This window comes from Streptomyces sp. NBC_01003, from assembly GCF_045162695.1.
In the GTDB taxonomy this organism is placed as follows: Bacteria; Actinomycetota; Actinomycetes; order Streptomycetales; family Streptomycetaceae; genus Streptomyces.
The window spans coordinates 4,837,501-4,893,003 of the sequence record NZ_CP108707.1; the positions used below are offsets into that span (position 1 = coordinate 4,837,501).

A 55,503-nucleotide genomic window follows, 5' to 3' on the forward strand; every position below is an offset into this window, starting at 1 on the left:
ACGGGTACACCTTCGTGGTGCCGCGGGCGACGCCGCCCGCGGTCGCGGCGCGGGTCATGGACCTCCAGGACCCGACTTCCAAGATGGGGAAGTCGCACGACAACGGCGCCGGGATCGTCTATCTCCTCGACGAGCCGGACGTCGTGAGGAAGAAGATCCTGCGGGCGGTGACGGACAGCGGCTCGGAGGTCGAGTACGACCGTGAGGCCAAGCCCGGGGTGTCGAATCTGCTGGAGATTCTGGCCGCTTGTGAGGGTGGGAACCCGGAGAGCCTGAGCGGTGTATATGAGTCGTATGGCGCGCTGAAGAAGGCGACCGCGGAGGCCGTGGTGGAGCTTCTGGCGCCCCTGCAGAAGAAGCACAAGGAACTGGTTGCGGATCTCGCGTATGTAGAGGAGGTGTTGCGGCGGGGTGCTGAGCGGGCGAGGGAGACGGCGAAGCCAACCGTGGACGCCGCCTATCGGGCGATCGGACTGCTTCCCGCTGCCTAAGCGTCCCTATATAGGGGCGTCCTAAGGAGGGCCGTTCTTAGGAGGGCCCTCCTTAGGAGGGGGTGACGGGCCGCTGGGCGAATGAGGCCCGGTAGGAGCGTGGGCTGGTGGCGAGGCGCGATGCGAAGTGCTGGCGCATCGTGACCTCGCTGCCGAAGCCCGCGCGACGTGCGACTTCGGGCATGGGGAGGTCGGTGCGTTCGAGCAGTTTCTGCGCTGCCGCCATGCGCTGGTCCAGGAGCCAGCGCAGCGGGGTGGTGCCGGTCGCTGCGGTGAAGTGACGGGCGAACGAGCGCGGGGACATGCCGGCGCGGGCGGCGAGGCCCGCGACGGTGAGCGGTTCGTGGAGGTGCTGGAGTGCGTATGCGCGTACGGAGGTGAGCGCATCGGCGTCGCGGTCGGCTCGTGGAGTGGGGTGCTCGATGAACTGGGCCTGCGTTCCGGTGCGGAAGGGGGCCGTGACCATCGATCGGGCGATGGTGGCGGCGGTCTCCGCGCCGTGGGTCCTGCGGACGAGGTGCAGGCAGAGATCGATGCCGGCGGCTGTGCCTGCGGCGGTCCAGATGTTGTCGTCCTCGATGAAGAGGGCGTCGGGTTCGACGGTGACCAGGGGGTGATGGGCGCGGAGCAGGTCGACGAGGTTCCAGTGGGTGATCGCGCGGCGGCCGTCCAGTAGGCCGGCTTGGGCGAGTGTGAAGGCGCCGCCGCAGAGGGCGGCGATGGTGACGCCGCGGGCGTGGGCGCGGCGCAGGGACTCGAGGACCGGTTCGGGCGCGGGGGTGAGGTGGTCGTCGAGGCCGGGGACGACGAGCAGGTCGGTGGCGGGCGCGAGGCGTGTCAGCCAGGTGAGGGTGCGATCGGGGGTGAGGGTGAGTCCGCCTCGCATGGGGACGGGCGTGCGGTCTTCGGCGATGCGGCGCAGGTCGAAGGCGGGGACGCCGCGGTCGGTGCGGTCGGTGCCCCAGACCTCGGTGATGACGGGAGACGTCGAAGGCCCTGATGCCGGGGAAGGCGAGGAGGGCGATGCGCTGGGTGGGGTGCGGGGGTGAGTGCGGGTCTGCGTGCGGCACGGTGGCAGTAAACCATCGATCGCTGTCTTCTGTACCTCTGGGGCGGGCGCGCTCCGGGCGGGAGCATCGTGGGCATGGAGATCGCAGACAACGCAGCGCTGATCGTGGTGGACGTGCAGAAGGGATTCGAGGAGGAGGGATTCTGGGGACCGCGGAACAACCCTGAGGCTGACGAGAACATCGCGTCACTGATCGACGCGTGGCAGTCGACAGGGCGGCCGGTCGTATTCGTGCGGCATGACTCGCCGAAGCCGCAGTCGCCGTTGCGGCCAGGGCATGCCGGGAACGGCTTCAAGGAGTACGTGGAGGGGCGGCGTGGGAAGGGGGATGGGGCGGAGCTCCTGGTGACGAAGTCCGTGAACTCGGCGTTCTACGGGACACCGGACCTGGACGCGTGGCTCAGGGCTGCCGGCATCGGGCAGTTGGTGGTGGCCGGGATCCAGACCAACATGTGCGCGGAGACGACGGCGCGGATGGGCGGGAATCTGGGGTACGAGGTGCTGTTCGCGTTGGACGCGACGCACACCTTCGACCTGGAGGGCCCGTTCGGCTGGCACCGCACAGCGGAGGAGCTGGCGCAGGCCTCGGCGGTCTCACTCCACGGGGGCGGCTTCGCCCGGGTGGTCACGACGACGGAGGTCGTGGCTTGGGCGGGGGCGCTTCGCGTGTGACGAGTTGGGCGCGGGCGCCTCGGGCATGACCGTCCGGCGCGGGCGCCTCGGGCATGACCGTCCGGCGCGGACGCCTCAGGCATGACCGTCCAGCGCGGGCGCCTCGGGCATGACCGTCCGGCGCGGACGCCTCAGGCATGACCGTCCAGCGCGGGTGGGGGGATCAGTGCCGGTGAGGATCGGTGCCGGGTGGCGATGTTCATTGCCGCCGCGATCAACTCCAGGGACTGACCCCGAGCGATATCGCGGACCTCGCCGCACTACTGGAGAACCCCTTCGAGGTCGTCCGTGACGCGTTCTTCTCACTGATGGACCGCAGCGCCGTGTGAGGGCTGCTCTCGCATCGCCCGTCCTTCTCACGGCGCCACCCGCGCAGCACTCGGGCGCGGGCGGCGGTGGAGGGCGTAGGTCGGTGGGTCAGCTGTTGCCGGAGGCCAGTTCTCGGCTGCGGTCCCGGGCGGCTTCCAGGGCGGCGATCATGGCCGCGCGGACTCCGTGATTCTCGAGTTCGCGGATGGCGTTGATGGTGGTGCCGGCGGGGGAGGTGACGTTTTCCCGGAGCTTGACGGGGTGCTCGCCGCTGTCGCGGAGCATCGTCGCGGCGCCGATCGCGGACTGGACGATCAGGTCGTGGGCCTTGTCGCGGGGCAGGCCGAGCAGAATTCCCGCGTCGGTCATGGCCTCGACCAGGTAGAAGAAGTACGCCGGGCCCGAGCCTGACAGGGCGGTGCAGGCGTCCTGCTGGGACTCGGGCACGCGGAGCGTCTTGCCGACGCCGCCGAAGATCTCCTCGGCGTGGGCGAGGTGGGCGGCCGTGGCGTGGGAGCCGGCGGAGATGACGGACATGGCCTCGTCGACGAGGGCGGGCGTGTTCGTCATGACGCGCACGACGGGGGTGCCTTCGGGCAGACGCTCCTCGAAGAAGGTGGTGGGGATGCCCGCCGCGCCGCTGATGACCAGGCGGTCGGCGGGGAGGTGCGGGGCGAGTTCCGTGAGGAGCGCGCCCATGTCCTGGGGCTTGACCGTGAGGATCAGGGTGTCGGCCTGCTTGGCGGCTTCCGCGTTGCTGACGGGGGTGACGCCGTAGCGGATGCGGAGCTCTTCGGCGCGTTCCGGGCGGCGGGCCGTGACCAGGAGGTTGGCCGGGGCCCAGCCCGCTCGGATCATTCCGCTGAGCAGGGCCTCGCCGATCTTTCCGGTGCCGAGGACTGCGACGTGCTGCTGGGGCATGGAGGCCACCCTTCGGGGCGCGGGGTTCGGTGCGGTTGCGTCCGTCGGGGTCATCCTCGCATCGGCGGCGGTCAGGCCGTACGGCGGCGGAGAGTTGCGGCGCCGAGGGCCAGGACGAGGACGGCACAGCCGGCGACGACGGCCGCGTCGCGGATGAAGTCGGCGGTGAGGTCGGTGTGGCGGAGGACTTCGTTCATGCCGTCGACGGCGTACGACATGGGGAGGACGTTGGAGATCGCTTCGAGGACGGGCTGCATCTTGTCGCGCGCGATGAACAGGCCGCACAGGAGCAGCTGGGGGAAGATCACCGCCGGCATGAACTGGACGGCCTGGAACTCGGAGGCCGCGAAGGCGGAGACGAAGAGGCCGAGGGCGGTGCCGAGCAGGGCGTCGAGGAGGGCGACCAGGAGCAGGAGCCAGGCGGAACCGGTGACGTCGAGACCGAGGCCCCACAGGGCGAGGGCAGTCGCCAGGACGGACTGGACGACCGCGAGGGCGCCGAAGGCGAGGGCGTAGCCGGCGATGAGGTCGCCCTTGCCGAGGGGCATCGCGAGGAGGCGTTCGAGGGTGCCCGAGGTGCGTTCGCGCAGGGTGGCGATGGACGTGACCAGGAACATCGTGATGAGCGGGAAGATGCCGAGGAGGGAGGCGCCGATGGAGTCGAAGGTGCCGGGGCTGCCGTCGAAGACGTAGCGGAGCAGGAAGAGCATCACGCACGGGACGAGCAGCATCAGGGCGATGGAGCGCGGGTCGTGGCGGAGCTGGCGCAGGACTCGGGCTGCGGTGGCGAGGGTGCGGGCTGCGTTCATCGGGGGCTCCGCTGGAGGGTGTTGGCCTGGTCGACGAGGTGGAGGAAGGCGTCTTCGACGGTGTCGGCGCCGGTGGCGGCCCGCAGGGCGTCGGGGCTGTCGTCGGCGAGGATCTCGCCTTCGCGCATGAGGAGGAGGCGGTGGCAGCGTTCGGCCTCGTCCATCACGTGGGAGGAGACGAGGAGCGTGGCGCCGCGTTCGGCGGCGATGGAGTGGAAGAGGTTCCACAGGTCGCGGCGCAGGACGGGGTCGAGGCCGACGGTCGGTTCGTCGAGGACGAGGAGTTCGGGGGTGCCGAGGAGGGCGACGGCGAGGGAGACGCGGCTGAGCTGGCCGCCCGAGAGGTTGCCTGCCAGGGCGTCGGCGTGGGAGGTCAGGTCCACTTCGGCGATGACGCGGGCGACGTCGTCGCGGCGGTGGGAGGCGGAGGCGCGGCCGGGCTGGAGTACTGCCGAGAAGTAGTCCAGGTTCTGGCGGACCGTCAGGTCGGCGTATACGGAGGGGGCTTGGGTGACGTATCCGATGCGGGAGCGGAGTTCCGCGGAGCCCGCCGGGCGGCCGAGGACGGTGAGCGTGCCGGTGACCTTGGCCTGGGTTCCGACGATCGCCCGCATGAGCGTGGACTTGCCGCAGCCCGAGGGGCCGAGGAGACCGGTGATCTGACCTCGGGGCACGGCGAAGTTCAGGGCGTGCAGGACGGGTCGGGGGCCTCGGACGACGGTGAGGCCGGCGGCGTGTACGGCGGCCGCCGGGGGTTCCGGCGAAGCGGCGGGAGAGGGGGAGGGATCCGGGGAGGATGACCTCTCGGGAATATTCATCATGTGATGAATATTCCTCCGCTGAGGCCGGGCCGTCAAGCGTCTTGGGGGCGCATTGGCGGCGCCGGCGCTCGTGGGGTTGACCGGAAGCGGGACGTCCGCGGGCGGGTGACTCCGCGCTTCAGGGGACATCGGGACGTAACGGCAGTTCGGCCCGTCCTCAACTCCCTTAGGTGACAATGGATTTCAGTGCCGGGGTCTCCCCCACTGCCGGCGCCCACGCATCTCCCCCGGAGGTGCGCTCCAGATGCGTCCCGTTCGTCAGGCACGTCATGTCCGTCAGGTGGCTGTTTCCCGTTCCCTCGCCCGTCTCTCCCTCCCCCGTGCCGATCTGGGCGCGTCCCTCGTCGTCTTTCTTGTCGCGCTCCCGTTGTGTGTCGGTGTCGCCGTCGCCTCCGGGGTGCCGGCCGAGCTCGGGCTGATCACGGGCATCGTCGGCGGGCTCGTCGCCGGGGCGCTGCCCGGCAGCAGCCTGCAGGTCAGCGGGCCGGCGGCCGGGCTGACCGTCCTCGTCCACGAGGCCGTGCACACCCATGGCCCCGCCGCGCTCGGCGTCCTGGTGGCGGCCACCGGGCTCCTCCAGATCGGGCTGGGGGTGCTGCGGCTCGGGCGGTGGTTCCGGGCCGTGTCCGTCGCCGTCGTGCAGGGGATGCTCGCGGGGATCGGCCTCGTACTCGTCGCAGGTCAGGTGTACGCGATGGGGGACGCCGCGTCCGTGCCCGCGAGCGGGGTGGGCAAGGTGCTCGGGCTCGCGGCGCTGCCCGGTGCGTCGGATCCCGTCGCGCTCGCGGTCGGCGTCGGGACCGTCCTCGTACTGGTGCTGTGGCCCCGCCGGCGGCGGGCGGCGCGGCTGCTGCCCGCGCCGCTGGCCGCGATCGGGCTGGCGGCCGTGGTGACCGGGGCGTTCGGGTTACCGGTCCGACGGGTGGAGGTGCGCGGGCTGTTCGACGCGGTGCAGCTGCCCTCGCCGGCGAGTGCGGGGCTGCTGACGCAGGCCGGGGTCGTCGGCACGGTCCTCGCGTTCGCGCTGATCGCGTCCGCGGAGTCCCTGTTCAGCGCGGCGGCCGTGGACCGGCTGCACCGCGGGCCGCGGACGGACTACGACAAGGAGCTGATCGCCCAGGGCGCCGGGAACACGGTGTGCGGGGTGCTCGGTGGGCTGCCCATGACCGCTGTGATCGTGCGGAGCGCTGCCAATGTGCGGGCCGGGGCGCGGACCAAGGCGTCGCGGATCCTGCACGGGGTGTGGCTGCTGCTGTTCGCGGCCGTGTTGCCCGCCGCGCTGGGGCTGATTCCGGTGGCGGCGCTCGCGGGGCTCCTGGTGCATGCGGGCTGCAAGCTGGTGCCGGTACGGGAGTTGGTGCCACTGTGGCGTGAGCATCGGGGCGAGGCGGTGGTGCTCGCGGTGACGGCGTTCGCGATCGTCGCCACGAATCTCTTCGAAGGGGTGCTGGTGGGGCTCGCGCTGGCCGTCGCGAAGACGGCGTGGGACATCAGCCACGTACAAGTCAGGACCGAGGACCGGGGGGCGGCCGGGCTGGTCGTACGGGTGGCCGGCAACGCCACGTTTCTGCGGCTGCCGAAGCTGCTCGACGCACTGGAGGCGTTGCCTGCCGACCGGGACGTGCGGCTGGAGCTGGACGGGCTGAGGCATCTCGATCACGCGTGCGCCACGGCGTTGGAGGGGTGGGTGGCGGGGCGGGTGCGGACGACGGTGTCGTGAGGTTGTGGGTGCGGCCGACCTCGTAGTGGCTGTGGGTCAGGTGCGGATGGCCACCAGGAGTTCGACCACGTAGGTCTCCTCCACCGTGCCGTCCGGGAAGAGCTCGCCGACCCGGGCGCGCTCCTCGGTGAGGAAGGCCTGCGCGTCGCCCTCTTCGAGGACGAGGAACGCCGAGTGGCTGCCGATGTTGGCGAGGTGCGTGTCCAGCGGGACATGCCGGCTCCACCGCAGATGGCGCAGCGTGACCTCGCCCCGGCCCGGCAGGCCGGCAAGGCCCGACAGTTCAATGGCGCGGGCCTCGTCGGGGCGCTGCCTGGCGCCCGTCTCCACGCCCACGTGGCGCGCGATGCGCTCGTGCTGCGCGGCGATCCACGGGACGTCGAGGGCAACGGTGTTCCACCACAGCGCGAGCGCGCCGCCCGGGCGCAGGACCCGCATCGCCTCGGGGGCCGAGCGGGCCGGCTCGGTCCAGTGCCACGACTGGGCGTAGGTGAGGAGGTCGAGGGAGGCGTCGGCGAGCGGGAGGGCGTTGCCGTCGCCCCGCACGATCGGCACGCCGGGCAGCGCCTGGCGGAACTCGACCGCCATGCCCTCGCCCGGTTCGACGGCGACCACGCGCGCGCCGCGCGCGTGCAGGAGGGCGGTCGAGATGCCGGTGCCCGCGCCTACGTCGGCCACTCCGGCGCCGGCGAGGGACCGTCCGGCGGCTTCCTCGACGGCGTCGAGGAGGGCGGGCGGGTAGGACGGGCGGTTCGCGGCGTACTGGGCGGCGGCGATGTTGAACGAGTGGGCGCGCGAGGCGGTGGTCATGCCACCATCCTGTCCTGCGCGGGGGACTCTCGTCAGTACGTGGTGTGCGGCTCGGGCGGTACCCCGTCGCCCGTGCGTGCGTGGGGGCTGTGTTTGCGCCCGGGGGTGTGTCAGCCCTTGCGCTTCTTCTTCGACGGGTTGCCGGTGCGGCGGGTGCTGCGGCGTTCGTACTGTTCGCGGGCGGTCGCGTACTCCTGCCTGCGGAGTTTCTCGCCCGGGGCCTCGGAGAAGCAGCGCAGGCAGTACGCGAGCAGTACGCCGACGAAGCCGATCGACATGAAGCCGCGCAGGGACGCCTGCGCCTCGGGGTCCGGGCGCTTGGAGAAGCCGTCCCACGTGCGGCGGAAAGCGAGGGCGCTGCAGATCGCGAACATCAGGACGACGAGTACGTTCACGAAGGAGCCGACGTCGGCGATGGCCAGGCCCTCGTACGCGAAGCGCAGCACGAAACAGCCGGCCGCCGCGCCGACGAGCGCGCCCGCGCCGACCGCGGCGCGGCGCCAGGTGTAGCCGCCGTCGTGCTCGACCCAGGTCCGGCCGAAGAAACGGATCTCCTCGGGCTGGGGGCCTGCGGGGATGCCGCCGACTGCTTCCGGGGTCTCGGGGCCGGGGCTGGGGGTGCCGGATTCGTCGCTCACAGGTCGATTATGGCGGGCTCCGGCGACGGCTTCGGGTCCGGAGGTCGGGCTCGGGTGGGGCTCGGGTGGCGCCGGGCGGGTCCGGGCGGGTCCGGGCGGGTCCGGGCGGGTCCGGGCGGGTCCGGGCGGGTCCGGGCGGGTCCGGGCGGGTGGTGGATTGTCAGACCCCTCCCCTACATTGCCCGTATGACGGATTACGTACTGGTCGCAGGGGCGTGGCTCGGGGCGTGGGCGTGGGACGACGTGGTGCCGGACCTGCGCGAGGCGGGGCATGGCGCGCACGCCGTGACGCTCACCGGGGTCGCCGACAAGCAGGGCGTTCCGGCAGGGCAGAAGACCCATGTCCAGGACATCGTCGACGAGGTGGAGCGCCTCGGACTGCGCGATGTCGTGCTGGTCGGGCACAGCTACGCGGGCATCCCGGTCGGTCAGGCCGCCGAGCGGATCGGTGACCGGCTGAGGCGCGTGGTGTTCGTCGACTCGAGTGTGCCGGCGGACGGGGAGTCCTTCGTGTCCGCGTGGTGGCAGGGGCCGGCGGCGCTGGAGGCCGTACTCGCCGCGAACGATGGTGACTGGCCGCCGCTGACTGCGCCCGAGTACGAGGGGCAGGGGCTCGACGATGCGCAGATCGCGCGGATCGTGAGCGGGGCCACTCCGCACCCGGGGGCGTCCCTGTCGGAGCCGGCCGTGCTCTCCCGCCCGCTGGGCGAGCTGCCGGCGACGTACATCAAGTGCCTGCTCGACGGGCCCGAGCCGAGTGATGATGTGGCCGAGCTGCTGCGCGGCGAGGGCTGGCGGCTGCGGGAGATGGACACGGGGCACTGGCCGATGTTCTCCCGGCCGCGGGAGCTGGCGCGGATTCTTCTTGAGGAGGCGGGGGGCGAGCAGCGGTAGCCAGGACGGTTGAAGGGCGGGAGCCAGAGGCCCCCGCCCGCCATCGACTACGCGCAGCGCGGGGCCACGTAACCGTCGTTGCCTGTCTTCACATACGCGTCCGACACGTACTGACCATTGGCGATGTTGTCCCAGAGGTTCGTCGTGCCGTATGTGCCGCTGATGCTCTCGCCCGGCTTCTGGCAGTTGATCGGCACCCGGGCGTCGAGCGGCAGGACCTTGACCAGCTGGTAGTGGGTGCCGGGGCCGCTGCGTACCTTCAGGCGGACTCCCGGGGCGACCGGGTAGCGGATGGCGAGCGCGTCGGCGCTCAGCTCCTCCGCCGTGCCCCCGGCCTCATCCGCCGCGATGCCCTCAACCGTTCCCGCCCCGTCCTCAACAGCCATGCCGGTCTCCCCCGTTGATCACTCTGACGTCTCTGACATCTCTGGACACGCGTACGTGTCGCGCGACCCGCGCAGGCTAGCAAGCCCCTCCGACATCGCACGCACCATCGACTAGGCTCCGTGCGTCGCGCTTGCGGACACAGACACGGGGGTGGGCGATGCCGCCGCTGCGCAGCACCGGGCCGGGCCGGGAAGCGGAACATCCTGAGTACGCCGGGCAGTACCGTCTTGAGTCATGCCTCGGCGCGGGCGGCATGGGTGTGGTGCACCTGGCGACGTCCGCTTCGGGGCTGCGTCTCGCCATCAAGGTCGTACATGCCGAGTACGCGGCGGATCCCGAGTTCAGGGCCCGTTTCCGGCAAGAGGTGAACGCCGCGCGACGGGTCAGTGGCGCCTTCACCGCGCCGGTGGTCGACGCCGATCCGAATGCCGAACTGCCGTGGATGGCCACGCTGTTCATCCCCGGCGACACGCTCGCCGAGCGGGTGAAGCGGAACGGCGCGCTGGCGTCCGACGACGTACGCAGGCTGGGTGCGGGGCTCGCCGAGGCGCTGCGCGACATCCATCGTGTCGGCGTCGTGCACCGCGACCTCAAGCCGAGCAACGTCCTCCTCGCCGCCGACGGACCGAAAGTCATCGACTTCGGCATCTCCCGCCCGACGGACAGCGATCTGCGTACCGAGACGGGCAAGTTGATCGGCTCGCCGCCGTTCATGGCGCCAGAGCAGTTCCAGCGGCCGCGTGAAGTGGGACCCGCCGCGGATGTGTTCGCCATGGGCGCCGTGCTGGCCCACGCGGCGACGGGGCGTGGGCCCTTCGACTCGAACAGCCCGTACATCGTCGCGTACCAAGTCGTGCACAACGAGCCGGACTTGGCGGGGGTGCCCGAGGACCTCGCGCCGTTGATCAGGCGTTGCCTCGCGAAGGAACCCGGGGAGCGACCTCTGCCCGCCGAGATCATGGAGGCGCTGCGGCAGCCTTCCCCGGCCGGGACGGGAACCGGGACCGGTGCTGGGGCAGCGGGTTCCGGGGCCGGTGCGTTCATACCCGCCCAGCGGCGCCCGAGCGGGCAGCGGGACACGGACAGGCAGCCGGACGCGGACGGCGGACGCGGGCAGAGCACCCAGTGGACCCGACGGATCCGCCGCCAGGACCGGCCCGCGCCCACATCCACACCCGCCGGCCAGGACTCCCCCGCGTCGCGGGCGGACCAGCCCACCCACCCGCGGCCGAGCCAAAGAGCCACGCCGAAGTCACCGCGGCACCGTCGCCGCCGGGCACTGACGGCGGGAGCCGTACTCGCGCTGGCAGCGGTCGGCGCAGGCATCGCGCTGTACACGGCGCAAGGCGGTGGCGGGACCGACTCCGGCGGAACGGCCGTGCGGCAAGCCGGATCCTTCCAGCCCTGGCACAAGAACCTCGGTGGAGCGAGCGACACCGCCCCGGCGTGCGCCTCCGGGCCGGGCGCCCTCTACTGCGCCAGCGGCGGCGGCAGGACGACCCGGCTCGACCCGCTGAACGGTCACGTCGTGTGGGCCTCGGCCGCGCCCCGCGAGCGGCACCCTTCCGGCACGACCGCGCAGCGGTCCACTCCGGCTGCGCCCACGCTGTCCGGAGGACTGCTGCACCTGGTGGACGACGGCCGGATCAGGGCACTGGATCCCCGTACGGGCGAGGAGCGTTGGGACGTCGACGCGTCCGCGTACGAGGCCGTGGAGCACGGCGTGGACACGACGCTGCTGATCGGATCGGGCGGTACCGTCCGCGCCCTGAACAGCGCGACCGGCGAGCCGCGGTGGACGAAGCGCGTCGGCGGCCTCGGCACCCAGTGGATCGCTGGACCGGGCGGCGACGGCGACTTCTTCGCCGTGACGGCGTCCGCCGACGGAAGCACCACGTCGGTCAGCGCGATCGACGCCCACGGGGGCGCCGTGCGGTGGGCCGTCCGGGCAGCGGGCAGCCTCAGCCCCTTCGGCGCATCGGACGGAGCCGTGTACCTGCTGTCCACCGACACGGACCTCCTGGTGGACGCCGTCGTGCGGCTCGACACCGGCGACCGGACCGCACACCGCTTCCCCCTGACGACGCCCGCGGACCAGGCCGAGGCCACGGAGAGCGGCGGCATCGCCTACGTATACGGAGCCGGCGGCTCACTCGTCGCCGTCGACACCACGGCGACGAGGCCGCAGGACGCGGTCAGTTGGCGCCTGGAGACCTCGGTCAGCCGCCCCTCGCGGCCCGTCGTGTCGGACCGGTCGCTCTACCTCACCGCCCCCGACGGCCGCCTCCTCGCCACCGACGCCCGTACCGGCAAGCCCCTGGGTCAGACGCGCCCCCGGCTCGGGAGTGAACCGGGGCGGGTGGTCGGGGAGTTGCCCGCGCCCGTCGTGGGTGAGGGAGGGCGCGTCTACGGGAGTGCGCCGGACGGGAGTGTGTTCGGGGTGGACGGGCGGGAGCCCGGGCGCTGGTGACGTGGGCCGGGGCGACACTCAGGTCAGGGACAGTCGCCGTACAGACATAAGCCCGCCCGGCAGCGAAATCGCCGCCGGGCGGGCTCACATCAGCATCGGTTTCGGCAGTGGCAGTGGCACCGGCCACTGCGGGCCCGGACAGAGTCACGCCACCGCCTCATCCGGCGGCAGCCGGTCCTCAGCCCAGCTTCGAGACGTCCCGCACCGCGCCCTTGTCCGCGCTCGTGGCCATCGCGGCGTACGCGCGCAGCGCCGCCGAGACCTTGCGTTCCCGGGCGACCGGGGCGTAGACGCCGTTCAGGGCCTCGCGGCGGGTGGCCAGCTCCGCGTCGGGGACGAGGAGTTCGATCGAGCGGTTCGGGATGTCGATGCGGATACGGTCGCCGTCCTGGACCAGGGCGATCGTGCCGCCGGACGCCGCCTCGGGCGAGGCGTGGCCGATGGACAGGCCCGACGTGCCGCCGGAGAAGCGGCCGTCCGTGATCAGGGCGCAGGTCTTGCCGAGGCCGCGGCCCTTGAGGAACGACGTCGGGTAGAGCATCTCCTGCATGCCGGGGCCGCCCTTGGGGCCCTCGTAGCGGATGACCACGACGTCGCCGTGCGTGATCTCCTTCTTGAGGATCTTGTCGACGGCTGCCTCCTGCGATTCGCAGACGACCGCCGGACCCTCGAAGGTCCAGATCGACTCGTCGACGCCCGCCGTCTTCACGACGCAGCCGTCGACCGCCAGGTTGCCCTTGAGGACCGCCAGGCCGCCGTCCTTCGAGTACGCGTGCTCGGCGGACCGGATGCAGCCGTTCTCGGCGTCCACGTCGAGCGCCTCCCAGCGCTCCGACTGGGAGAACGCCTCCGCCGAGCGGACGCAGCCGGGGGCCGCGTGCCACATCTCGACGGCCTCCGCGGACGGGGAGCCCCCGCGCACGTCCCACGTCTTCAGCCAGTCGGACAGCGACGGACTGTGGACGGAGTGGACGTCCTCGTTCAGGAGGCCGGCCCGGTACAGCTCGCCGAGGAGGGCGGGGATGCCGCCGGCGCGGTGCACGTCCTCCATGTAGTACGTGCGGTCCTTCGCCACGTTCGGCGCGACCTTGGCGAGGCACGGCACGCGGCGCGAGACCTCGTTGATCTCGTCCAGGCCGAAGGCGACGCCCGCCTCCTGCGCGGCGGCCAGCAGGTGCAGAATCGTATTGGTGGAGCCGCCCATGGCGATGTCGAGGGCCATGGCGTTCTGGAAGGCCGCGAAGGTGGCGACGTTACGCGGCAGGACCGACTCGTCGTCCTCCTCGTAGTAGCGGCGCGTGATGTCCATGACGGTGCGGGCCGCGTTCTCGTACAGCGCCTTGCGGGCCGTGTGCGTCGCGAGGACCGAGCCGTTGCCGGGGAGGGAGAGGCCGATGACCTCCGTCAGGCAGTTCATGGAGTTGGCCGTGAACATGCCGGAACAGGAACCGCAGGTCGGACAGGCGTTCTCCTCGATACGGAGGATGTCCTCGTCCGAGATCTTGTCGTTCACGGCGTCGGAGATCGCGTCGACCAGGTCGAGCGTGCGGACGGTGCCGTCGACCAGGGTGGCGCGGCCGGACTCCATCGGACCGCCGGAGACGAAGACCGTCGGGATGTTCAGGCGCAGGGCCGCCATCAGCATGCCGGGCGTGATCTTGTCGCAGTTCGAGATGCAGATCAGGGCGTCGGCGCAGTGCGCCTCGACCATGTACTCGACGCTGTCCGCGATCAGGTCGCGGGAGGGGAGCGAGTAGAGCATGCCGCCGTGGCCCATCGCGATGCCGTCGTCGACGGCGATCGTGTTGAACTCGCGTGCGATGCCGCCCGCCGCCGTGATCGCGTCGGAGACGATGCGGCCGACCGGCTGCAGGTGGGTGTGGCCGGGCACGAACTCGGTGAACGAGTTGGCCACGGCGATGATCGGCTTCCGGCCGATGTCCGCACCGGGTACCCCGGAGGCGCGCATAAGGGCGCGCGCGCCCGCCATGTTGCGTCCATGGGTGACTGTGCGGGACCTCAGCTCGGGCATCGTCGCTCGCTCCTTCAAGGGCCCGCATACGGGCCCGTGCGGCAGATAGGGCTGCTATCGAGCGTACGCCGCCGATCCAGGATCCGGACAGGGTGTCCGGAATGCGGGACGGGCGTCTCGCTGTACGTCCCGTCCAGCCGGCCGGAGGCCTCGTCACTCCCCCGTCAGATGTCCCTGCACCACCGGCGCCACCCGCTCGACGATCCGCTCCATGTCGGCCGACGCCAGCGGTTCCACCTTGATCACGTACCGCAGCATCGCGACCCCCACGAGCTGCGCCGCCGCCAGCTCCGCCCTGAGCTCGGCCTCCTCGGACGGCAGGTCGAGCTGCCCGGCGATCTTCCGCAGCAGCTGTACGGCGACCAGGCGCCGGAAGACGGCCGCCGCGGTCTCGTTGTTCACGGCCGAGCGGACGATCGCGAGGAGCGGGGCACGGGTCGCCGGGTTCTCCCACACGGAGAAGATGAAGCGGGTGAGGCGCTCGCCGACGCCGTCCGTCGGGCCGTCCTCGATGGCGGCCGGCGCGTTCAGGGCGGGGGCGAAGGCGACCTCGACGGATGCCTCGAAGACCTGCTCCTTCGTACCGAAGTAGTGGTGCACCAGCGCCGCGTCCACGCCCGCCGCCTTGGCGATGCCGCGTACCGACGTCTTCTCGTAGCCACGCTCGGAGAACTCCGCGCGGGCCGCCTCCAGGATGCGGTCGCGGGTCGCGGGGCCGGCCGCCTCCGTCTGCGTACGGGAGGGCCGCCCCCTTCGGCGTACGGGAGGAACGTCCGGGTCGGTCATGAGCGGGGGACCCGGACCGACGACGCGAGGTGGAGCCGGGTGAAGGCGAGTGCCTCGGCGAGGTCGGCCTCACGTTCGGCGCTGGACATGGCGCGGCGGGTATTGACCTCGATGACGACGTGCCCGTCGAAGCCGGTCAGGGCGAGGCGCTCCAGGAGCTCGGCGCAGGGCTGCGTGCCGCGGCCGGGGACCAGGTGCTCGTCCTTGCTGGAGCCGCCGCCGTCGGCGAGGTGGACGTGGCCGAGGCGGTCGCCCATGCGGTCGATCATCGACATCGCGTCGGTGCGGGCCGTCGCGGTGTGGCTGAGGTCGATCGTGAAGTGCCGGTAGTCGTCCTTGGTGACGTCCCAGTCGGGGGCGTACGCGAGCATCTCGCGGTCGCGGTAGCGCCAGGGGTACATGTTCTCGACAGCGAAGCGGACTTCCGTCTCGTCGGCCATGCGCCAGATGCCGTCGACGAAGTCGCGTGCGTACTGGCGCTGCCAGCGGAAGGGCGGGTGGACGACGACCGTGGACGCGCCGAGCTTCTCGGCCGCCGACTTCGCGCGCTGGAGCTTTGTCCACGGGTCGGTGGACCAGACGCGCTGCGTGATCAGCAGACAGGGCGCGTGCACGGCGAGGATCGGGACCTGGTGGTAGTCGGATAGCCGGCGCAGGGCCTCGATGTCCTGGCTGACGGGGTCGGTCCAGACCATGACCTCGACGCCGTCGTAGCCCAGGCGTGCCGCGATCTCGAAGGCCGTCGCCGTCGACTCCGGATAGACCGAGGCCGTCGACAGGGCGACCTTCGCATCCGGGATGCGCACCACTGGTTCTGCCACGGAGACAGAGTACGGGCCCCGGCTGAGCCCCGGGGAGGTGGTCGGCTGGCGGGCGCTGTGGGGTGCGCCTCAATTCGGCGGCCCCGGGCTGTGGCGGGAGCCACAGCGGCCCGGGTGCCCGTGACCGCGACCCGGCCCGCGGCACGCCCCGTCAGACCCCCGGCATGTGGTCGAGCCGCCTGAGGATCACGCCCTCCCGGAGCGCCCAAGGGCAGACCTCCAGGGTTTCCACCCCGAACAGGTCCATGGCCCCCTCGGCCACCAGCGCGCCCGCGAGCAGCTGGCCCGCTCGACCCTCCGAGACCCCGGGGAGCTCGGCGCGCTCCGCCTCCGTCATCGCGGCGAGGCGCGGCACCCAGTCCTCCAGGGACTTGCGCTTCAGGTCCCGCTGGACGTACAGACCCTCGGTGGAGCGGGCCGCTCCGGCCAGGCGCGCGAGCTGCTTGAACGTCTTGGACGTGGCGACGACGTGATCGGGTTTGCCGAAGCGCGTGAACTCCCCGACCGAGCGCGCGATCTGCGCCCGCACGTGCCGGCGCAGCGCCTTGATGTCCGCGGCGTCCGGCGGGTCGCCCGGCAGCCAGCTCGCCGTCAGGCGCCCCGCCCCGAGCGGCAGCGACACCGCGGCGTCGGGCTCCTCGTCGATGCCGTACGCGATCTCGAGGGAGCCGCCGCCGATGTCCAGGACAAGCAGCTTCCCGGCCGACCAGCCGAACCAGCGGCGGGCCGCGAGGAAGGTGAGCCGGGCCTCCTCCTCGCCGGTGAGGACGCGCAGCTCGACGCCGGTGTCCTCCTTGACCCGGGCGAGGACCTCGTCGGCGTTGCTCGCCTCGCGTACGGCGGAGGTGGCGAAGGGGACGAGGTCCTCGACGCCCTTGTCCTCGGCCGCCTCCAGGGCGTCCCGCACGGTGGCGGTCAGCCGGGCCACGCCGTCGGGGCCGATGGCGCCGCGGTCGTCGAGGAGCTGCGCGAGCCGCAGCTCCGCCTTGTGCGAGTGCGCGGGCAGCGGTCGCGCGCCCGGGTGCGCGTCCACCACAAGCAAGTGCACCGTGTTCGAACCCACGTCGAGGACACCGAGTCTCATATACGGAACGCTACTGCGCCTGGGGCGGGCGTCAGTCCCCGAGGGCACCGCAGCGCGCTTACCCTGGAACCGTGCCAAAGACGAAAAAGGTCAACGCCGACAAGAGCGACAAGCGCGGTAAGAGCGACAAGGAAGCCAAGTCGGCCACTAAGCCGTCAAAGGCGCCGAAGTCGAAGGAATCAGGAACTAAGGGGTCACCGCTGAACGAGTCATCGGCGAAGACGGCATCCTCCAAGGGCTCAAAGGGGGCGTCCGCGAAGGGCTCGTCCTCAAAGGCCTCCGCGAAGGGTTCCGTCCCGGACGAGAAGGGTCTGGACTTCGCCCGCGCCTGGGTCGAGTTCCCCGACCCCGCGGACGACGAGCAGATCTTCCGCTGCGATCTGACGTGGCTGACCTCGCGCTGGAGCTGCATCTTCGGGAGCGGCTGCCAGGGCATCCAGGCGGGTCGCGCGGACGACGGCTGCTGCACGCTCGGCGCCCACTTCTCCGACGAGGACGACGAGAAGCGCGTGGCCGGCTTCGTGGAGCGGCTCACGCCCGACATCTGGCAGCACCACGAGGTCGGTACGCAGACGGGCTGGGTCTCCAAGGACGAGGACGGCGAGCGCCAGACCCGCCCGTACAACGGCTCGTGCATCTTCCAGAACCGTCCCGGCTTCAAGGGCGGCGCGGGCTGCTCGCTGCACATCCTGGCGCTCAAGGAGGGCCGCGAGCCCCTGGAGACCAAGCCGGACGTGTGCTGGCAGCTCCCGGTCCGCCGGACCTACGAGTGGATCGACCGGCCGGACGACACCCGCGTGCTCCAGGTGTCCATCGGTGAGTACGACCGCCGCGGCTGGGGCCCGGGCGGCCACGACCTGCACTGGTGGTGCACCTCGGCGACGTCGGCCCACGGCGCGGGCGACCCGGTGTACGTCTCCTACCGGCCCGAGCTGACCGAGCTCATGGGCAAGGAGGGCTACGACCGCCTCGCCGAGCTGTGCGAGGAGCGCCTGGCTTCCCAGCTGCCGCTGCTCGCGCCGCATCCGGCGGATCCCGCCACCGCTTCCTAGCCCCCTGCCTCCGCGGCCGGCGGAGGCTCGCGCTAGCCGCCGCTCGGGCTCGCGCCGCCGTCGCTCGGCGGCGGTGACGAGTCCGTGGGGGACGACGGGCTCGGTGACGGCTCGGACGGCGTGGGGCTCTGGTCGGACGGAGTGGGGTCCGGGTCGGAGGGGCCGGGGTCCGACGGCGTGGGGTCCGACGGGCCGGGGCCCGGGTTGCCCGTGTTCGACGGGTCGGGGCCCGGGTCCGAGGTGCCGGGCTGCGAGGGGCCCGAACTCCCGTGTCCCTCTATTGAGATGACGGCCCCGGAGGGGTCGATGCCGATGCGCGCCGACCAGTGACCGGTGGGCTCCCGGTCGTGATCGACGTACACCCGGATCGTGAACGACTCGCCGGGCCGCAGCGTTCCCGACGTGCTCGTCAGATAGAGCCAGCTCGCTCCGGTGTGCGCGGACCAGTGGACCGGTGAACTCCCGGACGCCGTCAGCTTGATGAGGGTCGCGGAGCCGCTCGGCTGCGCCTCCACGGTGAGCCGGCCCGGGCCCGAGTGCGCGGGTCCGCCGGGGCTGATGACCTCCACGGAGACGTCCGGGGAGCGGCTGCCCGCGGTGAAACGGGGGTCGGGGGTCGTGCGCGCGTTGCCCGCGTTCTCGTACGCGCCGTCCGCGCGGTTGCCGTCGAGCCCGCCCGGGTCGCCGGCCTCGCTCGCGCTGATCGAGCGCCCGTCCTGGCCCTCGCCCGTCTGCGGCGCTCCCCGGTACGCCGCCCACAGCGCCAGCACCGGAGCGGCCACGACGGTGGCGACGACCGTCGTCGTGACGGCACGCGCGCGTAGCCGGTCGCGGCGGGCGGCACGGTCCTTGGGGTCCATCGGGAAGCCGCGCCGGTCGAAGCGGGGCGCCGCGCCGCGCTGGGGGCGGTCGCCATGGGCCATCGCCCGGTGCAGGGCCGCGCGCGGGGCCGTCGCGAGGGGCAGGGCGGCCGGGGTGACCGTGGTGCCGGGCCAGGTGCCGGGGGTGGCGCGCTCGGCGGTGCGCCGGCAGCGGGGGCAGTCGTCGACGTGCCGGACCAGCTCGCGACGCAGGGCGGAGCTCAGCAGCAGCTGGTTGTCCCCGGTGAGGCGGGCGACGCTCGGGCAGGTGCCGGTCTCCACTACGGCCAGCGCGGCGCGGGTGCGTTCCACCTCGCAGGCGGCGGTGGCGAGCAGCTCGCGGGTGAGCGCCGGGTCCGTGCCCAGCGCGGCGGCGACCTCTCGGGGCGACAGCTGGTGACGTACGGCCAGCTCCAGCGCCTCGCGCTGCTCAGGCGTCGTACCGGCCGCCTCCGGCCAGGCCAGGAGCGCCAGCTCTCGGCGGCGCTGCGCCTGGATCTCTTCGGAGGGGGTCTCTTTGGCGGGCGGGGCTTCGGGGTGGGGCCTGCCCGATGCGTGCGTCCCCTGTCTGCGGCGTTTCGCTTCCGCAAGCGCCCGCAGGCACGACCAGCGCGCGAGCGCGTACAGCCACGCCTTGCGGTCGCTCTCGGATTCGGGGCCGCGGGAGCCGCGGCGTTCGGCGAGCGCGAGGGCGTCGGCCAGCGCCGCGAGGGCGTCGTCGTGATCGCACAGGACGGACAGGCAGTACGTGAACAGGCCGTCCAGATAAGGCTCGTAGCGCGATGTCGGGCGCTGGGGTACGGTCCGCGGCGCAGGTCGCCCGTGCCCGTCGCGGTGCGCCCGGTGTGCGCCGGTGGTCTGCGTGGAGGTTTCCGGCCTGCTGGTCATCACCCGTGCGACCGTAGGCGGATGGTGCCGCACCCTTCCTCCCCCTTGGGGACATTTAATCCGTACGGGTGAAACGATCCCTCAAAGGGGGACGGGAATACCGAATTCCGTACAAGGGAACATGTGCTCGGCGCATATATGTGCGCCGGGGCGCACGGGCGCACACCCGGCGCGGGGTCTCCCCCGAGGGGGGCGGGTGGTGGTCGGCGGTGGTCGGCGCCGGGTTGTCAGTGGTCTCGGTTACGGTTCGGTGCATGGCTGCCCGTACGAAATCCGGCAAGGACCGGCCGTCCTACCGCTGCACCGAGTGCGGCTGGCAGACGGCGAAATGGCTGGGTCGCTGCGGCGAGTGCCAGGCGTGGGGGACGGTCGAGGAGTACGGCGCGCCCGCCGTGCGGACGACCGCGCCCGGCCGGGTCACGACGTCCGCCGTCCCGATCGGCCAGGTCGACGGGCGGCAGGCCACCGCCCGCTCCACCGGCGTGCCCGAGCTCGACCGGGTCCTCGGCGGAGGTCTCGTCCCCGGCGCCGTCGTGCTGCTCGCCGGCGAGCCCGGCGTCGGCAAGTCCACCCTCCTGCTCGACGTCGCCGCCAAGGCCGCCAGCGACGAGCACCGCACGCTGTACGTCACCGGCGAGGAGTCGGCCAGCCAGGTCCGCCTGCGCGCCGACCGCATCAAGGCGATCGACGACCATCTGTACCTCGCCGCCGAGACCGATCTGTCGGCGGTCCTCGGCCACCTGGACGCCGTCAAGCCCAGCCTCCTGATCATGGACTCCGTGCAGACCGTCGCCTCCCCCGAGATCGACGGCGCCCCCGGCGGCATGGCCCAGGTCCGCGAGGTCGCCGGCGCGCTGATCCGCGCCTCCAAGGACCGCGGCATGGCCACCCTCCTCGTGGGCCACGTCACCAAGGACGGCGCCATCGCCGGACCCCGCCTCCTCGAACACCTCGTGGACGTCGTCCTCTCCTTCGAAGGCGACAGGCACGCGCGCCTGCGCCTCGTCCGCGGTGTGAAGAACCGGTACGGGACGACCGACGAGGTCGGCTGCTTCGAGCTCCACGACGAGGGCATCACGGGACTCGCCGACCCCAGCGGGCTGTTCCTCACCCGCCGCGACGAGCCCGTTCCCGGGACGTGTCTCACCGTCACTCTGGAGGGTCGCCGGCCCCTTGTCGCCGAGGTCCAGGCCCTCACCGTCGACTCCCAGATCCCGTCCCCCCGGCGCACGACGTCCGGTCTGGAGACCTCTCGCGTCTCGATGATGCTCGCCGTGCTCGAGCAGCGCGGGCGGATCACCGCCCTGGGAAAGCGGGACATCTACTCCGCGACCGTCGGCGGCGTGAAGCTCTCCGAGCCCGCCGCGGACCTCGCCATCGCGCTCGCCCTCGCCAGCGCCGCCAGCGACACCCCGCTCCCCAAGAACCTCGTCGCGATCGGTGAAGTGGGCCTCGCGGGCGAGGTCAGACGGGTGACCGGCGTGCAGCGCCGGCTCGCCGAGGCGCACCGGCTCGGCTTCACCCACGCCCTCGTGCCGAGCGATCCCGGCAAGGTGCCTGCCGGTATGAAGGTCACCGAAGTCGCCGACATGGGGGACGCTCTGCGCGTGCTGCCCAGGAGCCGTCGCCGAGAGGCCCCACGGGAGACGGAGGAGCGCCGGTAGACTTTGCCCTGGTCTCGCCCGTGCGTACGAACCCTGGGCATTCAAGATCTGCAAGTTCCGCAGGATCTGCGACATCTGTGACATCTGCGATGTCTGCAATATCTGTGACATCTGCGACCGGAGGAGTGCAGTGGCAGCCAACGACCGGGCAGCAGCTCCCGGCAAGTCCGGCGGGAGCTCCGGTGCCGATGGGCTGATGCGCGCCTCACTGAGCGCCGTCGCGCCCGGTACGGCGCTGCGTGACGGCCTCGAGCGAATCCTCCGCGGCAACACCGGCGGACTCATCGTTCTCGGCTGGGACAAGACCGTCGAGTCGATGTGTACCGGCGGTTTCATCCTGGACGTCGAGTTCACCGCGACGCGCCTGCGCGAGCTGTGCAAGCTCGACGGCGGCATCGTCATCGACAAGGACATCACCAAGATCCTGCGGGCGGGCGTCCAGTTGGTGCCCGACCCCACGATCCCCACGGAGGAGACGGGCACGCGGCACCGCACGGCGGACCGCGTGAGCAAGCAGGTCAGCTTCCCTGTGGTCTCCGTGTCGCAGTCGATGCGGCTCATCGCCCTTTACGTGGACGGGCAGCGGCGCGTTCTCGAGGACTCGGCCGCGATTCTCTCCCGGGCGAATCAGGCGCTGGCGACTCTCGAGCGGTACAAGCTCCGCTTGGACGAGGTGGCCGGGACGCTCTCCGCGCTCGAGATCGAGGATCTCGTCACCGTGCGCGATGTGACCGCGGTTGCGCAGCGGCTGGAGATGGTGCGGCGCATCGCCACCGAGATCGCCGAGTACGTGGTGGAGCTCGGGACGGACGGGCGACTGCTCGCCCTTCAGCTCGACGAATTGATCGCCGGCGTCGAGCCCGAGCGGGAGCTCGTCGTTCGGGACTATGTGCCTGAGCCCACTGCCAAGCGGTCCCGGACCGTTGATGAGGCACTGTTCGAGCTCGATGCGCTGACGCATGCCGAGCTTCTTGAACTGTCCACTGTGGCACGCGCGTTGGGGTACACCGGGTCTCCGGAAACCCTCGACTCGGCCATTTCGCCTCGTGGGTTCCGGCTGCTGGCGAAGGTGCCCCGGCTGCCTGGGGCGATCATTGACCGGCTTGTCGAGCACTTTGGCGGGTTGCAGAAGCTGCTCGCCGCCAGCGTCGATGATCTGCAGACTGTGGACGGCGTCGGGGAGGCTCGCGCCCGGAGCGTGCGGGAAGGGCTCTCGCGGTTGGCCGAGTCTTCGATCCTGGAGCGGTACGTCTAGGCTGCCGCCGGGCTGGGGTGTGGGGGTCTTCGCCGTTTTCTTCGGGTGCGGGGGCCATCGCCGTCTTCGGGTGCGGGGGCGGGGCGCATGGCTGTCTTCGGGTGCGGGGGCGGGGGCACATCCCCGTTTTCTTCGGGCGCGGGGGCCATCGCCGTTTTCAGGTGCGGGTGCGCAGCGCAGCGCCGTTTTCTAGTGCGGGTGCAGGCCGCGTCGCCGTCTTCAGGTGCGGGGCCGCGCCGGGATGTACGTGCTCGCTGTTCTACGGGGCCTCGTCACCCAGCTGATTACCTGCGCGTGGTGCTGGTGGCTCCGCGCGCACATCCCGCCACGGCCCCACCCGATTCGTACGCGGCCGCCGGCCGGTGGGCCGTTCGTCGGTCCTTCTGTCTCGTACGCGACTGATCGCCGGTGGGGTCCGTCGGGCGGCTGTGTCTGTCAGTCCTTGGCCAGCACGAAAGACGCCTGGGCCTTGGGGAGTTGGGCTGCCTTTGCCTCTACCAGGTAGGTTCCCGGCGTTGCCGGGCCTGCCGTCGGGGTTGCGCACTGGGGGGCGCTTGCGTTGCGGTCCCATTCGATCGTGTGCGTGATGTGGGCGCCTGCCGGTACGCGTAGCAGGAGGCTGCCGGAGCCCTTGGGGCAGTCGCCGGAGGACCAGATCTCGTCGTCGCTGGATGCCTGGGTGATCGTCAGGACCGCGTTCTTCGGGCCGAGATCGACCTTGCAGTCCTTCGCCGTCGTGTTCTTGGCCGTCAGCTCGAACTTCGGCTTCTCTCCGGGCGCGTACGAGTTGTGGACGCTGCGCAGCGTCAGGGTCACGCCGCCTGTCGTGCAGTCGGGGAGGCTCGAGCCCGCGGGGAGTCGGTCACCCGCGCCTGTGCCGCCCTTCGCGTCGTCATCGGATCCCGCCCCAGAGCCGGCTGTGTCCGAGCCTGAGCCGTCACCGTTGTCGCCGTCCGAGGAACCGCCGTCACCACCACCGCCGCCGCCCGACTCGTCGCGGCCGCCCGGGTGTTCGCTGATCGCGGGTCCGGACCCGGAGGGGCCGGGCGTGATGGAAGAGGGCGCGGTGTTCTTGCCGTTCGAGCCACCGGCGCTGTTCCTGCCGCCTCCGCCACCGGAGTTGACGGCCCATACGATCAGCAGCGCGAGCAGCGCCACCATGGACAGCAGAACGGCCCTCCGTCGCCAGTAAATGGTGGAGGGAAGCGGCCCGATCGGATTGCGCAGAGATCCCACGGCGCAAACTGTACGAGAGATCCGTCCGTTCTCCCGCCCCCACCCGCCGCCACCGCCCGCGAGTTTTGCGGATCATAGTCCCGGGCGGCCGTTCCGGCGCGGGGACAACCCCTGTCTTTCGTCAGGTACGGGACGAGACCATCGCCGGATGTGACCGTGTACGGGCCCTACGTACCGTCCGTGACATGGGAATCTTCGACTCCGACCTCTATCGCGACATCACCGGCTTCGCCCACGGCACCCCGTCGTGGTTCCAGCACCTCATGGAGGTGTTCACCGAGCTGGGGCTGCTGGTGTTCGCCCTGCTCTTCGTCGTGGCTTGGTGGCGGGCCCGGCGCGGTGATCCACGGGCCCTGACCGTCGCCGTGCTCGCCCCGCCGGCCACCGGCGTCGCCTACGTGTGCAGCGAGCTGGTCAAGTCCGTTGTCGACGAAGAGCGTCCCTGCCGGGCCGTCTCCGGCGCCCTGAACTCTCTTGTCGCGTGTCCGCCGCACGGTGACTGGTCGTTCCCCAGCAATCACGCCACCATCGCCGCCGCTGCTGCTGTCGGTCTCACCCTCGCCCGGCCCGCCATCGGCTGGCTCACCGTTCCCGTCGCCCTCCTCATGGCTTTCTCCCGCGTCTTCGTCGGCGTCCACTACCCGCACGACGTGGCGGTGGGGCTGGGGGTCGGGGCTCTTGTCTCGTTCGTCGTGGTGCGGCTTTGTGCGGGGGGCGGGGTTCGGGTCGTTGTCGCCATGCGGGGGTCCGGGAACGGCGTTGTTCGTTGGTTCGCCGGGCCGGGGGTGGTTAGTACGTATGTGGCTGTTGGTGGCCATCGGCAGTGATCAGACCAGGCCCGCCTCGTACGCCACGATGGCCGCCTGCACTCTGTTCTTGACCTCCAAGCGCTCCAGGACCGCGCTGACGTAGGCCTTCACCGTGCCCTCCACCAGGTGCAGGCGGCGCGCTATCTCCGGGTTCGAGAGGCCCGCGCCCACCAGGCCCAGCACCTCGCGTTCGCGTGGGGTGAGCGTGGCCACTCGGGCCCTGGCCGCCGCCTCTCGGCCCAGGCGCTGTGCCCCGAAGCCGTCGATGACATGGCGCGCCACCTTCGGTGACAGGAACGCCGCGCCGTCCGCCACGGCCCTGACCCCCGCCATCAGTTCATGCGGGTCACCGGACTTGAGGAGGAATCCGGTGGCCCCGCCGGCCAGGGCCCGGGCCACGTACGCGTCCTCCGAGAACGTCGTCAGCATCGCCACCGCCGTGCCCGGCACCGCTCGTACGATCTCCTCCGCCGCCGCCAGGCCGTCCAGGCGTGGCATGCGGATGTCCAGGAGCGCCACGTCGGGGCGGTGGGCCTGCGTCAGGCTCACCGCCTCGCGGCCGTCCGCCGCCTCTGCCACCACCTCGAAGTCGCCCCCCGCCGCCAGGATCGCGCTCACGCCCGCCCGGATCATCGCCTCGTCGTCCGCCAGCAGCACTCGGATCATTTCGGCTCCTTTCGGTTCTGTTGGTGCAGCTGGCCGGTTGTGCCTGGCTTGGGGATCACGCTCTTTTCTGCCAGTTCGTGGTTTTTGTTCTTCCTGAAGCAGAGTCTGAAGTGGTCCACCGGGGCGAAGAGTTCACCGTTCGCCCTGTAGTAGCGGCAGTCCGTCCCCGGTGGAGGTGGGGTTGGAGCTCTGTCCACCGGTGGGTCGCTGATCGTGCGGTCCGGCAGCCGCGGGACCGTCTCCTCCAGCGGCGTTCCGATCTTCAGGGCCGTGTACGCCGCCGGCGTCAGCACCGCGTGCGTCTTCGTGTACGCGTACCAGGCGAACGCCCCGCCGATCAGGACCGCACCCACCGCTGCCGCCGCTCCGAACGCCACCCCGACCCGGCGGTGGGCCAGGCGCCTCGCCGATGTGAAGAGGGCGCCCGGTGTTGTGGTGTCGGGGGTGGGCGTCTTCCTGGTGGGGATGGTGGCGCTGACGCGGTAGCCCTCCTCGTGCGGGCCCGCCTCGAATGAGCCGCCCAGCGCCGCTACTCCGGCGCGCAGGCCTATGAGGCCCGTACCGCTGCCCGCCGGGCCCGGGCGGTGCCGGGGGCGGCCGTTCGTGATCTCCACCGTCGTTCCGTCTTCGTTCTGCATGTGTTCGACGGTGACGGAGGCGCCGGGTGCGTGTCTCGCCGCGTTCGTGAGTGCTTCTTGGATCACTCGGTAGGTGGTGCGGGTTGTTGCGTGGGGGCTGGTGGTGCGGGGGGTTGGGTTGGGGCGGGTGTCCTGGGGGTCTTGCAGTGTTACTGGGAGGCCTGAGTCCGCTGCTCTTTCGATCAGCGCCGCGATGCTTTCGCCCGGTGGGGCCAGGGGCGCCGGCTCGTCGTCCTCGCGCAGCAGGCCGACTATGCCGTGCAGGCGTTCCGTCGCGTCCGACGCCGCCGCGCGCAGTTCGGCCGCCGCCGTGCGATGCGCCTCGGCCATGTCCGGTGCCACCTGAAGCGCGCCCGCGCGCAGTGCGATGAGGCTCAGTTCGTGGCCCAGTGAGTCGTGCATGTCCTGGGCGATCCTCGCCCGCTCCCGCAGTCTGGCGCGGTCGGCGACGATTCTGTGTTCGCGTTCCAGCTGTTCCGCCCGTGCCCAGCCCGCCGCCGTCAGTTCGCGGCTCTGGCGCCAGTAGCGGCCGATCAGCCAGGGGAAGACCACGCCGAACAGCAGCGTGCCCATGAGGACCAGCCACTCCGCCGCCGGGTCGACCTGGCGTACCGCGATCTTGGCCGTGCCCGCCGCCGCCACCGCCGCGAACGACAGCAGTGCGACGCCCGTCGCCGTGCCGCGCAGGCCCAGCAGGAAGGCGAAGGCCGCCAGCGCGCAGCCGTACGACGTGGTGAAGAGGGAGGTGGACGTGGCGAGGCCCGGCGCCGCCGCGAGCAGGAACGCCGTCGCGGGCCAGGTGCGGTGCAGCGCGGTCGCCGCGGCCAGGATCGCGAGGCCGGTGAGCTGGGCCCACAGCGGGGTCCGCTCGTTCAGGCCGAGGCGCTCCGCGGCGACTACGGGGACGGCCAGGGCCGCCCAGAGCAGGGGGCCCGTACTGCGGGCTGGTGGTCTCACATCTTCCGAAGGTACAAGCGGCGGTCGGGCCGCCGCCCCTGCCGATCGTCAGGGGTGGGCGTCAAGCGAGCGAGGACGAGCCAACCCGTTTGCGTCACAGCGTGGCCGCGCCGTCCCCGCTCCCCGTGGCAGGATCGTCCTGCCATGACTGCGCCCACGAACACCAGCACCGAGTCCCTGCACGCCCCCGTCATCGACTGGTTCGCGGAGAATGCCCGCGACCTGCCTTGGCGCCGCCCCGACGCGGGTCCCTGGGGTGTGATGGTCAGCGAGTTCATGCTCCAGCAGACGCCGGTGAGCCGCGTCCTTCCCGTGTACGAGCAGTGGCTCGCGCGGTGGCCGCGCCCCGCCGATCTGGCCAAGGAGGCGCCCGGCGAGGCCGTGCGCGCCTGGGGCAGGCTCGGCTATCCCCGCCGCGCCCTGCGTCTGCACGGCGCGGCCGTCGCCATAACGGAGCGGCACAACGGCGACGTACCCACCGCTCACGCCCAGCTCCTCGCGCTGCCCGGCATCGGTGAGTACACGGCCGCGGCCGTGGCCTCCTTCGCGTACGGGCAGCGGCACGCCGTCCTCGACACGAACGTGCGGCGTGTGTTCGCGCGCGCCGTGAGCGGTGTGCAGTACCCGCCGAACGCCACGACCGCGGCCGAACGCAAGCTCGCCCGCGCCCTGTTGCCCGAGCAGGAGTCGACGGCCTCGCGCTGGGCCGCAGCCTCCATGGAGCTCGGCGCCCTCATCTGCACGGCGAAGAACGAGAGTTGCCACCGCTGTCCCATCGCCGCCCAGTGCGCCTGGCGGCTCGCCGGCAAGCCCGACCACGTCGGTCCGCCCCGGCGCGGGCAGACGTACGCGGGCACGGACCGGCAGGTGCGCGGGAAGCTGCTCGCCGTGCTGCGGGAGGCCGTCTCGCCCGTTCCCCAGGCGGCGTTGGACCTCGTGTGGGACGAGCCGGTGCAGCGGGCGCGCGCCCTCGACGGGCTCGTGGCGGACGGACTCGTGGAGCCGATGCCGGACGGTTTCTACCGGTTGCCGCTGAGCTGACGGGCGTACGGGTTTACCCACGTCTTACGTCTGTTACACAACCGACGGACAGCCGTGCGCCTGCCGCATGCTGAAGCGGACAACCCCGTGACAACGCCTCCGTAGCTTCTCCCGTGTACCGATCACCTACAGGTGACGGACAGGGAGAGCGCGAACGGTTCGCGAACGGGAGGCGGTTGGCATGGCGCACGGCGAGGTGCTCGAGTTCGAGGAGTACGTCCGCACTCGGCAGGACGCCCTGCTGCGCAGCGCCCGGCGCCTCGTGCCGGACCCCGTCGACGCCCAGGACCTGCTGCAGACCGCGCTGGTGCGGACGTTCGGCCGCTGGGACGGCATAGCCGACAAGCGTCTCGCCGACGCCTATCTGCGCCGCGTCATGATCAATACGCGTACGGAGTGGTGGCGCGCCCGCAAGCTCGAAGAGGTGCCCACCGAGCAGCTGCCCGACGCGAGCATCGACGACTCGACCGAGCAGCACGCCGACCGCGCGCTCCTCATGGACATCATGAAGGTGCTGGCTCCCAAGCAGCGCAGTGTCGTGGTGCTGCGACACTGGGAGCAGATGTCCACAGAGGAGACGGCCGCCGCACTCGGCATGTCGGCCGGAACCGTGAAGAGCACGCTGCACCGGGCGCTGGCCCGGCTCCGCGAGGAGCTGGAGAGCCGGGACCGCCACGAGTCCGGCCACCGCGCGCTCGAACGGGAGGAGACGGAGCGTTGCGCGGCCTAGGCATACGTGCCTCTCGGGTCCTGAAGGCGGGGAGTACGGCGGTGGCCGCGCTCGCCGCCATCGGCCTTCTCCTCGGTGCCCTCACGGCCTGCTCGGCCGGCGGCACCGGCGCCCGCGACGAGGGGCCCGCCCGCTCCGACCCGGGGGCCTCGGCCGCCCCGAAGGCCGTGTCGTCCTCCCCGGCCTCCCCCGCGCCCAAGCAGGTGAACGCGGTCCGGCTCGTCAAGGACGACCCGTCGGTGAGCACGGAGGTCAAGCGTGACCTCAAGCCCTGTGTGGGGGACGAGTACCCGGTCGACGTGTCCTACGGGAACCTGACGGGGAACACGTCGAACGACGTCGTGGTCAACGTCATGACCTGCGGAGACGCCGTCAGCATCGGCAGCTACGTGTACCGCGACACCGGCGGCAGGTACGAGAACGTCTTCATGGCCGAGGAGCCTCCGGTGTACGCGGAGATAGACCGGGGCGACCTCGTCGTCACCAAGCAGGTGTACGAGAAGGGCGACTCGGTGGCGTATCCCTCGGGTGAGGACGTCCTGACGTACCGCTGGACCACCGGCCGGTTCGTCGAGCAGGCCAGGACCCACAACGACTACAGCAACGCGGTGAACGGGGACACGCCCGAGCCGTCCGACGACTGAGCGGCCGGGCCGGGCAGCCCCGACCATTCGGATGACGGACACTTTCACAATTCGGACGACGTAACAGGAGCAGCGGATTCGGATGGCAGAGCACACCCACGTCCTCTTCGTCGAGGACGACGACGTCATCCGCGAGGCCACCCAGCTCGCCCTGGAGCGGGACGGCTTCGTGGTCACGGCCATGCCCGACGGCCTCGCGGGCCTCGAGGCGTTCCGCGCCGACCGGCCCGACATCGCGCTGCTCGACGTGATGGTGCCGGGCCTGGACGGCGTGAGCCTGTGCCGCCGCATCCGTGACGAGTCCACCGTCCCCGTGATCATGCTGTCGGCGCGGGCCGACTCGATCGACGTGGTGCTCGGCCTGGAGGCGGGCGCGGACGACTACGTGACCAAGCCGTTCGACGGGGCCGTCCTCGTGGCGCGGATCCGGGCCGTCCTGCGGCGCTTCGGCCATGCGAGCGGCTCGGCGTCCGGTGCGGCGCCGGCCGTCCCCGACGCCTCCGCCGGGAACGGCGGTGTCCTGCAGTTCGGCGATCTGGAGATCGACACCGAGGGCATGGAGGTCCGCAAGGACGGGGCCACGGTCGCGCTGACGCCGACGGAGATGCGGCTGCTCCTGGAGTTCTCGTCCGCGCCCGGCACGGTCCTCTCCCGCGACAAGTTGCTGGAGCGCGTGTGGGACTACGGCTGGGGCGGGGACACCCGCGTCGTCGACGTCCATGTGCAGCGGCTGCGCACGAAGATCGGCCAGGACCGGATCGAGACGGTCCGCGGCTTCGGCTACAAGCTCAAGGCCTGACGGGCCGTGCCGGGGCGGGGTGTTGGGAGAGCCGTTGACTCGGTCGGTCCATGGGCCGGCCGGGTCATTCACTGTCCGACAAGGAACGGGATCGGGATATGAGGGGGGCCGCCGCGACCGTGCGCGCCCGGCTCGGGCGGCCGCTGCGGCTGCCGCTGAGACGGCTGCGCCCGGCGCTGCACACCGGGGTGCGCTGGAAGATCAGCGTCGCCATCGCCCTGGTGGGAGCGCTCGTCGCCCTCGCCCTGAGCCTGGTCGTGCACAACGCGGCGCGCGTCTCGATGCTGGACAACGCGCGCGACGTGCAGGACGAACGCATCCAGTTCGTGGCGCGCCAGTACGAGGCCACCGGGCGCGGCCTCCCCGTCGGCTTCAAGGTCGACGACCCGGGCATACCCCCTGACCTGCGGAAGAGGGCGATGGCCGGCCGGCGCGCCACCTTCGTCTCCGAACAGGCCGGCGGCGTACCCGACATCTGGGCCGCGGTCCCGCTGGGCGACGGGCGCCTGCTGTCCGTGCACACCCGCTTCACCGACCGCAGCGCCACCGTCATGAAGGACCTCGACCAGGCCCTGATCATCGGCTCGATCTCGGTGGTCTTCGGCGGCTGTGCCCTCGGAGTACTGATCGGCGGACAGGTGTCACGGCGCCTGCGCAAGGCGGCGCTCGCGGCCCGGGAGGTCGCGCAGGGGCGCACCGACGTACGGGTCGGGGACGCCATCGGCGGCGTCGTACGCGACGAGACCGACGATCTCGCACAGGCCGTCGACGCGATGGCCGACGCCTTGAAGCAGCGTCTTGAGGCCGAGCGCCGGGTCACCGCGGACATCGCGCACGAGCTGCGTACGCCGGTGACCGGGCTGCTCACCGCGGCCGAGCTGCTGCCGCCCGGACGCCCGAGCGAGCTGGTCAAGGACCGGGCCCAGGCGATGCGCACGCTCGTCGAGGACGTGCTCGAAGTGGCGCGTCTGGACAGCGCGGCCGAGCGGGCCGAGCTCCAGGACCTGCTGCTGGGCGAGTTCGTGACGCGGCGGATCGGCGCGCGCCACGCGGACGTACGGGTGAGCGTGGTGCACGAGTCGGAGGTCACCACCGACCCGCGCCGCCTCGAACGCATCCTCTTCAACCTCCTCGCCAACGCCGCGAAGCACGGCAAGCCGCCGGTCGAGGTCGGCGTCGAGGGCCGGGTGGTGCGCGTGCGCGATCACGGACCCGGGTTCCCGGAGGAGCTGCTCGACGAAGGGCCGAGCCGCTTCCGTACGGGTGCGGCGGACCGCGCGGGCCACGGGCACGGCCTCGGCCTGACGATCGCGGCGGGCCAGGCGCGCGTGCTCGGCGCCCGCCTCACGTTCCGCAACGTGCGCCCGCCGGGCGCTCCGTCGGAGACTCCGGCCGAGGGCGCGGTCGCCGTGCTGTGGCTGCCGGAACACGCGCCGACGAACACGGGAAGCTTCCCGATGCTGCGGCTGCCGGACTGAGGGCGGCTCCGAACGAGAGCCCTAGCTGGTGGCCCACTCCTTGTCGAGGTCGAGCCCTTCGTTCCGCTGCGTGAACGAGAACCAGTTGCCGGAGTCGTCGCGGAAGATCGCCTCGGTCCCGTACGGGCGCTCCTGCGGCTCCTGGAGGAACTGGACCCCGCGCTCCTTGAGCTTCGCGTAGTCCCCGTGGATGTCGTCCGTGACCAGGACGCCGGCCCCGAGGATGCCCTTGGAGACCAGCTTCTTCACGGCCTCGGCCGACTCGGGGTCCATCGCGGGCACCCCGGGCACCATCAGCGTCAGCTCGACGTCGGGCTGGTCCTTGGCGCCCACGGTCAGCCAGCGCATACCGCCCTCGCCCATGGTCATGTCCGTACGCACCTCGAGCCCCAGCTTCTCGGTGTAGAACTCCTTGGCCCGGTCCTGGTCGAGAACCCAGACGGTGGAAATGGCGAGTCCCTTGATCATGATGCGCTCCGCGTCGTTCGGGCCACGCGCCGGGGAGTCCGGCCGTGCCCTGTCACCGTAGGCAGTCACCCCCCGCCCCCGCTTCTCCAGAATTGCGCTCCTCACCGGCCCCCGGACCCGTACCGCCGGAAGGCTCCCTGCCGGGGAAGCCGCCGGCCCACAACATCGCGTAACACCCGGGGATGAGCGCCGCCCCGCGCCCCACATGCTTCGCCCGGTACTCGCTCGGCGTCAGGCCCGTCTGTCTCTTGAACCGGGACGAGAACGTGCCGAGGCTGCTGAACCCCACCAGGCCGCAGATCTCCGTGACCGACAGGTCTGCCGTTCTCAGCATCTCCTCCGCCCGCTCGATCCGGCGGCGCGTCAGATACTGCCCGGGCGTCTCCCCGTACGCCTCCTTGAAGCACCGCACGAAGTGGTAGCGCGAATAGCCGGCATGCGCCGCCACCGCGTCCAGGTCGAGGTCCGCCTCGGCCCAGTCGCGGTCCATCGCGTCCTTGGCGAGCCGCAGTTGCCGCAATTTCTCCACGCCATCGATGCTGGCACGCCCCACTGACAACGCCCCGCTCCAGCCGGCAGGGACAAGCACGGCATCCGCAACCTGCCGGGACAGCCCCGGCACGGCGAAGGCCCCCGGTGCACATCAGCGCACCGGGGGCCTTCATCAAGCCGAGGAGGATCGGGACGACCCGCTCAGACGGTCTCGGAGACCGTCCTGCCGTCCGCCGCGGCGTCCCCAGCCGCGCCCCCCTCGACCGGCTTCGCGTCGGCCGTGGCGGTACCGGTCTCAGCGGTACCGCTCGCAGCCGCAGCGGCCGTAGCCGTACCGGCCTTGGCCATGTCGACCGGCTGCGCGTCCGCAGGACCCGCGGCCTCGGGAGAGCCCGGCGCCGCCTTGGCGGGGCCTGCGCCCCGCAGCGGCACCTCCTTCACGAAGACCGCCGCGATCAGCGCCACCACCGCGATGATCGAGCCGAGCAGGAACGCCGAGTGCGTACCGGCCGACACCGCGTGCTGGTAGGCGTCACGCGCCACGGCCGGCAGCTTGGCCAGGCCCTCGGCGGTCAGCTGCGTGGACTCCTGCGTGACCTTGCCGCCCAGCGCCCCGGCCCGCTCGGCCATCACGTCCTGGACGCGGTTGTTGAAGATCGCGCCCATGATCGCGACACCGAAGGAGGAGCCGAGCGTACGGAAGAGGGTCGTGGAGGACGAGGCGACGCCCATGTCCTTCATCTCGACGCTGTTCTGCGCGACCAGCATCGTGATCTGCATCAGGCAGCCCATGCCCGCGCCGAGCACGGCCATGTAGAGGCCGGACGTGAACCGCGTGGTGTCCGTGTCCATCTGTGCGAGCAGGAAGAGTCCGGCCACCATCAGGACGCTGCCGACCAGCGGGAAGACCTTGTACTTGCCGGTGTTGGTGGTGACCCGGCCCGCGACCAGCGAGACGACCATCATCGAGAGCAGCATCGGCAGGAGCAGCAGACCGGAGTTGGTCGCGTTCGCACCCTGCACCGTCTGCTGGTACAGCGGCAGGAAGAGCACGGCGCCGAACATCACGAAGCCGGTGACGAAGCCGATGAGGGACATGACCGTGAAGTTGCGGCTGCGGAAGATGTGCAGCGGCATGATCGGCTCGGCTGCCTTCGTCTGCACGAAGAGGAAGCCGACGAGCGCGGCGACACCGATCGCGGCGAGCTCCATGATCACGGCGGAGCCCCAGGCGTACTGCGAGCCGCCCCAGGTCGTCACGAGCACAATCGAGGTGATGCCGACGGTGAGCAGCGCGGCGCCGAGGTAGTCGATCTTCCCCTTCGACCGCTTCTTCGGCAGGTGCAGGACCGCGGTGACCATGGCGAGGGCGACAAGGCCGAGCGGCAGGTTTATGTAGAAGGACCAGCGCCAGCCCCAGTTGTCGGTGATTGCGCCGCCGACGAGCGGTCCGCCGATCATGGCGAGCGCCATGACGCCGGCCATCATGCCCTGGTACTTGCCGCGCTCCCGCGGCGGAATCAGGTCACCGATGATGGCCATGACGCCGACCATCAGGCCACCGGCGCCGAGCCCCTGGAGCGCGCGGAACGCGATGAGCTGCTTCATGTCCTGGGCCATGCCGCTGAGCCCGGAACCGATCAGGAAGATCACGATCGAGGTCAGGAAGGCGCCCTTCCTGCCGTACATGTCGCCGATCTTGCCCCAGATGGGGGTCGAGGCGGCGGTCGCGAGCGTGTACGCGGTCACGACCCACGAGAGGTGTTCGAGGCCGCCCAGGTCGGCGACGATCGTGGGCATCGCGGTGCCCACGATCATGTTGTCGAGCATCGCGAGCAACATCGCGATCATCAATGCCATCAGGACGACGCGCACGCTGCGCGGCTGCCGCTCCTTGGTGGCCGCCTTGCCGCCCCCGCCGGTGTCCACCGCCGCCACTGTTCCGGTCTCCGCCATGATCCCCACTCCCCAGTTACTTACCTGCCGATACTTACTTGCCGCCCGGCAAGTTGACTACACTGAGGGAAGATAGAGCGCTAACTAGCCGGGCGTCAAGTAAGTTTTCTCCCAAGGCCCGCCACCAGCACGAAGGAGCAGCCACAGATGGGCAGCAGCAAGCAGCGCCGCGGGAACACGCGGCAGCGCATCCAGGACGTGGCGCTGGAACTGTTCGCCAAACAGGGCTACGAGAAGACCTCGCTGCGCGAGATCGCCGAGCACCTCGACGTCACCAAGGCAGCGCTCTACTACCACTTCAAGACCAAGGAAGACATCGTCGTCAGCCTCTTCGAGGACCTGACGCGGCCCATCGACGAGCTGATCGAGTGGGGTCGGGAGCAGCCCAGCACCCTGGAGACCAAGCAGGAGCTCATGGAGCGCTACAGCCTGGCGCTGCACGGGGCGGGGCCGCTGTTCCGCTTCATGCAGGAGAACCAGGCGACCATGCGCGAGCTGAGCATCGGCGAGCTCTTCAAGGACCGCATGAAGGCGCTCCTCGACCAGCTCCTGCCGGAGGACGCCACCCTGACCGAGCGGGTCCGCTGCTTCAGCGCGATCTTCTCGATGCACGCGGGCCTGTTCGTCCTCAAGGACGTCGAAGGCGACCCCGAGGAAAAGCGCAAGGCCATCCTCGAGGTCGCCACCGATCTCATCACCCAGGCACAGCGGGGCGCCTGAGTCCTGTCATGCAGTTGTGCTCTTCGTGCAGGTGAGCTCATTTACGCAGATGAGCTCGCTTGTACAGGTCAGACGCTGACGCCGACCGAGCGCAGGAAGTTGACCGGGTTGACCGCGGAACCGTAGTTCGGGGTCGTGCGGATCTCGAAGTGCAGGTGCGGGCCGCTGGAGTTACCGGTGTTGCCGGAGAGCGCGATGTGCTGACCGGTGGAGACCGTCTGGCCTATGCGCACGTCGATGCGGGACAGGTGCGCGTACTGCGAGTACGTGCCGTTGCTGTGCTTGATCACGATGGCGTTGCCGTACGCCGGGCCGTCGCCGCCGCCGTTGCCGCCGGCCTTGACGACGGTGCCGCCGTGGGCAGCCATGACGTTCGTGCCGATCGGCACGGCGAAGTCCTGGCCGGAGTGCTTGTGCGACCACATGTTGCCGCCGAGGCCGAAGCCCGCGGACAGCTTGTAGCTCTTGACCGGGTCCATCCAGCCGGCGGCCTTCTTCGCGGTGGCCTTCTTGACCGTCGCGGCGTTCTGCTTCGCCTGTTCGGCGGCCTTGGCCTGCGCCTTGGCCTGCGCCTGAACGGAAGCCGCGGCGACGCCGGGCAGCGCGACGCTTCCCTGAGTGCTTTCGGCGGCGACCGCGGCCCCGGCCCCCAGCAGCGCCGTGGCTCCCATGGCGACGGTCACGACGGCCGCCCGAGTACGGAGCAGGGACGAGCCGGAAGAAAGAGTCATGGTGCGCTTCGACATTCGGGATTACCTCCGCGTTGATGACAGGGACAGACCGGCACTCGTTGGTGACGTGCCGGGCTGGCTGTTCATTGGTAACCCGGGACCCCATCTCGACTCAAAGGCCCCATCTACTACCCAAAGCCGTACCAAAAGGTCGGGACTTCAACCTCTTGACGCCCCTCGAAGGCACCCTGCGATCTGTCGGTTTTATGCCTCGATTCCAGGTTTAGGGGCACTTCATGCCCTTGCGTCCCCGGGCCCCACCGGCCACGCACCCCATCGATCCAAGAAACGGACATTTGGGTAGAACCTGTCTATGCCGCAACAACCCCCCACCCCCGCAACGCATCCACTATTGCGGCTAGTACCGGACAAAACGCCTGTGCGCCATGTCACCGGGAGGCAAGATCCAGAGACCCTCGAATGTGACGCGGGCTACGCCGAAGCGCCTGGTTTCACGGCCTTCGGGGGGCAGCACAGATGGATCCCGCAGTCCTCGGCACGCGCCTGGCGTCGAGCGTGCTCTCGCCTCTGGTAAAGCAGCTCCTCACCCGCCCCGCGAACGGCCCCGGCGCGGGCCTGGTGGACAAGCCCGTACGCCTCTCGGGGCTCGTCACCTTCCGCGGCGAGAAGCGGACTCTCGGAGAGAAGGAGGTCGGGCACCTGGCGCCGCCCGTCCGGTGCGGGAGGCCGTGCAGTCCCCGGGCGAGCCCCCGTTCCCCGCGGACGAGCAGGAGGCGGTCACGGCCGCCCTCGCCCGCAGGCTCCTCGCCCCGGCGACCTGGACATGGACGACCTCCAGGCGGTCCGCCTCGGCCACCGGCAGCTGGCCCGCACCCTGCGCGATTCGGCCCCCGCGCCTGGCCTCACCGCCGACGCCCTGCGCCCTCCACCGCGCGCGCCGCGGTTGTCTGCCGCCGCGCAAGGCCCTGTACGACGCCGCGCTCCAGATGATCCTCACCGACCGCGACCGCCGGCGCGGCAGGGGCGGCCTCGAACTCGACACCGAGGACCAGACCGAACTCCTCCGGCGCCGCCTCGCCTACGCACTCGTACTCGCGAGGCGCACCGAGATGGACGAGGCCACCGCGCTCACGCAGCGCGAACGCGCCCTGCCCTCAGTCCCCGACGCCGCCAGGGCGACGCTCTCACGATCCTGCGCCACCTCCTGCTGCGCGGCGGCGTCCTGCGCAGCCTCCGCCCCGCAGGTGGTCGACTTCGCGCACCGGACGTCGACCACCTCGGCGCGCGCTACGCGGTCGAGGAGGGCCACCTCGACGTCCTGCTCGGCCACGCCGGCGACACCCAGTGGGAGGACGTCGTGCGCATGGCGGTGGCCCACGCCCGCACCCGCACCCGCACCCGCACGACGCTCCTGCGGGGCCTGTCGGCGGTGGACAGCCCCCGCGCGGCCCTCCTCGCACCGGCGAGCCTTCAGAACGCCTCAGCGGTCGAACAGGAAGTCCTCGAAGAGGTACGGGAACGGGCCGCTGCCGAGATGTACGCCGACCTCCTCCCTCAGGCCGACGGCACCGTCCACCGGTGGGGTGGCTGACCCGCGAGCGCACGACAGAGGGGCTCCCCCAGGACCAAAGTCCTGGGGGAGCCCCTCTGTCTCAGCGCGTCCCCGAAGGGTTACGCCTCCTTGCTCAGATTCGGCCCGGCTCCGCCGGCCGCCTGCTCGATCGGCGGCACGTCGGGCAGCGGGGACTTCTCCTCGCCGCGGAAGGTGAACGTCTTGGCGTCACCCTCGCCCTCCGTGTCGACGACCACGATGTGGCCCGGACGCAGCTCGCCGAAGAGGATCTTCTCGGAGAGCGAGTCCTCGACCTCGCGCTGGATCGTGCGACGCAGCGGACGCGCGCCGAGCACGGGGTCGTAACCCTTCTTGGCCAGGAGCTCCTTCGCGGACTGGCTGAGCTCGATGCCCATGTCCCGGTCCTTGAGGCGCTCGTCGACCTTGCCGATCATCAGGTCGACGATCTGGAGGATGTCGTCCTGGGTCAGCTGCGGGAAGACGACGACGTCGTCCACGCGGTTGAGGAACTCGGGGCGGAAGTGCTGCTTGAGCTCGTCCGAGACCTTGTTCTTCATCCGCTCGTAGTTGGACTTCGTGTCACCCGTGGCCGCGAAGCCCAGGTTGAAGCCCTTCGAGATGTCACGGGTTCCAAGGTTGGTCGTCATGATGATGACCGTGTTCTTGAAGTCCACGACCCGGCCCTGGGAGTCGGTCAGGCGACCGTCCTCCAGGATCTGGAGCAGCGAGTTGAAGATGTCCGGGTGGGCCTTCTCGACCTCGTCGAAGAGAACCACCGAGAACGGCTTGCGCCGCACCTTCTCCGTCAGCTGGCCGCCCTCTTCGTAGCCCACGTAACCGGGGGGCGAACCGAAGAGACGCGAGACCGTGTGCTTCTCGCTGAACTCCGACATGTCGAGGGAGATCAGCGCGTCCTCGTCACCGAAGAGGAACTCGGCGAGCGCCTTGGACAGCTCGGTCTTACCGACACCGGACGGGCCCGCGAAGATGAACGAGCCACCGGGGCGCTTCGGGTCCTTCAGACCGGCACGCGTACGACGGATCGCCTTCGAGAGCGCCTTGACGGCGTCCTTCTGGCCGATGACGCGCTTGTGGAGCTCGTCCTCCATGCGCAGCAGACGCGAGGACTCCTCCTCGGTCAGCTTGAAGACGGGAATGCCGGTCGCGGTCGCGAGGACCTCGGCGATCAGATCGCCGTCGACCTCGGCGACGACGTCCATGTCGCCGGCCTTCCACTCCTTCTCGCGCTTGGCCTTCCCGGCGAGCAGCTGCTTCTCCTTGTCGCGGAGCGAAGCTGCCTTCTCGAAGTCCTGGGAGTCGATGGCCGACTCCTTGTCGCGGCGCACGCCCGCGATCTTCTCGTCGAACTCACGGAGGTCCGGCGGCGCGGTCATCCGGCGGATGCGCATCCGGGAACCGGCCTCGTCGATCAGGTCGATCGCCTTGTCCGGCAGGAAGCGGTCCGAGATGTACCGGTCGGCCAGCGTCGCCGCCTGGACGAGGGCCTCGTCCGTGATGGAGACGCGGTGGTGGGCCTCGTAGCGGTCGCGCAGACCCTTGAGGATCTCGATCGTGTGCGGCAGCGACGGCTCCGCGACCTGGATGGGCTGGAAGCGGCGCTCGAGAGCGGCGTCCTTCTCCAGGTGCTTGCGGTACTCGTCGAGCGTGGTCGCACCGATGGTCTGCAGCTCACCGCGGGCCAGCATCGGCTTCAGGATCGAAGCGGCGTCGATGGCGCCCTCGGCGGCACCCGCACCGACCAGCGTGTGCAGCTCGTCGATGAACAGGATGATGTCGCCGCGGGTGCGGATCTCCTTGAGGACCTTCTTCAGGCGCTCCTCGAAGTCACCGCGGTAGCGGGAACCGGCGACCAGCGCGCCCAGGTCGAGGGTGTAGAGGTGCTTGTCCTTGAGGGTCTCGGGCACCTCGCCCTTGACGATGGCCTGTGCGAGGCCCTCGACGACGGCGGTCTTGCCGACGCCGGGCTCGCCGATGAGGACCGGGTTGTTCTTCGTGCGGCGGGACAGCACCTGCATGACCCGCTCGATCTCCTTCTCGCGCCCGATGACCGGGTCGAGCTTGGATTCGCGGGCGGCCTGCGTGAGGTTCCGGCCGAACTGGTCGAGGACCAGGGACGTGGAGGGCGTGCCCTCGGCAGGACCGCCGGCGGCAGCGGTCTCCTTGCCCTGGTAGCCGGAGAGCAGCTGGATGACCTGCTGCCGCACCCGGTTGAGATCGGCGCCCAGCTTGACCAGGACCTGGGCGGCGACGCCCTCGCCCTCACGGATCAGGCCGAGCAGGATGTGCTCCGTGCCGATGTAGTTGTGGCCCAGCTGAAGGGCCTCGCGGAGCGACAGCTCCAGGACCTTCTTGGCACGGGGGGTGAAGGGGATGTGCCCGGACGGGGCCTGCTGGCCCTGGCCGATGATCTCCTCCACCTGCTGGCGGACCGCCTCGAGCGAAATCCCGAGGCTCTCCAGGGCCTTAGCGGCGACACCCTCACCCTCATGGATCAGGCCCAGGAGGATGTGCTCGGTGCCGATGTAGTTGTGGTTGAGCATCCGGGCTTCTTCCTGAGCCAGGACGACAACCCGCCGCGCGCGGTCGGTGAACCTCTCGAACATCGTTAATCGCTCCTCAGAGCGGTCAGGCAGTAAGGGGACGCTCCCCTCCCTGTCCTTCCGCAGCTTAGTCCCGCAAGCGGGGACCGCTCATTCCAACTGCCGACACCCGTCGATGGCCTCCTGACCCGAACGCCGACAACTGCTCCAACACCGATGGTGCGAGACGATGTTCCCGCAGGCCAGGCAGTTACCCCCACCATCAGTACGCCGATGGCGAACGCAAGACGGCCCGAACCCACGTGTCGCCCCTCCTCACTAGGGATGTCTTACCCGCCAGCAGTGACAGTCCATGCGGCGCGCCCCGGTTCCCTCCGCTACGGGCGAACACCCTTGCGCCGCCGAACGCCTCCGCGCGCCCCCATTTGGGAAACTCTGCGCACTCATTCGACAACGCTGCGTAACCCGCGAGGGTTCCCGGCGGTTGCTCCGGACATGGTTTCCATCGTGCCCACCGTGCCCCTGTCCCGTCGGCCGCTCGACGCGGGCGATCCGGTGCGGGAGTGGTACGAGAACGCGCTCGGCTGGGCCACCGCGCCGGGCCCCGAGGGCCTTCAGCTGCTGACGGGGCTGCGCTTCGACGTACTGGAGTTGCCCGCGGAGGCGGGACGTGCCGTGCTGCGGCGGCTGGACCCCGGGGGTCCGGTGGCCCTGCAAGGGGAGACGATGCGCCTGCTGGTGGCCGCGGGCAGCGCGGAGGAGCTGCCGGGGCTGCTCGACTGGCTGGAGTGGGGGGCGCTGCCCCTCGATCTCACCGTGGCCGGTGCGGGCGGGCGGATCGACGCGCCCGCGCCCCCGGGAGTGCCGGACCCGCAGGAGGCCGCGGTCTGGGTGCGGCCCCCCGAGCCCGGATGCGACGTCGAGCCGACACTTCCGGCTCTGACGGCGCTTTCGGCCGTAGGGGGCGGTGGGGGCGCCCCCGGTCTCGTACGGCTGGTGGAAACGGCGGCGACTCAGTGCCACCGGATCCGGCTGCGACGTGCCTGCGCTCAGCCGTTGGCCTTCTCGTAGGCCTCACGGATGGACGCGGGGACACGGCCGCGGTCGTTGACCTCGTAACCGTTCTCCTTGGCCCAGGCGCGGATCTGCGCCGTGTCCTGGCTGCCGCCGGCCGCCGCGGCGCGCGCCTTGCCGCGTCCGCCGGCGGAACGGCCTCCGGTGCGACGACCACCCTTGAGGTACGGCTCAAGAAGTCCGCGGAGCTTGTCCGCGTTCGCGGTGGTGAGGTCGATCTCGTAAGTCTTGCCGTCCAACGCGAACGTCACGGTCTCGTCCGCCTCGCCACCGTCGAGGTCGTCGACAAGAAGGACCTGAACCTTCTGTGCCACCGGATTTCCTTTCATCGATATCTGTAGGGCCGGACTCCACGACCTCAGTCGTTGATTCGCCGTCCCCTTGTTATATGCAGTACGCAGTACGTCGGAAAGCAAACCGCTTTTGCTGGAAAAACACAAACCCCTGGGAGAGATCCGGGAGAGATCAAGCGCCCCGAGAAGCCCGGAAAGATGCGCGTTTCGGACATAGGGCACCTGGGCAGGCAGCTGCTCAGTAATACCGGGGGGGCGATCACAGATGCAGAAGCATCCGGCTGTTGCCCAAGGTGTTCGGTTTCACTCGTTCGAGACCGAGGAACTCCGCGACACCCTCGTCATAGGAACGCAAGAGCTCGCTGTAGACATCGGTGTCGATGGTATCGACGGGTGCCTCTCCGATCTCCACGAAGCCGTGGTTCGCGAAGAACTCCACTTCGAAGGTGAGACAGAAAACCCGGCGAACACCGATCCAGCGCGCGGTCTGAAGCAACTTCTGGAGCAGCTGATGACCGACGCCCGCGCCTCTGACCACCGGATTCACGGCGAGGGTGCGGACTTCCGCGAGGTCTTCCCACATGACGTGCAGAGCGCCGCAGCCGACGACCTCCGCGTTGTCGTCCCGTTCCGCGACCCAGAACTCCTGGATGTCCTCGTAAAGCGTCACGGTGGCTTTGTCGAGCAGGATCCCCTCGCGGCTGTACGCGTCGAGGAGTCGGCGCACGGACGGCACATCGGCCGTCCTCGCCCTGCGCACGGTGACTGCTTTTGCGGTGACTTCGGGGAGCTGTGCTGGCATGAGCGGACGCTATCGCCCGGCGTCCGGGTCCGGTTCCTCGGGTCCTTCAGTGCCTTCGGGTCCTTGAGGCCCCTCCGGCCCTTCAGATGCTTCGGGCCCTTCGGAGTCTTCAGATGCTTCGGGCTCTTGAGTCGTGAGGGTCTGCGCCTGAGGTCCCTGCACCATGTGCACGGCATCGCTCAGTGCTTGGCGTTGTTCCGGCGACATCATGCCGAAGAAGGCGACGAGAGCCGCCGCTGGGTTGTCACTCTGGGACCATGCGTCGTTCATCAGCGCGGCGGAGTAGGCGGCGCGAGTGGAGACGGCCTCATATCGATAGGCCCGGCCTTCCGCTTCGCGGCGCACCCAGCCCTTCTGATGGAGATTGTCCAAAACGGTCATGACCGTGGTGTAGGCGATGGACCGGTCCTGCTGGAGGTCTTCCAGGACTTCGCGAACCGTCACGGGGCGGTTCCACTTCCACACCCGTGTCATCACTGCGTCTTCGAGTTCTCCCAATGGGCGCGGCACGAGCAGCACACTAGTGGCAGAAGTCGGCAATAGGGCGCCGGACGTGGCAAACGGCGCCTAATAACGACAAAAAGGGCGCCCGGTGGGGCGCCCTTCTCAGATGTCGCTCGGCTGCGGGCCGGCCTGGCGGGCCGCCTCGGCGCGGGCGATCGCCGCGTCGACGGCCGCGTCTTCCTTGGCCTTCTTGTCGCCGCCCTGGGACTTCACGATCGTCACGATGAGACCGACGAAGAAGACGGCCATCACTACGGGGGGCACGAGCGCGGAGACGTAGTCCATGCCCCCAGAGTAGCTATCCGACGGCGAGCTCCTGCGGCGGGGCCGCGGGGGGCGCGGGGCGGCGCTTGGGCGGGAAGACCTCGGCCGGGGTGGGCATGGGGCGCGGCGGGGCCGGGGGGTTCGCCGGGGGCCTGGGGTCGGATGCCGGCTTCCCGGCTGCGGCGAGACCTCCGGGCAGGGCGAGCAGCCGGGTGCGGGAGGCCGGTACGCGGGGCTGCACGACGCGCATTTCCCCGCGCACGGACGCCCGGCCCTCGAGCCTGGATCGCACGTCGCGCTCGGTGAGCGTGCGGCAGCGTTCGAGGAGGGTGGCGGCGGAGGGGTTGCCGCGCAGGGCGCGCAGAGCGGCGAGGTCGTCGGCGCCGGGCTGGTAGCCCGCCGCGAGCGACTCGTCGAGCAGCTCCAGGTAGCCGGTGGTGGTGCCGGGCAGGGCGGCCCGGTAGCGGGCGAGGTCGGCCAGCAGGAAGGCGCGGATACGAGCGCCTTCGTCGGCTGCCTCGTCGACCGACTCGGCGAGCCGGAGGCAGTCCTGGATGTCCTCGGCGGAGACAGGACTCGGGTGAAGGGCAAGGGCAAGGGCGCGTCGGAGCACACGCAGCTCTTCAGCGCCGAACGCCATGCCGCCGCGGTTTCCGTAGGGCGTGGGCATGGGCCGACGATACGCAGCACAACGGACAAAATCCGCTTAACCGCCCATTTGCGGCGTGGCTCCGGGTGCGGTCAGTCGCCCCTGGGCACCCAGGTCACTCGGCCCGGCGCCGTGACATGGCGAACACGATCGCGCCCACGCCGAGCGCCGCGGCGGCCGCCGCCGCCAGCCACGGCAGGAACCCGGCACCCGTCGCCGCCATGGACCCGGACGTACCCGAGGTCCCCGAGCCACCCGACGTCACGGAGACCGTGGCGGAAGCGGAGGGCGAGGGGGTCGCGGTGCCGCCCGAGGCCGACGGCGACGGAGACGGGGAGGAGGACGCCTCACCGACGGTGATCGCCGCCTCGTCGTTCGACTGGTCCGGGTCGTTCAGGACGATCCCGTCGCCGGGGCGCACGGCGACCGTGCCGCGGGCGGCGCCGGCGGCGAGGTCCTTCTCGTAACTGACCTGGAAGCGGTACATCTGGCCGTCGCCGCTCTCCTCGGAGACGGTGTCCGGGCAGAGGTAGCGGCGGTGGCCCGGCTCGAAGGGCGAGGTCTTGCCGCCGGTGTACGTGTAGCAGTCGCCGCTCGCCTGGTCGTCGGGCTCCTCGTCGACGCGCACGCTCTTGGCGACGACGCCCTTGGGGAGCGTCACCTCGGCGTAGGCCACGGGCTTGCCGTCGGGGTGGGCGACCACGGCGGGGCCCGCGTTGCGCAGGCCGAAGGCGAGCGGGTGGGTGGAGCCCTTCTTGCCGGGGACGAGGACGGCGCCGACCGCGAGGAAGTCCGCGGCGTTGTCGGCGTCGTTCGACACCCGGTGGCTGTCGGCGAAGTCCGTGCCCGTGGCGGGGGTCAGGGTGAGCGCGGCGCCCTTGCCGGGGATGCCGCCGGTGTCCGTGTCGGAGGAGGCCGGGACGGCCTCGGCGGTGATGTCGGTCCAGGTGTGGAAGGCGTCCTTGCCGAGGGACCCTTCGAGCGGGTTGGAGAATCCAACCGTGCCACCCGGGGCGATCGCCGCCTTGAACACGCAGGTCACGTCGGCGCCGTCCCTGCCGAAGTCGCCCGGCAGGTAGAGGCAGTTGGTGTGCTTCCCTGCGAACGTGACGCCCGGGCTGCCGGTGAGGCGGACGGTGATCTGTTCGGTGGGCAGGTCGCCGGTGTTGCGCAGGACCACGGGGTAGCCGACGGACTGGCCGGGCGTCAGGCCGGACCTGGCGGGCAGTGCGGCGACCTGGATCTTCGGGGAGCCGACGACGACCTTGGAGGTCTCGGTGTCGGGGGTGGCCTTGTCCGCGGTGACCTCGTAGCGCAGCGTTCCGGTGTCGCCGGGCTTCGTGCCGGCGACCGCGCTGAGCGTGAAGGGCTCGAACGGGCCGTGCAGATTGCCGTTGTCCAGGCACGTGACGACGGCGCCGACCGCCGTGCACCGCTCGTTCTTGGCCTTGATCGTGGCGATGCCCTTGAGGCCGCTCGCGTCGATGACCAGCTTGGCGTTCTCCGGCAGCGGGAGCCCGTCCACGCCGTCGTCGGAGAAGCCGTAGCCCACCTCGGGGGCGATGGACGTACCCGACGCCGGGACGGCTATCTGTACGGGCGCCGCGATGACGGCGTAGGGCTGTGTGGGAGGCGTGGGGTCTGCGGCCCAGGCCGTGGCACCGGTGAGACCGACCCCGGTCAGCGCGATCGCCGCCGTCGCAGCCGCCAACTGTCTGCCCTTACGCCACATTTCGCCCCACGTCCATCGCCTGCCGACTCGTGCCCCGTCTCTGCGGAGACGAGCGAAGCGTACGAACGGTTGCACCCTTCGCGCACGCCTTGTCGAAAGTCCGTGCGCGAAGGGGCAGTTGGGGCGCCGCCGAAAGGGCGCTTCGCCGAAAGGGGCGTCAGGAGCGGGAGACGTTCCGCTCGTAGACCAGGCGCAGGCCGATCAGGGTGAGCCATGGCTCGTGCTCGTCGATCACCGCGGCCTCACCGAGCACCATGGGCGCAAGGCCCCCGGTGGCGATGACGGTCACGTCGTCCGGGTCTTCGGCGAGTTCGCGCGCCATGCGGGTCACGACGCCGTCGACCTGGCCCGCGAAGCCGTACAGGATGCCGGACTGCATGGCCTCGACGGTGTTCTTGCCGATGACGCTGCGCGGACGGGCGATCTCGATCTTGCGGAGCTGGGCGCCCTTGACGCCCAGCGCCTCCACGGAGATCTCGATACCGGGGGCGATGACGCCGCCGGCGTACTCCCCGCGCGCGGAGACCGCGTCGAAGGTGGTAGCCGTGCCGAAGTCGACGACGATGGCGGGCCCCCCGTAGAGCTCGACCGCCGCCACCGCGTTGATGATGCGGTCGGCGCCGACCTCCTTCGGGTTGTCCATGAGGATCGGGACGCCGGTCTTGATGCCGGGTTCGACCAGGACGGCGGGGACGTCGCCGTAGTAGCGGCGGGTGACCTCGCGCAGTTCGTGCAGGACCGAGGGGACGGTCGAGCAGATGGCGATGCCGTCGATGCCGTCGCCGAGCTCGTCGCCGAGCAGCGGGTGCATGCCCATCAGGCCCTGGAGGAGCACGGCGAGTTCGTCGGCCGTGCGGCGGGCGTCGGTGGAGATGCGCCAGTGCTCGACGATCTCCTCCCCGTCGAACAGGCCGAGGACGGTGTGCGTGTTGCCTACGTCGATGGTGAGCAGCATGGCGACTACTCCGCCGCGCGCAGGTCGAGGCCGATGTCCAGGATCGGCGACGAGTGGGTCAGCGCGCCCACCGCGAGGAAGTCGACGCCCGTCGCGGCGTACTCGCGCGCGTTCGCCAGGGTCAGCCGGCCCGAGGACTCCAGGAGGGCGCGGCCGGCGACGATCGCGACGGCCTCCTGGGTCTCGGCCGGCGTGAGGTTGTCCAGGAGGATCAGGTCGGCGCCCGCCTCCACGACCTCGCGCAGCTGGTCCAGGGTGTCGACCTCGACCTCGACGGCGAGGCCCGGGAAGGACTCCCGTACGGCCTTGAAGGCCTGTGCGACGCCGCCGGCGGCGACCACGTGGTTGTCCTTGACCAGGGCCGCGTCCGAGAGCGACATGCGGTGGTTGACGCCGCCGCCCATGCGGACGGCGAACTTCTCCAGGGAGCGCAGGCCGGGCGTCGTCTTGCGGGTGTCGCGGACCTTCGCCGTGGTCCCCTCCAGCGCGTCCGCCCACGCGCGCGTGGCGGTCGCGATGCCGGACAGGCGGCACAGGATGTTGAGGGCGCTGCGCTCGGCGGTCAGCAGGTCGCGGGTGCGGGTGGTGACGCTGAGGAGCTTCTGCCCGGCGGTGATCCGGTCGCCGTCCTCTGCGTGCCGCTCGACCTCGAACTCGTCCGTGCAGACCACGGAGAGCACAGCCTCGGCGACGCGCAGGCCCGCCACGACGCCGTCCTCACGGGCGGTGAAGTCGGCGGTGGCGACGGCGTCCTCGGGAATGGTGGCGACCGTGGTGACGTCCACGCCGCCGTCCAGGTCCTCGGCGATGGCCATGTGCGCGATGTCCTCGACCTCCACGGGGTCGAGCCCCGCGTCGGCCAGGAGCTGGGCGAGGGCGGGGTCGAGGCCGCACTCCATCATGTCGGCGTCGGCTCCGCCGCAGCCGCAGCCGTCGCCGCAGCCGCCGCTCTCGGCGAGGGGGAGGTCGGGGGTGCTCACGTCTCTCACTGCTCCTGCTGGTGTGTACGGCGCTCGGGGCGGGTCGGGGGGAATTCTGCGGTGGGCGTGGTGTGCACGGCCAGCGTCCGGTCGGGATTCAGCCGTACGACGATGTGGCGGCGCCATGCCGCGTCATCGCGGTCGGCGTGGTCCTCGCGCCAGTGGCAGCCGCGGGTCTCCTCGCGGCGGCGGGCCGCGGCGACGAGGACGCGGGCGACACACAGGAGGTTGGTGGCTTCCCAGGTGTCGACGCCGGGCTCCGCGGTCTTGCCGTTCTCCGCGAGGGCGCCCGCCGCCTCGGCGTGGATGCGGCCGAGTCCCGCGGCGGCCTCGGCGAGGGAGTCGGCGGAGCGCAGCACGCCCGCGCCCCGCGTCATGACGCGCTGGATGGCGAACCGTGCCTCGGGCGGCATCAGGGGGTGGGTCGGGATCTCCGGGTGCGGCACGGGGGCCGGCACGCGCGCGTGGAGGCCGTTCTCCCGGTGGCTCGCGGCGATGTCGTCCGCGATGCGCTCGGCATAGACCAGGCCCTCCAGGAGGGAGTTGGAGGCGAGGCGGTTCGCGCCGTGGACGCCGGTGCAGGCGACCTCTCCGCACGCGTACAGGCCGGGGACCGTCGTGCGGCCCTGGAGGTCCGTGCGGACGCCTCCGGAGGCGTAGTGGGCGGCGGGGGCCACGGGGATGGGCTCGGTGACCGGGTCGATGCCGTGGGCGCGGCAGGCGGCGAGGATCGTGGGGAACCGGTTCTCCCACATCTCGGCGCCGAAGTGCCGGGCGTCCAGGTACATGTGCTCGGCGCCCTGCTCCTGCATGCGGCGCGTGATGCCCTTGGCGACGATGTCGCGGGGCGCGAGCTCGGCCAGTTCGTGCTGGCCGACCATGAAGCGCACCCCGTCGGCGTCGACGAGGTGGGCGCCCTCGCCGCGTACCGCCTCGGAGACCAGGGGCTGCTGGCCCTCCGCGTCCGCGCCGAGGAAGAGCACCGTCGGGTGGAACTGCACGAACTCGAGGTCGGACACCTCGGCGCCCGCGCGCAGGGCGAGCGCGACACCGTCGCCGGTGGAGACGTGCGGGTTGGTGGTGGCCGAGAAGACCTGGCCCATGCCGCCGGTCGCGAGGACCACGGCGGGGGCGAGCGCCGCGCCGACGCCGTCGTGCTGGCCCTCCCCCATGACGTGCAGGGAGACGCCCGCCGTGCGGCCGTCGGCGTCCGTGAGGAGGTCGAGGACCAGGGCGTTCTCCACGGTCCTGATGCCCCGCGCGCGTACCGCCTCGACGAGGGCGCGGGAGATCTCGGCGCCGGTGGCGTCGCCGCCCGCGTGCGCGATGCGGCGGCGGTGGTGGCCGCCCTCGCGGGTGAGCGCGAGGTCGCCGTCGGCCGACTCGTCGAAGTGCGCGCCGGTCGCGATGAGGCGGCGTACGGCGCCGGGGCCCTCCGTGACGAGGGTGCGGACCGCCTCCTCGTCGCACAGGCCCACGCCCGCGACGAGCGTGTCCTCGAGATGCTGCTCGGGGGTGTCACCGTCGCCGAGCGCCGCGGCGACGCCGCCCTGTGCCCAGCGCGTGGAGCCGTCGTCGAGGCGGGCCTTGGTGACGACGACGGTCCGCAGTCCGGCCGCCTGGCAGCGCAGGGCCGCGGTGAGACCGGCGACGCCGGAGCCGACGATCACGACATCGGCGGTGACGGACCAGCCGGGCGCGGGCGCGTGCAGGCGTATGCCGGTCGCCGTGCCGGTGGCTGTGGTCCCTGTGGCACTCATACGGGAGCTCCGAAGGTCAGGGGGATGTTGTCGATCAGCCGCGTCGAGCCGACCCTGGCGGCGACGGCGAGCACGGCCTCTCCGATGTGGCCGCGCTGCACGTCCGTGAAGTCGGCCGGGTCGACGAGAGCGAGGTAGTCCAGCGTGAGCGGCGGCCGGACGCGGGCGGCCTCGTCGAGGACCTGGCGGGCCGCGGCGCGGACGGCTTCGGGGCCGCCGGGCGAGGCCCTCGCGACGGCGTGCGCGTCGGCGGCGGCACGGGCCTCGCCTATCGCGTTCAGGGCGTCGGCACGCGCGTGCGTGGAGGGCGCTTCGTGGGCACGCGCGCGCAGGGCCTCCTGGGCGGCGTGCCGGTCGCGGCCGGCGAAGAGCGCCTGGGAGAGGGCGAGCGCGGTGCGCCGCTCGTCGGCGGAGAGGTAGCGGTTGCGGCTGGAGAGGGCCAGGCCGTCGTGCTCGCGCACGGTGGGCACACCGACGATCTCCACGGCGAAGTTCAGGTCGCGCACCATGCGGCGGATCAGAGCGAGCTGCTGGGCGTCCTTCTGCCCGAACAGCGCGATGTCGGCCGCGGTCAGGTGGAGCAGCTTGGCGACGACGGTGAGCATGCCGTCGAAGTGGCCGGGCCGCGATGCGCCTTCGAGGCGCTCCCCCATGGGGCCCGCGGTGACGCGGACCTGGGGCTCGCCGCCGGGGTAGACCTCGTCCGCGGAGGGCGCGAACACGACGTCGGCGCCCGCCTGTTCGGCGATCTTGACGTCGGAGTCGAGGGTGCGCGGATAGCGGTCGAGGTCCTCGCCCGCGCCGAACTGGAGCGGGTTCACGAAGACCGTCGTCACCACTTCGCCGTCGGCACCGGCGATCGAGCGCGCCGTGCGGATCAGTTCGGCGTGGCCGTCGTGCAGGGCCCCCATGGTCATGACGACGGCGCGGCGGCCCGCACGCGCGCGCGTGCGGAGCTCATCGGCGGTGTGCAGCACGGTGGTCATCGCTGGTCTCCCTCGGCGCCGGCGGCCAGGACCCCCAGGAGGTCCTCGGCGAGTTCGGGCTTGAGCAGGCCGTGCGCGAGGGCGCGGTCGGCGGTGGCGCGGGCCATCGCCAGATACCCGGCGACGGCCTGGGGCGCGTGCTTGCGCAGCTCGGCGACATGGGCGGCGACCGTGCCCGCGTCCCCGCGCGCGACGGGCCCGGTGAGCGCGGCGTCACCGGACCTGAGGGCGTTGTCGAGGGCCGCGCCGAGCAGCGGGCCGAGCATCCGGTCGGGGGCCTCGACGCCCGCGGCCCGCAGCAGTTCCATGGACTCGGCGACCAGCGTGACCAGGTGGTTCGCGCCGAGGGCGAGCGCCGCGTGGTACAGCGGGCGCGACTCCTCACGGATCCACTCGGGCTCGCCGCCCATCTCGATGACGAGTGCCTCCGCTGCGAGACGCAGCTCCTCGGGCGCGGTCACGCCGAAGGAGCAGCCGGCCAGCCGCTGTACGTCTACGGGGGTGCCGGTGAACGTCATCGCGGGGTGCAGCGCGAGCGGCAGGGCGCCGGCCCGCAGTGCGGGGTCGAGCACCTTGGTGCCGTAGCGCCCCGACGTGTGCACGATCAGCTGTCCCGGGCGTACGGAACCAGTCTCGACGAGCCCTTCCACGAGGCCGGGCAGCGCGTCGTCGGGCACCGTGAGGAGCACGAGTTCGGCGCGCGCGAGGACCTCGGCGGGCGTCACGACGGGAACGTCGGGCAGCATGAGGGCGGCCCGGCGCACGGATCCCTCGGAGACCGCGGAGACGGCGACCGGGCGGTGTCCCGCGAGGGCCAGAGAGGCCGCGAGGGCGGGGCCGACACGGCCCGCGCCGACCACTCCGACGGTCAGCCGGGCGGGGCGGTCCCTGGGGTCGGTGGGTTCGGGTCGAGGAGGTGCGTTCACAGGACGACGGCCTTCCGTTCCAGTCCGCTCGGGGTACCGGACGATTTCTCGTCATGTTAACGCGATCTGCTCCACTGGCTCCGGCCCGTCGGCAGGCTGTGGGCAACCGCACGCGCGTACGACATCATCGGTGGATGACGGAGAGCGAAGAGCGGGAGAACACCGCAGAGGACGACGCGACGAAGGCGCGGGCCCGCCGCGCCGCGGCTCTGCGGGGCGCCGAGCGGATCCTGGGCGTGCACGGCCTCGACGCCACCATCGGTGAGCGCCTGACGGCCCTCACGGAGGCCGCGTGGTCGGTCGCCGACCCGGGCCAGACCAGCGATCTGTACGGCGACGGCATCGTCACCGACCTGGAGGAGCGCGTCGCGGGGCTCCTCGGCACGGAGGCGGCTGCCTACTTCCCCACCGGCACGATGGCGCAGCAGGTCGCGCTGCGCTGCTGGGCGGGCCGTACGGGCAACCCGACGGTCGCCCTGCACCCGATGGCACACCCGGAGCGGCACGAGCGCGGTGCCTTCGGCGCCCTGAGCGGCCTGCGCACCGTCCACCCGACGAGCGAGCCGCGGCTGCCGAACGCCGACGAGGTGCGCGACTTCGCCGAGCCCTTCGGCGCGCTGATGCTCGAACTGCCGCTCCGGGACGCCGGTTATGTCCTGCCCACCTGGGACGAGCTGGTCGCCGTCACCGAGGCGGCCAGGGAACGGGACGCCGTCGTGCACTTCGACGGAGCGCGCCTGTGGGAGTGCACCACCCACTTCGGGCGCTCCCTGGCCGAGATCGCCGATCTCGCCGACAGCGTGTACGTGTCGTTCTACAAGACCCTCGGCGGCCTCAGCGGAGCGGCGCTCGCCGGGCCCCGGTCGTTCGTCGAAGAGGCGAAGACCTGGCGCCACCGCTACGGCGGCCAGCTCTTCCAGCAGTTCCCCGCGGTGCTCTCGGCCCTGGTCGGCCTGGAGCGGGAGCTGCCGCGCGTGCCCGACTACGTGGCCCACGCGCGCGTGGTCGCCGAGGCGCTGCGCGAAGGGTTCGCCGAGGCCGGGGTGCCGTGGGTGCGGGTGCACCCCGAGGTGCCGCACACCCACGAGTTCCAGGTCTGGCTGCCGTACTCCTCGAAACGGCTCGACGAGGCGTCGGTGACGCAGGCCGAACAGACCCGGACGTCGCTGTTCCGGCGCTGGTGGGAGCAGGGTCCTCCGGGGCTTTCGGTCACCGAGGTCACGGTCTCCGCGCGCGGGCTCGAATGGACCGCCGACGACGTCCGCGCGGCCGTCGCGGACTTCGTGGCACGGATCCCCCCGGAGACCGCCGACGGGGACGCCTGAGCGGCGCCGCCCTACCTGCGTCCGTCGGAGGTCAGCCGGGTCAGCAGTCCGCCGCGCGGCGCTGCGGGTGGATCAGGCGGGCCAGGGCCGCCCGGATCCGGCCGTGCGCCGGGCGGCCGGCGATGACCGCGTGGAAGCGGCGGTAGTCGCGCAGCTCGCGGATGGCGCTCCAGTCGTGGACGCCCGGCGCCGGCGGGGCAGGCTCCCCGTGCAGGGAGGCGCGGTAGACATCCAGTGCGTACTGCTGATTGACGCTCATGACGTACCCCTCGCTGATCTTCTCATTGTCACGCCATGACCTGAAATGCGGCTATTCAGAGAGCTTTATTTGTTTTGCAGGGCTTTATTGGCGCTGCTCGACATTCATTGCTCTTTGCCGCTTCGGTCCGACCTAAGAAGACTCCGCCCGGCGGCCCCGCCCGGTCACGTCGATTGACGGGAGACGTCAATCGAGAACTCGGTTGTCGGACCCTGCGTGCACCATGGGGTCATGAGCGTGAGCATCGACATCAGCGGGCTGGCCCCGGAGCGGATCAGCGTCGTGCCCTCGCCCCTGTCCGAGCTGGGCATGGCGCTGCACGCGCTGGCCGAGCCCGCGCACCACCCGGGGCTCCAGGGCTGGACGACGGCGGTGTCCGCGCGCCTCGACCCCGGCCTCGCGGACCGGCTGTGCGAGGCGGACTTCCTGTGGCGGACGACGTTCTCGGACGTGTTCGCGCCGTTCGCCGGGATCCCGGGCCGGGCCGCCCTGCCCGGCGCCACTCTCGCCGAGGAGCTCGACCTCCTCGACAAGCTGACCGACCGTCAGTTCGTGGACGCGTCACTGGAGTTCACCTGCCAGAACAGCTACGCGCTGCGCGAGGCCAACCCGCTGGACGACTCGGACATGCACCGCCGCGCCCTGGACCTCGCGGCCACGCGCGGCCTGCCCCAGGTCCAGTTCACCCAGCGGCTCCTGGACGACCCGCCCGCGGTGCGCGCCTGGTTCCGAAGGCTCGTGGAGGACTGCGAGGAGGCGTTCTTCGCGGACATCTGGGCCCGCATCCACCATCAGCTGGCCGCCGACGCGCGGCACAAGACCGAGCTCCTGAGGCGCAAGGGCCTGGCCGAGGCGCTGACGGCGGTGTCGTCTGTCGTCACGCTCGACGAGCCGGCGAACCTGATCACGGTCGACAAGATCACCGTGGGCCGTACGACCACGGAGGACGGCGGCCTCGTTCTCGTGCCGACCAGCCTCGGCTGGCCGCACCTCATGGTGCTGCACCGCTTCGGATGGCAACCCGCGATCACGTATCCCGTCGGCTCACCCGGCCTCACCACACCGGCCACCGTCGAGCAGCTCACGCGCCGGATGACGGCCCTCGCGCATCCCGTACGCATGCGCCTGTGCCGCCACCTCGCCCGCGGCGCGTACACGACGAGCGAGCTCTCCGACGCGCACGGCATGACAGCGCCGGAGATATCCCGGCACCTGACCGTGCTCAAGAAGGCGGGCCTGATCACCACCCGCCGCCGGGGCCGCTACGTCCAGCACCAGCTGGATCTGACGGCCGTCGCCCGCCTGGGCAGCGACTTCATCGAGGGCGTACTGCGCTAGGGGTTGTCGTCCGGATCAGGCCCGACCCGCATGGGCCGTCAGGCTGCCCCGCCACCGGCCCGTACGATCCCCGTCTCGTAGGCGAGTACGACGACCTGGACGCGGTCGCGCAGGTTCAGCTTGGTGAGGATGCGGCCCACGTGCGTCTTCACCGTCGCCTCCGACAGGACGAGCCGGGCGGCGATCTCGCCGTTCGACAGGCCCTGCGCGACGAGGATCATGACCTCGCGCTCGCGCTCGGTCAGCCGGCCGAGCTCGGCGAGCTGCGGCTCCTTCCCGGAGCTGGGCAGCATCGGCGCGAAGCGGTCGAGCAGCCGCCGCGTCGTCGACGGCGCGACCACCGCGTCGCCGCTGTGCACGGACCGGATCGCGCCGAGCAGCTCGCCGGGCGGCACGTCCTTGAGCATGAACCCCGACGCCCCGGCCTTCAGGCCCGAGAAGGCGTACTCGTCGAGGTCGAACGTCGTCAGGATGAGCACCTTCGGCGGGTTGTCCTCCATGCAGATCCGCCGCGTCGTCTCCACACCGTCCAGCTTCGGCATGCGGACGTCCATCAGGACCACGTCGACCGCCGTGCCGCGCAGCACCTCAAGGGCCTCGACCCCGTCGCCCGCCTCGGCGACGACCTCCATGTCCGGCTGGGCTGCGAGCACCATCCGGAAACCGGTGCGCAGCAGCACCTGGTCGTCGACGAGCATCACGCGGATCGCCATGAAGGGGGTCCCTTTCGGTACGTGTACGGGGTCGGGTTCGGTACGTGTGCGGCGTCAGTGGGCGGGCTTGAGCGGCAGGAGCGCGCTGATCCGGAATCCGCCGCCGGGGCGCGGTCCCGCGTCGAGCGTCCCGCCGACCATACCGACGCGCTCCCGCATGCCGATGAGCCCGTGCCCGCGGCCGTCGGCGCCCCCGTCCTCATACAACTCGTGCGGGGCGCCCTTGCCGTCGTCCTCGACGAGCAGGCCGAGGCCGTCGTCGAAGTAGACGAGCCGGACGCTCGCGCCCGCGTTCGCACCGCCGTGCTTACGGGTGTTGGTGAGCGCCTCCTGCACGATGCGGTACGCGGTCAGCTCCACGCCGCTGGGCAGCGGGCGCGGGGTGCCCTCGACCTTGAAGTCGACGGGCAGGCCCGCGGTGCGCACCTGTTCTATCAGCTCGTCGAGCTGCTCGACGTCGGGCTGTGGCACGTACTCGCCGCTCTCCTGGTGCTCACCGGTGCGCAGCACTCCGAGGAGGCGCCGCATCTCGGCGAGCGCCTGCCGGCCGGTCCCGGAGATCGTCTCCAGGGCCTTCCTGGCCTGCTCGGGAGCGGTGTCCATGACGTACGCGGCGCCGTCCGCCTGCACCACCATCACCGACACGTTGTGCGCGACGACGTCGTGCAGTTCGCGTGCGATCCGGGCCCGCTCGGCGGCGACCGCGACCTTCGACTGGGCCTCGCGCTCCGTCTCCAGACGGGCGGCGCGCTCCTCCAGTTGCGCCAGGTAGGCGCGGCGCGTGCGGACGGAGTCACCGAGCACCCAGGCGAGGGCGAACGGCACCATCTGGAAGATGGTGATCAGCACGTTGCCCGCGCTGCTCGTCTCGTGCATCGGCCAGCGCAGCTGCGAGAGCGGCGCCGCGCACAGGCCTCCGACGAGCGCGAATCTGGACGCCCAGCGCGGGCTGTCCGCCGCCACGGTGTAGATGATCACCAGCATGGCGAAGTCGGCCGGCTGCACGCGGACGTTCGCGACGAGCTGGAAG

54 protein-coding genes and 3 pseudogenes (2 of these 57 cut by a window edge) are annotated in these 55,503 nt (G+C 71.2%); 22 read left to right on the forward strand and 35 right to left on the reverse strand.

From position 1 onward, the window contains the following. Positions 1-491 carry the 3' end of a tryptophan--tRNA ligase gene (gene trpS / locus OG698_RS22105; protein WP_406104907.1) on the forward strand. It extends 508 nt beyond the left edge of the window, so 491 of the gene's 999 nt are visible here — the last part of the coding sequence; the start codon falls outside the window, past its left edge; its stop codon occupies positions 489-491. Positions 492-543: 52 nt separating this feature from the next. Here the strand turns inward: trpS and OG698_RS22110 are convergent. Next, a pseudogene (locus OG698_RS22110) lies at positions 544-1,516 on the reverse strand (GlxA family transcriptional regulator). A gap of 119 nt (positions 1,517-1,635) precedes the next feature. Here OG698_RS22110 and OG698_RS22115 point away from each other — a divergent pair. Continuing rightward, positions 1,636-2,232, forward strand: coding sequence for a cysteine hydrolase family protein (locus OG698_RS22115; RefSeq protein ID WP_406104909.1), 597 nt, complete (start codon positions 1,636-1,638; stop codon positions 2,230-2,232). Between the two features lie 182 nt (positions 2,233-2,414). Continuing rightward, a complete protein-coding gene (locus tag OG698_RS22120; RefSeq protein WP_406104910.1) occupies positions 2,415-2,561 on the forward strand; it encodes a hypothetical protein in 147 nt (48 codons plus the stop codon). Between the two features lie 88 nt (positions 2,562-2,649). On the opposite strand, the gene proC is transcribed toward OG698_RS22120, so the two are convergent. The 3 genes from proC to OG698_RS22135 all read right to left on the reverse strand — a co-directional run bounded on the left by proC (position 2,650) and on the right by OG698_RS22135 (position 5,092). Continuing rightward, positions 2,650-3,462 carry a pyrroline-5-carboxylate reductase gene (gene proC, locus OG698_RS22125; RefSeq protein ID WP_399983521.1) on the reverse strand — a complete coding sequence of 271 codons (813 nt, stop codon included), beginning with the start codon at positions 3,460-3,462 and terminating at the stop codon, positions 2,650-2,652. A 71-nt stretch (positions 3,463-3,533) separates the two neighbouring features. Beyond that, on the reverse strand, positions 3,534-4,271 hold the full coding sequence (locus OG698_RS22130) for an ABC transporter permease (protein WP_326774655.1): 738 nt from the start codon (positions 4,269-4,271) through the stop codon (positions 3,534-3,536). Continuing rightward, positions 4,268-5,092: an ABC transporter ATP-binding protein gene (locus OG698_RS22135; RefSeq protein ID WP_406104912.1), complete on the reverse strand. Its 825-nt coding sequence runs from the start codon at positions 5,090-5,092 to the stop codon at positions 4,268-4,270. The genes OG698_RS22130 and OG698_RS22135 overlap by 4 nt, the downstream gene beginning before the upstream one ends. A 244-nt stretch (positions 5,093-5,336) precedes the next feature. Here OG698_RS22135 and OG698_RS22140 point away from each other — a divergent pair, with 244 nt between their 5' ends. Continuing rightward, entirely contained in the window at positions 5,337-6,812 is a 1,476-nt protein-coding gene (locus tag OG698_RS22140; protein ID WP_406104914.1) for a SulP family inorganic anion transporter, read from the forward strand. A 36-nt stretch (positions 6,813-6,848) separates the two neighbouring features. On the opposite strand, the gene OG698_RS22145 is transcribed toward OG698_RS22140, so the two are convergent. Continuing rightward, positions 6,849-7,622: a class I SAM-dependent methyltransferase gene (locus tag OG698_RS22145; protein WP_406104915.1), complete on the reverse strand. Its 774-nt coding sequence runs from the start codon at positions 7,620-7,622 to the stop codon at positions 6,849-6,851. Positions 7,623-7,732: 110 nt separating this feature from the next. Further along, positions 7,733-8,260 carry an EamA/RhaT family transporter gene (locus OG698_RS22150; protein ID WP_406104917.1) on the reverse strand — a complete coding sequence of 176 codons (528 nt, stop codon included), beginning with the start codon at positions 8,258-8,260 and terminating at the stop codon, positions 7,733-7,735. A gap of 186 nt (positions 8,261-8,446) precedes the next feature. Here OG698_RS22150 and OG698_RS22155 point away from each other — a divergent pair, with 186 nt between their 5' ends. Then, positions 8,447-9,154 (forward strand): alpha/beta fold hydrolase, encoded by a 708-nt coding sequence (locus OG698_RS22155; protein ID WP_406104919.1) that lies wholly within the window; start codon positions 8,447-8,449, stop codon positions 9,152-9,154. A 47-nt stretch (positions 9,155-9,201) separates the two neighbouring features. Here the strand turns inward: OG698_RS22155 and OG698_RS22160 are convergent, their stop codons facing one another. Then, complete coding sequence (locus OG698_RS22160) at positions 9,202-9,540, reverse strand: peptidase (RefSeq protein WP_406104921.1); 339 nt, start codon at positions 9,538-9,540, stop codon at positions 9,202-9,204. Positions 9,541-9,698: 158 nt separating this feature from the next. On the opposite strand from OG698_RS22160, the gene OG698_RS22165 reads away from it, so the two are divergent. Next, entirely contained in the window at positions 9,699-12,011 is a 2,313-nt protein-coding gene (locus OG698_RS22165) for a protein kinase domain-containing protein (RefSeq protein ID WP_406104923.1), read from the forward strand. A 178-nt stretch (positions 12,012-12,189) separates the two neighbouring features. Here OG698_RS22165 and ilvD read toward each other — a convergent pair whose 3' ends face one another. The 4 genes from ilvD to OG698_RS22185 form a co-directional block, all read right to left on the reverse strand. After that, positions 12,190-14,043, reverse strand: a complete 1,854-nt coding sequence (ilvD, locus tag OG698_RS22170) for a dihydroxy-acid dehydratase (RefSeq protein WP_406104925.1) — start codon at positions 14,041-14,043, stop codon at positions 12,190-12,192. A gap of 153 nt (positions 14,044-14,196) precedes the next feature. Beyond that, positions 14,197-14,829, reverse strand: a complete 633-nt coding sequence (locus OG698_RS22175; RefSeq protein WP_406104926.1) for a TetR family transcriptional regulator — start codon at positions 14,827-14,829, stop codon at positions 14,197-14,199. Further along, positions 14,826-15,650 carry a sugar phosphate isomerase/epimerase gene (locus OG698_RS22180; RefSeq protein ID WP_356286723.1) on the reverse strand — a complete coding sequence of 275 codons (825 nt, stop codon included), beginning with the start codon at positions 15,648-15,650 and terminating at the stop codon, positions 14,826-14,828. Before OG698_RS22180 ends, OG698_RS22175 begins: the two co-directional genes overlap by 4 nt. Before the next feature lie 151 nt (positions 15,651-15,801). After that, positions 15,802-16,734, reverse strand: coding sequence for a Ppx/GppA family phosphatase (locus OG698_RS22185; RefSeq protein WP_406104927.1), 933 nt, complete (start codon positions 16,732-16,734; stop codon positions 15,802-15,804). 200 nt (positions 16,735-16,934) lie between these two features. Between OG698_RS22185 and OG698_RS22190 the strand changes: the two genes are divergently transcribed. Next, positions 16,935-17,786: a hypothetical protein gene (locus tag OG698_RS22190; protein ID WP_406111213.1), complete on the forward strand. Its 852-nt coding sequence runs from the start codon at positions 16,935-16,937 to the stop codon at positions 17,784-17,786. A 32-nt stretch (positions 17,787-17,818) separates the two neighbouring features. On the opposite strand, the gene OG698_RS22195 is transcribed toward OG698_RS22190, so the two are convergent. Further along, entirely contained in the window at positions 17,819-19,534 is a 1,716-nt protein-coding gene (locus tag OG698_RS22195) for a BACON domain-containing protein (RefSeq protein ID WP_406104928.1), read from the reverse strand. Positions 19,535-19,788: 254 nt separating this feature from the next. Between OG698_RS22195 and radA the strand changes: the two genes are divergently transcribed. Together radA and disA are read left to right on the forward strand one after the other, a co-directional pair. Continuing rightward, positions 19,789-21,198: a DNA repair protein RadA gene (gene radA, locus OG698_RS22200; protein WP_406104930.1), complete on the forward strand. Its 1,410-nt coding sequence runs from the start codon at positions 19,789-19,791 to the stop codon at positions 21,196-21,198. 130 nt (positions 21,199-21,328) lie between these two features. Then, positions 21,329-22,453 carry a DNA integrity scanning diadenylate cyclase DisA gene (gene disA / locus OG698_RS22205; RefSeq protein ID WP_356286736.1) on the forward strand — a complete coding sequence of 375 codons (1,125 nt, stop codon included), beginning with the start codon at positions 21,329-21,331 and terminating at the stop codon, positions 22,451-22,453. Between the two features lie 435 nt (positions 22,454-22,888). Here the strand turns inward: disA and OG698_RS22210 are convergent, their stop codons facing one another. Further along, positions 22,889-23,689, reverse strand: coding sequence for a hypothetical protein (locus tag OG698_RS22210; RefSeq protein WP_406104932.1), 801 nt, complete (start codon positions 23,687-23,689; stop codon positions 22,889-22,891). A 185-nt stretch (positions 23,690-23,874) separates the two neighbouring features. Here OG698_RS22210 and OG698_RS22215 point away from each other — a divergent pair, with 185 nt between their 5' ends. After that, positions 23,875-24,516, forward strand: a complete 642-nt coding sequence (locus OG698_RS22215) for a phosphatase PAP2 family protein (RefSeq protein WP_406104934.1) — start codon at positions 23,875-23,877, stop codon at positions 24,514-24,516. Here OG698_RS22215 and OG698_RS22220 read toward each other — a convergent pair whose 3' ends face one another. Both OG698_RS22220 and OG698_RS22225 read right to left on the reverse strand, forming a co-directional pair. Further along, a complete protein-coding gene (locus OG698_RS22220) occupies positions 24,517-25,164 on the reverse strand; it encodes a response regulator transcription factor (protein WP_326774666.1) in 648 nt (215 codons plus the stop codon). It abuts the gene before it with no gap. Then, positions 25,161-26,759 (reverse strand): sensor histidine kinase, encoded by a 1,599-nt coding sequence (locus tag OG698_RS22225; protein ID WP_406104936.1) that lies wholly within the window; start codon positions 26,757-26,759, stop codon positions 25,161-25,163. The genes OG698_RS22220 and OG698_RS22225 overlap by 4 nt, the downstream gene beginning before the upstream one ends. Positions 26,760-26,903: 144 nt before the next feature. On the opposite strand from OG698_RS22225, the gene OG698_RS22230 reads away from it, so the two are divergent. From OG698_RS22230 to cseC, 5 genes are all read left to right on the forward strand, one after another. After that, positions 26,904-27,800 (forward strand): A/G-specific adenine glycosylase, encoded by an 897-nt coding sequence (locus OG698_RS22230; protein WP_399983478.1) that lies wholly within the window; start codon positions 26,904-26,906, stop codon positions 27,798-27,800. Between the two features lie 181 nt (positions 27,801-27,981). Continuing rightward, complete coding sequence (locus OG698_RS22235) at positions 27,982-28,530, forward strand: SigE family RNA polymerase sigma factor (RefSeq protein ID WP_356286745.1); 549 nt, start codon at positions 27,982-27,984, stop codon at positions 28,528-28,530. Beyond that, a complete protein-coding gene (locus OG698_RS22240; RefSeq protein WP_406104938.1) occupies positions 28,518-29,174 on the forward strand; it encodes a hypothetical protein in 657 nt (218 codons plus the stop codon). Before OG698_RS22235 ends, OG698_RS22240 begins: the two co-directional genes overlap by 13 nt. Before the next feature lie 82 nt (positions 29,175-29,256). After that, positions 29,257-29,973, forward strand: coding sequence for a two-component system response regulator CseB (gene cseB / locus OG698_RS22245; protein ID WP_356286751.1), 717 nt, complete (start codon positions 29,257-29,259; stop codon positions 29,971-29,973). 98 nt (positions 29,974-30,071) lie between these two features. Continuing rightward, positions 30,072-31,451, forward strand: a complete 1,380-nt coding sequence (gene cseC / locus OG698_RS22250) for a two-component system sensor histidine kinase CseC (RefSeq protein ID WP_406104940.1) — start codon at positions 30,072-30,074, stop codon at positions 31,449-31,451. 21 nt (positions 31,452-31,472) lie between these two features. Here cseC and OG698_RS22255 read toward each other — a convergent pair whose 3' ends face one another. The 3 genes from OG698_RS22255 to OG698_RS22265 form a co-directional block, all read right to left on the reverse strand. Then, positions 31,473-31,919, reverse strand: a complete 447-nt coding sequence (locus OG698_RS22255; protein ID WP_326774672.1) for a VOC family protein — start codon at positions 31,917-31,919, stop codon at positions 31,473-31,475. A gap of 52 nt (positions 31,920-31,971) precedes the next feature. After that, positions 31,972-32,409, reverse strand: a complete 438-nt coding sequence (locus OG698_RS22260) for a helix-turn-helix transcriptional regulator (RefSeq protein WP_406111215.1) — start codon at positions 32,407-32,409, stop codon at positions 31,972-31,974. A 203-nt stretch (positions 32,410-32,612) separates the two neighbouring features. Beyond that, positions 32,613-34,367 carry an MDR family MFS transporter gene (locus OG698_RS22265; RefSeq protein ID WP_406104942.1) on the reverse strand — a complete coding sequence of 585 codons (1,755 nt, stop codon included), beginning with the start codon at positions 34,365-34,367 and terminating at the stop codon, positions 32,613-32,615. Positions 34,368-34,514: 147 nt separating this feature from the next. Between OG698_RS22265 and OG698_RS22270 the strand changes: the two genes are divergently transcribed. Further along, the gene (locus OG698_RS22270) at positions 34,515-35,087 is read left to right on the forward strand and encodes a TetR/AcrR family transcriptional regulator (RefSeq protein ID WP_406104943.1); all 573 of its coding nucleotides are present in this window, start codon (positions 34,515-34,517) and stop codon (positions 35,085-35,087) included. A 68-nt stretch (positions 35,088-35,155) separates the two neighbouring features. Here the strand turns inward: OG698_RS22270 and OG698_RS22275 are convergent, their stop codons facing one another. After that, positions 35,156-35,833, reverse strand: a complete 678-nt coding sequence (locus OG698_RS22275) for a M23 family metallopeptidase (protein ID WP_406104945.1) — start codon at positions 35,831-35,833, stop codon at positions 35,156-35,158. 462 nt (positions 35,834-36,295) lie between these two features. On the opposite strand from OG698_RS22275, the pseudogene OG698_RS22280 reads away from it, so the two are divergent. After that, positions 36,296-36,424: pseudogene (locus OG698_RS22280) on the forward strand (hypothetical protein); the annotation flags it as partial. Between the two features lie 178 nt (positions 36,425-36,602). Further along, a pseudogene (locus tag OG698_RS22285) lies at positions 36,603-36,647 on the forward strand (hypothetical protein); the annotation flags it as partial. A 210-nt stretch (positions 36,648-36,857) separates the two neighbouring features. On the opposite strand, the gene OG698_RS22290 reads toward OG698_RS22285, so the two are convergent. Next, positions 36,858-37,109 carry a hypothetical protein gene (locus tag OG698_RS22290; RefSeq protein WP_406111752.1) on the reverse strand — a complete coding sequence of 84 codons (252 nt, stop codon included), beginning with the start codon at positions 37,107-37,109 and terminating at the stop codon, positions 36,858-36,860. 27 nt (positions 37,110-37,136) lie between these two features. Between OG698_RS22290 and OG698_RS22295 the strand changes: the two genes are divergently transcribed. Beyond that, positions 37,137-37,370, forward strand: coding sequence for a hypothetical protein (locus OG698_RS22295; protein ID WP_406111754.1), 234 nt, complete (start codon positions 37,137-37,139; stop codon positions 37,368-37,370). A gap of 80 nt (positions 37,371-37,450) precedes the next feature. Here OG698_RS22295 and OG698_RS22300 read toward each other — a convergent pair whose 3' ends face one another. Beyond that, positions 37,451-39,976 (reverse strand): ATP-dependent Clp protease ATP-binding subunit, encoded by a 2,526-nt coding sequence (locus tag OG698_RS22300; RefSeq protein WP_399983462.1) that lies wholly within the window; start codon positions 39,974-39,976, stop codon positions 37,451-37,453. 432 nt (positions 39,977-40,408) lie between these two features. Here OG698_RS22300 and OG698_RS22305 point away from each other — a divergent pair, with 432 nt between their 5' ends. Further along, positions 40,409-40,984, forward strand: coding sequence for an SCO3374 family protein (locus OG698_RS22305; protein ID WP_406104946.1), 576 nt, complete (start codon positions 40,409-40,411; stop codon positions 40,982-40,984). Here OG698_RS22305 and OG698_RS22310 read toward each other — a convergent pair. From OG698_RS22310 to OG698_RS22360, 11 genes are all read right to left on the reverse strand, one after another. Then, the gene (locus OG698_RS22310) at positions 40,963-41,301 is read right to left on the reverse strand and encodes an Lsr2 family protein (RefSeq protein WP_399983457.1); all 339 of its coding nucleotides are present in this window, start codon (positions 41,299-41,301) and stop codon (positions 40,963-40,965) included. The two genes, OG698_RS22305 and OG698_RS22310, sit on opposite strands and share 22 nt — an antisense overlap. A gap of 238 nt (positions 41,302-41,539) precedes the next feature. Continuing rightward, entirely contained in the window at positions 41,540-42,082 is a 543-nt protein-coding gene (locus tag OG698_RS22315; protein WP_326711808.1) for an amino-acid N-acetyltransferase, read from the reverse strand. A 9-nt stretch (positions 42,083-42,091) separates the two neighbouring features. Further along, complete coding sequence (locus OG698_RS22320; RefSeq protein WP_406111217.1) at positions 42,092-42,592, reverse strand: BlaI/MecI/CopY family transcriptional regulator; 501 nt, start codon at positions 42,590-42,592, stop codon at positions 42,092-42,094. 96 nt (positions 42,593-42,688) lie between these two features. Then, positions 42,689-42,871, reverse strand: a complete 183-nt coding sequence (locus OG698_RS22325) for a hypothetical protein (RefSeq protein ID WP_356286779.1) — start codon at positions 42,869-42,871, stop codon at positions 42,689-42,691. A 13-nt stretch (positions 42,872-42,884) separates the two neighbouring features. Continuing rightward, positions 42,885-43,520 carry a hypothetical protein gene (locus tag OG698_RS22330; protein ID WP_399983448.1) on the reverse strand — a complete coding sequence of 212 codons (636 nt, stop codon included), beginning with the start codon at positions 43,518-43,520 and terminating at the stop codon, positions 42,885-42,887. Positions 43,521-43,614: 94 nt separating this feature from the next. After that, entirely contained in the window at positions 43,615-45,210 is a 1,596-nt protein-coding gene (locus OG698_RS22335; protein WP_406104947.1) for a hypothetical protein, read from the reverse strand. A gap of 178 nt (positions 45,211-45,388) precedes the next feature. Continuing rightward, entirely contained in the window at positions 45,389-46,186 is a 798-nt protein-coding gene (locus OG698_RS22340) for a type III pantothenate kinase (protein WP_406104949.1), read from the reverse strand. Between the two features lie 5 nt (positions 46,187-46,191). Beyond that, entirely contained in the window at positions 46,192-47,166 is a 975-nt protein-coding gene (nadC, locus tag OG698_RS22345; protein ID WP_399983441.1) for a carboxylating nicotinate-nucleotide diphosphorylase, read from the reverse strand. Positions 47,167-47,171: 5 nt separating this feature from the next. Further along, the gene (locus OG698_RS22350) at positions 47,172-48,926 is read right to left on the reverse strand and encodes an L-aspartate oxidase (protein WP_406104950.1); all 1,755 of its coding nucleotides are present in this window, start codon (positions 48,924-48,926) and stop codon (positions 47,172-47,174) included. Continuing rightward, entirely contained in the window at positions 48,923-49,912 is a 990-nt protein-coding gene (gene panC / locus OG698_RS22355) for a pantoate--beta-alanine ligase (protein ID WP_406104951.1), read from the reverse strand. The genes OG698_RS22350 and panC overlap by 4 nt, the downstream gene beginning before the upstream one ends. Continuing rightward, positions 49,909-50,838, reverse strand: coding sequence for a Rossmann-like and DUF2520 domain-containing protein (locus OG698_RS22360; RefSeq protein WP_399983434.1), 930 nt, complete (start codon positions 50,836-50,838; stop codon positions 49,909-49,911). The genes panC and OG698_RS22360 overlap by 4 nt, the downstream gene beginning before the upstream one ends. 134 nt (positions 50,839-50,972) lie before the next feature. On the opposite strand from OG698_RS22360, the gene OG698_RS22365 reads away from it, so the two are divergent. Continuing rightward, positions 50,973-52,163 (forward strand): threonine aldolase family protein, encoded by a 1,191-nt coding sequence (locus OG698_RS22365; protein WP_406104954.1) that lies wholly within the window; start codon positions 50,973-50,975, stop codon positions 52,161-52,163. 40 nt (positions 52,164-52,203) lie between these two features. On the opposite strand, the gene OG698_RS22370 is transcribed toward OG698_RS22365, so the two are convergent. Then, on the reverse strand, positions 52,204-52,422 hold the full coding sequence (locus OG698_RS22370; RefSeq protein ID WP_399983429.1) for a hypothetical protein: 219 nt from the start codon (positions 52,420-52,422) through the stop codon (positions 52,204-52,206). 231 nt (positions 52,423-52,653) lie between these two features. On the opposite strand from OG698_RS22370, the gene OG698_RS22375 reads away from it, so the two are divergent. Next, positions 52,654-53,760, forward strand: a complete 1,107-nt coding sequence (locus OG698_RS22375; protein WP_406104956.1) for a DUF5937 family protein — start codon at positions 52,654-52,656, stop codon at positions 53,758-53,760. 38 nt (positions 53,761-53,798) lie between these two features. On the opposite strand, the gene OG698_RS22380 is transcribed toward OG698_RS22375, so the two are convergent. After that, complete coding sequence (locus tag OG698_RS22380) at positions 53,799-54,473, reverse strand: response regulator (protein WP_406104958.1); 675 nt, start codon at positions 54,471-54,473, stop codon at positions 53,799-53,801. Between the two features lie 54 nt (positions 54,474-54,527). Continuing rightward, positions 54,528-55,503: the 3' portion of a sensor histidine kinase gene (locus OG698_RS22385; RefSeq protein WP_329571561.1), read on the reverse strand. The gene runs 227 nt beyond the window's last position; the window shows 976 of its 1,203 coding nt (coding positions 228-1,203); the start codon falls outside the window, past its right edge; its stop codon occupies positions 54,528-54,530.

What these genes read in the sequence shown, in the direction of transcription:
- OG698_RS22195 (WP_406104928.1), bottom strand. Translation starts at nt 19,534, where the DNA reads ATGACCAGCAGGCCGGAAACCTCCACGCAGACCACCGGCGCACACCGG.
- proC (WP_399983521.1), bottom strand. Translation starts at nt 3,462, where the DNA reads ATGCCCCAGCAGCACGTCGCAGTCCTCGGCACCGGAAAGATCGGCGAG.
- OG698_RS22300 (WP_399983462.1), bottom strand. Translation starts at nt 39,976, where the DNA reads ATGTTCGAGAGGTTCACCGACCGCGCGCGGCGGGTTGTCGTCCTGGCT.
- OG698_RS22370 (WP_399983429.1), bottom strand. Translation starts at nt 52,422, where the DNA reads ATGAGCGTCAATCAGCAGTACGCACTGGATGTCTACCGCGCCTCCCTG.
- OG698_RS22365 (WP_406104954.1), top strand. Translation starts at nt 50,973, where the DNA reads ATGACGGAGAGCGAAGAGCGGGAGAACACCGCAGAGGACGACGCGACG.
- OG698_RS22270 (WP_406104943.1), top strand. Translation starts at nt 34,515, where the DNA reads ATGGGCAGCAGCAAGCAGCGCCGCGGGAACACGCGGCAGCGCATCCAG.
- OG698_RS22130 (WP_326774655.1), bottom strand. Translation starts at nt 4,271, where the DNA reads ATGAACGCAGCCCGCACCCTCGCCACCGCAGCCCGAGTCCTGCGCCAG.
- OG698_RS22115 (WP_406104909.1), top strand. Translation starts at nt 1,636, where the DNA reads ATGGAGATCGCAGACAACGCAGCGCTGATCGTGGTGGACGTGCAGAAG.
- OG698_RS22185 (WP_406104927.1), bottom strand. Translation starts at nt 16,734, where the DNA reads ATGAGACTCGGTGTCCTCGACGTGGGTTCGAACACGGTGCACTTGCTT.
- ilvD (WP_406104925.1), bottom strand. Translation starts at nt 14,043, where the DNA reads ATGCCCGAGCTGAGGTCCCGCACAGTCACCCATGGACGCAACATGGCG.
- OG698_RS22235 (WP_356286745.1), top strand. Translation starts at nt 27,982, where the DNA reads ATGGCGCACGGCGAGGTGCTCGAGTTCGAGGAGTACGTCCGCACTCGG.
- OG698_RS22380 (WP_406104958.1), bottom strand. Translation starts at nt 54,473, where the DNA reads ATGGCGATCCGCGTGATGCTCGTCGACGACCAGGTGCTGCTGCGCACC.
- OG698_RS22220 (WP_326774666.1), bottom strand. Translation starts at nt 25,164, where the DNA reads ATGATCCGAGTGCTGCTGGCGGACGACGAGGCGATGATCCGGGCGGGC.
- OG698_RS22155 (WP_406104919.1), top strand. Translation starts at nt 8,447, where the DNA reads ATGACGGATTACGTACTGGTCGCAGGGGCGTGGCTCGGGGCGTGGGCG.
- cseC (WP_406104940.1), top strand. Translation starts at nt 30,072, where the DNA reads ATGAGGGGGGCCGCCGCGACCGTGCGCGCCCGGCTCGGGCGGCCGCTG.
- radA (WP_406104930.1), top strand. Translation starts at nt 19,789, where the DNA reads ATGGCTGCCCGTACGAAATCCGGCAAGGACCGGCCGTCCTACCGCTGC.
- OG698_RS22330 (WP_399983448.1), bottom strand. Translation starts at nt 43,520, where the DNA reads ATGCCCACGCCCTACGGAAACCGCGGCGGCATGGCGTTCGGCGCTGAA.
- OG698_RS22325 (WP_356286779.1), bottom strand. Translation starts at nt 42,871, where the DNA reads ATGGACTACGTCTCCGCGCTCGTGCCCCCCGTAGTGATGGCCGTCTTC.
- OG698_RS22145 (WP_406104915.1), bottom strand. Translation starts at nt 7,622, where the DNA reads ATGACCACCGCCTCGCGCGCCCACTCGTTCAACATCGCCGCCGCCCAG.
- OG698_RS22160 (WP_406104921.1), bottom strand. Translation starts at nt 9,540, where the DNA reads ATGGCTGTTGAGGACGGGGCGGGAACGGTTGAGGGCATCGCGGCGGAT.
- OG698_RS22305 (WP_406104946.1), top strand. Translation starts at nt 40,409, where the DNA reads ATGGTTTCCATCGTGCCCACCGTGCCCCTGTCCCGTCGGCCGCTCGAC.
- OG698_RS22340 (WP_406104949.1), bottom strand. Translation starts at nt 46,186, where the DNA reads ATGCTGCTCACCATCGACGTAGGCAACACGCACACCGTCCTCGGCCTG.
- OG698_RS22255 (WP_326774672.1), bottom strand. Translation starts at nt 31,919, where the DNA reads ATGATCAAGGGACTCGCCATTTCCACCGTCTGGGTTCTCGACCAGGAC.
- OG698_RS22165 (WP_406104923.1), top strand. Translation starts at nt 9,699, where the DNA reads ATGCCGCCGCTGCGCAGCACCGGGCCGGGCCGGGAAGCGGAACATCCT.
- OG698_RS22275 (WP_406104945.1), bottom strand. Translation starts at nt 35,833, where the DNA reads ATGTCGAAGCGCACCATGACTCTTTCTTCCGGCTCGTCCCTGCTCCGT.
- OG698_RS22230 (WP_399983478.1), top strand. Translation starts at nt 26,904, where the DNA reads ATGACTGCGCCCACGAACACCAGCACCGAGTCCCTGCACGCCCCCGTC.
- panC (WP_406104951.1), bottom strand. Translation starts at nt 49,912, where the DNA reads ATGACCACCGTGCTGCACACCGCCGATGAGCTCCGCACGCGCGCGCGT.
- cseB (WP_356286751.1), top strand. Translation starts at nt 29,257, where the DNA reads ATGGCAGAGCACACCCACGTCCTCTTCGTCGAGGACGACGACGTCATC.
- OG698_RS22140 (WP_406104914.1), top strand. Translation starts at nt 5,337, where the DNA reads ATGCGTCCCGTTCGTCAGGCACGTCATGTCCGTCAGGTGGCTGTTTCC.
- OG698_RS22135 (WP_406104912.1), bottom strand. Translation starts at nt 5,092, where the DNA reads ATGATGAATATTCCCGAGAGGTCATCCTCCCCGGATCCCTCCCCCTCT.
- OG698_RS22260 (WP_406111215.1), bottom strand. Translation starts at nt 32,409, where the DNA reads ATGGACCGCGACTGGGCCGAGGCGGACCTCGACCTGGACGCGGTGGCG.
- OG698_RS22265 (WP_406104942.1), bottom strand. Translation starts at nt 34,367, where the DNA reads ATGGCGGAGACCGGAACAGTGGCGGCGGTGGACACCGGCGGGGGCGGC.
- OG698_RS22175 (WP_406104926.1), bottom strand. Translation starts at nt 14,829, where the DNA reads ATGACCGACCCGGACGTTCCTCCCGTACGCCGAAGGGGGCGGCCCTCC.
- OG698_RS22350 (WP_406104950.1), bottom strand. Translation starts at nt 48,926, where the DNA reads ATGAGTGCCACAGGGACCACAGCCACCGGCACGGCGACCGGCATACGC.
- OG698_RS22215 (WP_406104934.1), top strand. Translation starts at nt 23,875, where the DNA reads ATGGGAATCTTCGACTCCGACCTCTATCGCGACATCACCGGCTTCGCC.
- OG698_RS22315 (WP_326711808.1), bottom strand. Translation starts at nt 42,082, where the DNA reads ATGCCAGCACAGCTCCCCGAAGTCACCGCAAAAGCAGTCACCGTGCGC.
- OG698_RS22375 (WP_406104956.1), top strand. Translation starts at nt 52,654, where the DNA reads ATGAGCGTGAGCATCGACATCAGCGGGCTGGCCCCGGAGCGGATCAGC.